Genomic DNA, 57,671 nt, shown 5'->3' with positions numbered 1-57,671 from the left:
AAAATACTCGGTAAAGTTAAGATAGGACATGCCGGTACTTTAGACGTAGAAGCGGAAGGGATATTACCGCTTGCCGTAGGCGAAGCAACAAAATTAGTTCAAATGCTTATTGATGCTAGAAAAGCCTATATTTTTACCGTACAATTTGGAAAACAAACCGATAGCGGTGATTATGCAGGCAAAGTAATAGCAACAAAAGATTATATACCGTCTAAAGAAGAAGCTTATGCCGTATGTTCTAAATTTATCGGTAACGTAACCCAAATACCTCCTGCTTTTTCTGCTCTAAAAGTTAACGGCGTAAGAGCTTATAAGCTAGCAAGAGTTGGGAAAGCAGTAGAGTTAAAGCCACGAAATATAACTATTTATGATCTAAAATGTTTAAATTTTGATGAGAAAAATGCTACCGCTACCTACTATACGGAATGCTCAAAAGGTATGTATATAAGGACTTTAGCAGAAGATTTGGCATTATCCTTGCAAAGTTTAGGATTTGTGATAGAATTACGCCGTACTCAGGTTGGAATATTTAAAGAAGAAAATGCTATTCGAATTAAATCGCCTGACGAAATTACCAAAAATTCCCTAGAGGAAAAAAGTATAAAGATAGAAGCAATACTGGACGACATCCTGGTTCTTGATGCAACAGATCAGCAAGCACAGCAAATTAAATATGGACAGAAATGTTTATTTAATTATGAAAAAGACGTTAATCTTTTATGGGTTCGCTATAAAGGCGTTTTGCTTGCAATAGGTAGCTTAAACAAGAGTTGCTTTAATTCTTTACGAGTATTTAATTTAACACAATAGACTTCTTGCATAACGTAGTTAATACAGAAGGAATTTGAAGGAAACACGAACCGCAGCGTACACTATATAGTACGTGAGGATTCGAGCATCGGATTGACGTACAAATTACCTTTAGAAACAAGTTAGGTAAGCAGTCTAATAAATAAGGAGAAATTATCGATGTCGATTACTACAGAACGTAAACAACAATTAATTAAAGAATATGCTATAACGGAAAATGATACCGGTTCAAGTGCGGTGCAATGTGCTATCTTAACTGAAAGAATCAATAATTTAACCGAGCATTTTAAATCTAACCATAAAGATCATACTTCAAGGCGTGGATTATTAATTTTAGTCGGGCGTCGCCGCAGATTACTTAATTATATCAAAAAGAACAATATTAGTGAATATTTAGAGTTAATAAGTAAACTCGGTATTAGGAAAGTGAAGTGGTATACTCGATGAACTTCGTATACCAATTTTTCATTTACTTGAAGTATATAAACTTACATTAATGACCTAAATCGTCATTGCGAGCGACTAAAAGGAGCGTGGCAATCCACAAAAAGTAATAAGAATACAAAAAATATAAATTATGAAATGAGATAAATAGATGTTTAACGAAATAACTAAGAGTGTTACATGGAATGGGAAAGTGCTTGAGCTTAGTACAGGTAAAATAGCACGGCAGGCTGACGGCAGCGTTACGGTAAAAATGGGTAATTCCGTTTTATTATGTACGGCAGTAGTAGCTAACAAAGCAAAAGAGGGTATCGGTTTTTTTCCTTTAACAATTAATTATAGAGAAATGGCATATGCTGCCGGTAAAATACCCGGTGGTTTTTTTAAGCGTGAGGGAAAAGCATCAGATAGAGAAGTTTTAGTATCTCGTTTAATAGATAGACCGATTAGACCGTTATTTCATCCGGCTTTTGTTAATGAAACGCATGTAACTTGTACCGTGCTTTCATATGACCCTGAAACTCCGGTAGATATACTTGCAATTATCGGTGCATCGGCTGCACTTGCTCTATCCCCTGCCCCTTATCTAGAAATAGTTGCTGCAAGTAAAGTTGGTTTAATCAACGGTGAATTTGTTTTAAATCCAACATTTGAATTATTAAAAACAAGTCAGCTTGATTTAGTAGTGGCAGGAACAACAGATTCAGTAATGATGGTTGAATCGGAAGCTCATTTACTCTCTGAAGAACAAATGCTAGAAGCTGTAAAGTTTGGATTTGAAAGCTTCCAGCCGGTAGTAAAAATAATTAAAGAACTAGAAGAAGAAGCTAAAAGACCGAAGCTTGAAATGCAAGATTTATACCCTGCTGCATTAAAGAAAGAAATTGAGCAGTTATTTGCAAAAGAAATTGAACAAGCTTTTGCGATAAAATCTAAACAGGAACGTAGCACTAGTTTAGACTTAATTCCTGACAAAGTTCTTACGCATTTTATAAGCGACATAGAAAATAAAAAATATAATAATTATCAAATAGAATCAGCTTTAAAATTTGTTGAATCAAATATATTACGCAAAGAAATTTTAGAAAAGAATAAACGTATCGATGGAAGAAGTACCACAGATATAAGACAAATTGCCTGTGAAGTAGGTTTATTACCTTCTGCACACGGTTCAGCTTTATTTACTAGAGGCGAAACGCAAAGCTTAGTCAGTAGCACACTTGGAACTAGTTTAGATGAACAAATAGTTGATAGTTTAGAGGGTGAATATAAAGAGCGTTTTATGCTTAATTATATCTTCCCGCCCTACTCCGTAAATGAGGCAATGCCTATGAAAGCACCTAGTCGTCGTGAAGTCGGACACGGTAAACTCGCATGGCGTGCTATTAATCCAATATTACCTAATAAAGCACAATTTCCTTATTCTATAAGAGTTGTAGCTGAAACTACGGAATCTAACGGCTCTTCTTCAATGGCAACCGTATGCGGTAGTTCTCTTGCTTTAATGCAAACCGGTATTCCAATAAAAGCACCGGTTGCAGGTATTGCTATGGGGCTTGTTAAAGAAGGCAAGAAATTTGCCGTATTATCGGATATTCTTGGAGATGAGGATTATTTCGGTGATATGGATTTTAAGGTTGCAGGAACTAGCGAAGGAATTACTGCATTACAGATGGATATCAAAATATCCGGAGTAGATTTTAAAATAATGAAAGTAGCTTTAGAGCAAGCACGACTCGGTCGTTTGCATATACTTGAGCAAATGAATAAAGTTATCAGTAAACCAAATAGCGAACTAAGTAAAAATGCTCCTTCTTCTACTACTATAAAAATAGATAAAGATAAAATTAGAGATATTATAGGGCCAGGCGGTAAAGTAATAAAGGAAATTTGTGAAACTAGCGGTGCTAAAATAGATATAAGCGATGACGGTACAGTTTCCGTTTATGCTTCAGATAGAGATAAGCTAAAAATTGCCTTGGATAAAATTAAAGCTATTGCCGTCGAACCTGAGATCGGTGAAATATTTAACGGTACGGTAATGAAAGTCTTAGATTCCGGTGCTTTTATTAATTATTTAGGTAATAAAGACGGCTTTGTTCATATTAGTGAAATTGCAGAAGAAAGAATAGAAACGGTTAGCAGTGTTTTAAAACAAGGCGATATAGTAAAAGTTAAGCTAATAGGTGTTGATAATAAAGGCAAAGCAAAACTAACTATTAAAAATGCTGATAAAGATAAAGCTTCAAATAATCCAAAGCCAAAAAATAGTATTAACAATGCTAAAGAAAATTCAGAACCTGAGAGACGTGATTCTAGTAAAAAACGAGCTTGGAATGAAGATAATAATGCTGAAACGGCTGAAGTAATTACAGAACGTAAGTATTTTAATTAAATGTCATTCCCGCGTAGGCGGGAATGACATAAATACAGAGCCAATAATAACAATGACCAACACAAATAATTACCGCACCATCGCAAAGAGGGTTATTTCTAGTGAAGCAAGTGCTTTAGAAAAATTATCCGAAAATATCCCTGAAGACTTTAACAAAATTATAGAATTTTTATTATCTTTTAAAGGACGGGTAATTTTAACGGGTATAGGTAAAAGCGGTTATATTGCAAGAAAAATAGCTGCTAGCTTTTCTTCTACCGGCATGCCTGCTTTTTATTTACATCCGGCAGAAGCAAGTCACGGCGATTTAGGTATGGTGACGAGAGATGATCTAGTAATTATGCTATCTAATTCCGGTGAAACTAAAGAATTATTTAATATAATTGAATATTGCAAGCACTCTTCCATAAAAATTGCTGCAATGACAATGAATAAAAATTCCACTTTAGCTAAAAGAAGCGATTTTTTATTAATAGTACCTGAATATTCAGAAGCTTCTGTAATCGGTGCTCCTACTATATCATCTTTAATAATGTTATCACTCGGTGATGCTTTAATGACTGTTATACATGAAAAACGAGGCTTTACCAAAGATGATTTTAAGGTTTATCATCCGGGAGGTACAATTGGCGCTAATTTAACAAAAATTAAAAACCTAATGCGTAGCGGTGATGAAATACCTTTAGTATATGAAGATACTTCCTTTGCCGAAACTATAATTGTTATGAATAAAAAACGTTTAGGTTGTACACTTGTCACGGATAAAAACCAAAATTTGGTAGGAATTATAACTGATGGGGATTTACGTCGTCATATTAACGATCAAATCCACTTAAAAACAGCATCAAACATTATGACCAAAAATCCTATTCATATCTCATCGGAAATATTTGCAAAAGAGGCTTTAAATTTAATGAAAGCCAAGAATATCACTAATGTACCGATTGTTGATGATAATATTATTACGGGCATTATTCATATTCATGATTTACTTCGTATCGGAGTTAATTAAAATCTATGTCCTCTTCTTATAAACAGCGGAAAAAATTTTGGAAATCTGTCTATCTTTTAATAATACTTGGAATTTTGTATATAGGATATATACTAATTAAAAGCGGTTATATTAATGAAGCAAACGATATTCATGTTACAAAAAAAAGTTTAAAAGATAATAAAAATTTTGATTTAAAATATAATATTATATTGAAAGATTCAATTTTTGAGGGAGTAAATAAAAATTTAAATGTGTATACGATTAAAACTGAGCGAGCTCTAAAAGAGTCGGATAACAAATATAAATTAGATATAATAAATGCTATTTATAACGTAAATAAAGACCAACCTCTTATCATACATGCGAAAGAAGGCTTTTTAGACGAAGAATCAAACATATTAGATTTAAAAAACGATGTAAAACTTTTTTTTGATGCGATCATATTTAACACTAACGATGCAAGGATTGATTTAGTAAATAAGAATATAACCGGCAATTCCTCTGCTAAGTTATTTTACAAAAACTCTTCAATTACTTCGGATAGTTTTAATACGAGAGATGAAAATAATATTATAATTTTTAAAGGCAATGTCTCTACAATCATCGATTTATCGGATTATTAAACTTGTAGTATTTCTTACTGTTAGTATATCTATATATGCTAGTAATAAAGATATTTCAAATTTACATATTACATCTGATACTTTAATTATTGATAGAACCAAACAAAAGGCAGAATATCTTGGAAATGTCGTTGTTTACTTCGATAATGCGATACTTAGAACGGAAGAATTATATATTGTTTATAAAACAATATATGAAAAGCAAACTATTGATCATATAGTTGTTCCTACTAAATTGACTGTAGAAAGAAAAATAAATAATGAATTATTGCTTGCAGCTTCAGCTAAATATTTTTTCGATAATAAACAACTTATTCTAATTGGTAATGTAATATTACAACGTGACGATAATGTTTTAAAAACTAACAAACTAATCTATTATGTAGATATTGTTAATAAATAGCATTGGCCTTGTCATACTGTGGCCCCTCCACGGTATCCAGAAAAATAACTTACAATACTAATAATTTTAGTATTTTAAACTAGACCTCGTGATCAAGTCACGGGATGACAGGGGTGGAATTGATAGACGCAACAAAACGCAAATAAAAAAGATGGACAGCTTACAAGTTAGAAATATATCAAAATCCTATAAAAAAAGGAATATATTAAGCGATGTGTCTCTTAATATAAAACAAGGGGACATAGTTGGTTTATTCGGTCCTAACGGAGCCGGCAAAACAACTTGCTTTAATATTATTATCGGTTTAATGAAGCCGGATTCCGGACAATTACTTTTAAACGATATAAATATTACCAACTTGCCTATTTATTTACGAGCAAGGCTTGGAATCGGTTATCTTCTTCAAGAACCCTCAATATTTCGTGGATTATCGGTTGAAGATAATATTAAAGCTATAATTGAAATATCTGAAAACGGTAAGGAAGTAATTGAACAAAAAACCCATAATTTGTTAGAGAAGTTTTCGATAGTGCATTTAAAAGATCTTTCTGCCGCCAGCTTATCGGGCGGTGAAAGGCGTAGGCTTGAGATTGCACGCTCACTTGCAATAGAACCTAAATTTATCATGCTTGATGAGCCGCTTGCCGGTATTGATCCGCTTGCTATTTCCGATATCAAAAACCTAATTACTTATTTACGTGAGTTCAATATAGGTATTTTAATTACCGATCATAACGTGCGTGACACTTTAGATATCGTTGATCGTGCTTATGTTATTTTTGAAGGCAAAGTATTATTAGAAGGAAACGCTAAGGAAATAGCAAATAGCAAGAAAGTTAAGGAAGTGTATTTAGGTGAGAGTTTTAGTTTTTAGGCTGGTATACGAAGATCAACTTCAAAAATTGGCTACGTCGTTCTACAAGTACTGCGGTACTCACGTATTAAGTATACGCTCCGTTCCTCGTCTTGTGAACTCCTTGCTCTTTTTGAAGTTGATCTTCGTATACCTATTCTTCATTGTTTAATTACTAGATTCCTGCTTTTGCAGGAATGACACAAAAGGTTTTCTATGCAAATTAACAAAGAAATTTTTAGGGCTTATGATATAAGAGGCAATAGCCTTAAGGATTTAACGGAAGAAGTAGCTTATAAGATAGGATTTTGTTTTGCCAAAATGAGTATAAGCAATGATAATAACAAAATTTGTGTTGGTTTAGATGGTCGACTTAGCTCCCCTACCCTTTGTAAAGCCTTAGAATTAGGATTAACTGATGCAGGGGCTAAGGTCATAAATATTGGCGTAGTGCCAACTCCTGTATTATATTTTGCCGATAAAGAATTCACGCCTAGCGGTAGTATGATGGTTACGGGATCGCATAACCCTCGTGACGATAACGGCTTTAAAATGCTGCAAAACGGCAAATCTTTTTTTGGGACTCAAATACAGGATTTATTAGCAAAGATTTTGGATAATCATGTCATTCTCGACTCCCCTCATGTTATTCCTGCGAAGGCGGGAATCCAGGAAATAATAAAAAGTAATCTGGATTCCCGTTTACACGGGAATGACATAGAGTACAGAAATACCATAGCATCTAAATATCTAAAAAATATTTTAGAGGGAATAAATATTAATCCAAAATTAAAAGTAGCTTGGGATTGCGGTAATGGAGCAACAGGCAATATCATTGAAGAGTTAAAAAGCCATTTAGCTATAGTCAATTCAGTTGGATGCGGGTACAAGGAGCGAGGAGCGCAGCCTATAACTAATAGGAGAGCGACGAGTGACATAGTAGGCGAGTCCAAATCAATTGACTATAATGAAAACATAATCATAAATAGTATAATTGATGGGAATTTTCCAAGCCATCATCCTGATCCTACTAACCCTGCTAATTTACAAGAATTAATTAAAACGGTTAAAGAACAAAATTGCGATCTAGGTATAGCTTTTGACGGTGACGGCGATAGAATCGGTATTGTAAGCTCAAGCGGTAAAATATTATTCGGTGACCAAATTTTATGCATATTTGCTGAGGATATTTTAAAGGAAAATCCAAATGCTACTATAATAGTTGATGTAAAAACCAGTCAGTTAATAGTTGATAAAATAAAATCATATGGCGGAAATCCTATAATATGGCGAACCGGTCATCCCTTTATTAAAAGTAAAATGCTTGAGACAAAGGCTTTACTTGCCGGTGAAATGAGCGGGCATATATTCTTTGCCGATAAATATTTTGGCTTCGATGATGCAATTTATGCGGCTCTCAGATTTTTAGATTTACTTAGCAGATCAAGTAAAACTCTAGATAAGATAATAGACGAATTACCGAAAAGCTATAGTACACCGGAAATTAAAATATTTGTTCCTTCAGAGTTAAAGCTAAAAATTATAGAAGAAATAAAACAAAAACTATTTGATGATAAAAGAGCATTTAACGATATAGACGGTGTACGAGTAAATACTGAACATGGATGGTGGCTGCTGCGTAGCTCTAATACCGAATCTATTATAGTTGCAAGGGCTGAATCTACAAGCAATGAAGGATTGATAAAATTAAAAGCTATAATCAATGATTTATTAAGTAAATACGGATTAACAATAGATAGGTGAAAAAAAAGAAATAATTATATTATGCGGCCCTACTGCTAGTGGGAAGTCTTATTTAGGTCACGAATTTGCCAAAGCTTATAACGGCGAAATCATTAATATCGATTCAATGCAGGTTTATAAGGAAACTCCTATTATTACTGCTTCTCCGTCTCAAATTTATAAAACTGAAATCCCGTATCACTTGTATAATTTTCTATCAATTACGGAAGATTTCTCGGTAATAAAATATCTAAAACTTGCTGCCAAAAAAATAAAAGAGATAACAAGCAGAGGCAAACTACCTATATTAATAGGAGGAACGGGCTTATATATCAATTCTTTAGTTTTTGGCTATAATAATATTCCTGATATAACAGAGGATTTACAAAAACACGCTAGAGAACTGCATAGTAAAATAGGTAATATAGAGTTATGGAATAAATTAGAGAAGCTTGACCCACTCGCTGCTTCTAAAATAAACCAAAATGATACTCAGCGTTTAATTAGAGCTTATGAAGTTTTTAAGCAAACCGGTAAATCTATTTTTTTCTTTCAAACTTTACCAAAAGAACAAATCTTATCTGAATTTAATTGTAAAATTATCTTCTTAAATCCTGAGCGAAAATTTTTATATAAAACATGTGAGCAACGTTTACAAAAAATATTTAAAGAAGGTAGCATAGATGAGATTGCTTTAATAAAAAAACAATTCACACCGCAAGATTATTTAAATTTAAAAGCAGTAGGAGTAAAAGAGATTTTAGCTTATTTAGACGGCAATCTTACTTTAGACGACGCTTTAAGTGCAGCTCAAATAAGAACACGCCGGTATGCTAAAAGACAAGTTACTTGGTTTAAAAATCAGATACAAGATAAAATCACATTGGAATATTCTAACCAAGAAGAATTTACCCAAATATTAGACATCTTTCCAAACTCGCTTATAGAGAGGAATTTAAAGGAGACACGAAACGCAGCACCTCAGCGTATATAGACATACGTGAGGATGGATGCGAGTATCGGATCGACGTATAAATTACCTCTAGAAGTTGAGTTTTGAAAGGTGTCTTTAAGAAATTTTTTTACTAATTAATGCATTTATCTATGTATTTCTTCTTTCTTTTTATTATTGGAAATAGGAGTAATGGAAAGTGAATTTGTCTTAGATCCTACAATATTAGTCTTACTATTTAAATTTGAGACGATATTTTGTGCTTCTTTTAATACAGAAGGTGGAACTTCATTTTCTAATTCTACAGATGTACTGCTAAACATTTTTTTAAATTTTTGAGTAGCATAGCTAAATCCTGCTACTATTCCTGCTTTTGCAAGCTTTGGGACCTGACCCTCAAAATAATTTGTCTTTTGAAATATATTCCACATACCAACGGCAGCACTTTTATAATTACCACGCTCAACTCCTTCTATAGTTTTAACTAACTCTTCCGGATGATTTAACATAGAGGGAAGTATATTATATAATTCTTTCTTATCAAGCTTATTGATACCCGGTATATCTTTTAAGGTTTTATCTAAAATACCCGCAAATATTTCTCTATTATTGTTTAAATATTGTTTAATCTCAGGGTTATCTTTAGTTAAAGTTATTAACTCCTTCGCCATTCCTGTATACTCACCTTTAACAAATCCATTAAAAACCTTTTGTAATGATTCAGGATTGTTAATTAAAGTCGGCATTACACTCGTAAGTTTTGTAACATCTTTTGCTTCTAATCCGTAATTTTCAAGTTGTTGTTTTATATTGTGGCTACCTTTTTCATCTTGCTCTAAAACACCTTTAATTAAATTATCAAATAACCCTTCTTTACTTTGCTCTACTAATATATCTTTTAACTTAAACAAAGGATCGTTAAGGGCCCCAATTACACGACTTGTTACACTTATATAATAACCTTTATTTACATCTGCAATAATATCATGTGCGGTCTCCGGCTTTGACATAACTTCGCCGACTATTTTAAGCATTTGTTTATCGAAATTATATTCTTTCGTCATGCTTTGTATATTTGGAGTATTTTCAATAATACCTGAGGCAATATTTGGTAAGACTGTTTTATTATCAGCAAAAAAACTTTTTAATTTATCGTCGCCCGCTACCATTTCTAAGGATTTCTCAAGGGCTATCATTACACCTTGATTTGGAGCATTAAGAGTATCCAAAATCTCTTTTGTCTCAGGAATTTTGTTTAATAAAGTAGGAATAATATCTAAAATTTTAAGATCGATTTTGTAGCTTTCAAAATGTTCTTTTAAGACAGGTTTAGCTTGTTCTTTCGCTTCTGCTAAGAAATTTTCAATAATTATTTGTTTTTCAGGAGATAACTTGTTAAATCTTTTTAGAGAATTAGTATTATTTATATTTTCAGCTAGTTCTTGCTTAAAATCAGGATGTTCATTAAATATTTTTATAATTTTTGCATATATATCCTTACTTTGAGGTTTTTGTAATATATCATCAAAAGTTTTTATATAATCGCTTGGAAGTATTTCAGTTGCTCCGATACATATGTAATTCGTAATATCTTCGCTCTTTTCGTTAAAAAATTTTTTGAAATTTTTATCGGTAACCAGCATATCCAAACTTCTAGAAGTCACTTTATTCCAGTCCGGTAGCTCTTGCTTTACTTCAACTGCAATTTCTTGAAGTTTTTTAAGTACTTTTTCATTTTTAAAACATTCTTTTAGTATTTCGAGTCCCTTTTGATCTAAAGCACTCTTATCTTGAAATTCTCTAAAGCCTGCTTTTGCTAAGATTTGACCTATTTTAGGCAAATCATCTGAATGTTTTTTTAAAAATTCCCATATTGGAGATTTTTCGAGAAGTGATTTTTGAAATTCCGGATCAAGATATATATTAGAAGATTTAGCAAGCTTAATAAGATTATAAGTATTTACAGGATTAGTTAAAACAAACCTTGCTCCGAGTAGCATCGTTTTTAAACTTATACTTTTTGAAGACGATAAATCCTTAATTGCACTCTTTAGTACTTTATTAGCTTTAGAAGAAGATAAAATGTTTTCTACAACTTTTTGATACTTTTTATTGTTTATAACAGCCATAAAATTACTCGAAATTTTTAAATATTCTTAAATTTTTTTATTTTTGTTGTTAATATGTATTATTTATTATCCATTTCAGCAAATACTTCTTCCCATGAACCGGTAGTCGCCGCTTTAGAATATTCAGTTGCTCTATTTTCAAAAAAATTCGTATGCTCGACCCCGTTTAGCATTTCATCAAGCCAAGGAAGCGGGTTATGATTTACCAAATATACATCTTTGAGTCCTAGCTGCATTAAACGACGATCGGCAATATAACGAATATATTGTCTTACTTCATATGCCGTTAACCCCTCAATACCGCCGACTTCAAAAGCAAGTTCAATAAAGGCATCTTCAAAATGCACGATAGTCGTACAAGCTTCATAAATACGTTTACGTAAAGTTTCCGTCCAAACTTCAGGGTTTTCTCTTACAAAAGTCTTAAATAGAGTAATAATTGCGTTAGTATGGAGTGTTTCATCACGCACTGACCAAGCAATAATCTGTCCCATACCTTTCATTTTATTAAAACGAGGGAAATTAAGCATGATCGCAAAAGAAGCAAATAGCTGTAATCCTTCCGTAAAAGCTCCAAATACTGCTAAAGTAGTTGCTATATCTTTTTTAGTATCCACCCCGAATTGCTGCATATAATCATACTTGTCTTTCATTTCTTTATATTTAAGAAATGCTGAATATTCGACTTCCGGCATACCTACCGTATCAAGTAAATGCGAATATGCTGCAATATGTACCGTTTCCATATTAGAAAATGCCGATAGCATCATCAATATTTCAGTCGGTTTAAATACGCGTGAATAATGCTTCATATAGCAATTATTCACTTCTATATCTGCCTGAGTAAAAAAGCGAAATATTTGCGTTAATAAATGCTTTTCACCTGGGGTTAAGTTATATTTCCAATCTTTAACATCGTCGGCAAGCGGTACTTCTTCCGGTAGCCAATGAATTTTTTGTTGAGTGTGCCAAGCTTCATATGCCCATGGATATGAAAACGGTTTATAAATTGGACTTGCATCAAGTAGTGACATAATTTTTTCTTATTTATTTTTTAATTTCTTAATAACGTATCTATCATCTAGCTCACTTGTAGGCATTGTTGCATGGCTCGTATTTTTTCGTCATTGCGAGGAAAAACTATAAGTTTTGACGAGGCAATCCAGTAATCTTTAATGTCATACCGTGGTATCTTAGGACACAATTCGTTATACAAGATACCGTGGTCAAGCCACGGTATGACACCGAACACGTTTCTCGATTCCTGCAACAACACTTATACTTACTGACAAGCTAAGCATTCTTCGTAGTTACCGGCTTCTGCTATCTTGTCATTTTGTTTCTCTAAATCTTTAAAATCTGCCTTTAGCACATCATGCGAGACCTTATCGGCTCGCTGTATTGATGTCGATCTACAGTAATATAAACTTTTTACGCCTTTTTTCCAGGCTTTAAAATGAATGTTATTTAAATATTTCTTACTAACGTTACCCGGTAAAAAGATATTTAACGATTGTGCTTGAGTAATATAAGGAGTACGATCGCTTGCCAGTTCAATTAACCAATTCTGATCAATTTCATAGGCAGTTTTGAAAACCTGCTTTTCTTCTTCGGATAAAAATGTTAAATGTTGCACCGATCCTTCATGTGTTGCAATCGAAGACCAAACTTGATCATTATTAAATCCTTGCTCTTCTAATAACTTTTCTAAATGTTTGTTACGTACGTTAAAAGAACCTGTTAAAGTTTTCTGTACAAAGCTATTAGCGGCAAACGGTTCTATTCCTGGCGAGGCATTACCTGCTATTACCGAAATTGAAGTGGTAGGTGCTATTGCGGTTTTATTGCTAAACCGCTCATTACTTTCTGCATCTAGAGCGTCAGGACATGCTCCTTTTTCTTTACCGATTTCTATTGAGGCTTTATCGGCTTCAGCAGATATATATTCAAATATTTTTTTATTCCAAACTTTTGCCATAACCGATTCTATCGGTACTTTTTTCATTTGCAAAAATGAGTGGAATCCCATTACGCCAAGCCCAACGCTTCGCTCACGCAAAGCCGAATATTTAGCTCTTGCCATGGTATCCGGTGCTTTATTAATAAAGTCTTCTAAAACGTTATCAAGGAACAACATAATAGAATGGATAAATTCTTTATCGTCTTTCCACTCTTCAAAATACTCTAAATTCAAAGAAGAAAGGCAGCAAACGGCAGTTCTTGACTTTCCTAAATGATCAATTCCCGTAGGCAATGTAATTTCGCTACAAAGATTGGACATTTTAACTTGAAGTCCTAGTTTTTTATGATGCTCAGGGATAGATTTATTAACGCTATCGATAAATAACAGATACGGCTCACCTGTTTCTATTCTAGTAGTTAATAATTTGACCCATAAGTCTCTTGCTCTGACTTTGTTTGTAACTTTTTTGGTAGCAGGACTCACAAGGTCAAAATCCGTATTGTTTTCAACGGCGTTCATAAATTCATCAGTAATAGCTATACCGTGATGAATATTAAGAGATTTTCTATTTACATCCCCCCCTGTTGGACGTCTTATATCGATAAACTCTTCAATTTCAGGGTGATTAATAGGCAAATATACAGCCGATGAACCTCGTCTAATAGAACCTTGCGAAATAGCAAGAGTCATAGAATCCATTACTTTAATAAACGGTATAATACCGGATGAATGACCTTTATTATGGATTTCTTCGTTAATAGATCGCACATGTCCCCAATAGCTACCAATCCCCCCTCCTCTTGAAGCTAGCCAAACATTTTCCGTCCATAAATTTACTATATCGTCTAAGCTATCGTTGGTCTCATTCAAGAAGCATGATATAGGTAACCCTCTATCAGTTCCGCCGTTACTTAAAATCGGTGTTGCCGGCATAAACCACATTTTACTCATATATTCATATAGCTTTTGAGCATGCTGTTTATTTTCGGCATAATAACTAGAAACTCTTACAAATAAATCTTGAAAATCCTCACCTTTCATAAGATATCGATCTCGCAGAATAGCTTTACCAAAAGGAGTAAGTAAATTGTTGTGGCTGTTGTTTATATTTATTTGAAATTTGTTTTTTTTAAGCGTGTTCATTATAGGTACTAATGGGGTTGTAGGCGTTATTTATAATGCTTATTTTGAAAAAATGACACCATATTCAGTGTGTAGAATCTTCACCTAAGTAGACATGAGAATAATAATTTATTCAATATAAATATTTATTTTTTTTTAGATTTTTGACTTGACAATAAAACGCCGGCTTAACTTTCAAGAATTAAAATTTTAATCAAATAGCTTGAGTAATATGAATATAATTTTAACAAGTTAGAAAATTATTCCTACCCCTTAATTGGATAGGAAAAACTTATAATAGATTATCCATTAAATAGATAATTTATTATTGAGTATTTAATAGATTTTAGTTTGGCATTAAATCTTTATATCAACTTAAAATAGTCTTTTTAATTTATTTGTAGTCCCTATAGTTTTTAATAGTGGCAATTATATCACTTCTTTTTAAAAAATAAGAAAATTTAAACAAAAAGTTAATATTAATTAAGTATCGAATATTAATTTATTATTAATTATTACAATTTTATTAAAATTAATTAATCTTATACTAATTTTTTATTTTAATAAGGAGTTTTATATGCCTAAAAAAAGTGCTAATAAAAAAGCAAGAATACAAGAGCAGTGACCGTATATTATTAATGCTAAATGGAGAAAAAGTGACAGTGATTGGTACAAACCATTGGAAATTGAGATTATAAATAGAACCGATCAAGATGTTACAGAACCAAAAATAAGTTTTAACACTAATAATATAAACTATACCGGTGAAATTAGAGCCTACACAGGATTTGCTCAAACATCCTTTGGACCTTTAGTTGAAGGTACTTTAGCAGAACATATGAGAGTATTAAAAGCTCATAGTACTACTTTCCTTACTTTTTGGTGTAGGTTTTAATGCTGCTACTCCAAACCCTTCTCTTCCTACTAATTTTAAATTTAATGATAACCTAATAGTAATACCTGAAGACCACGAGGCACCTACTATTCCTGGTGCTTCTGAATTAATAGCAAACGGTCCAGTATTTCTTTAAAATGGCAACCAAGTGAAGATAATGTTGCAGTAAAAGAATATAATATGGTTGTAAATTACTAGTAGGACTCAAAAAACATTTACTACAACCTCACCTAATATTACTTTAAAGGATCTAAAATCCGGAACCACATACAGTGTTAAAATAAAAGCAATAGATTTTGCAGGCAATGAAAGTGAATTTTCTAAACCACAAACACATACTACTTCAGAAGCACTTAAAGGTCCGGGGGAATGGAAAATTACAGGTTCATCTTTTGTTGATTATACAGCATGGCCAACTCCACAAATTACAAAATATAGTGAAGAAACTGGCCTAAAGGGATATTTTTTAGGATTTGTTACTGCAAATGCTAATCACCAACCTGCATGAGGAGGTAACATTGAGATAGTAGATTCAAATGGTGCAGATGGCGGGTTAGTACATGATGCTAATGTAACCGTTTCTAACTATGTCAAAGCAGATATTGCATCTTTTAGAGCTCTAGGGGGTGAAGTTATTATGTCTTTTGGTGGAGCTTCAAATGAACCAATAGAAGCATCTATAGAAAATGTTGAACAAATTGCTAATTTTTATATACAAACTATAAGAAACTATGATCTTAAATACCTAGATTTTGATTTTGAAGGTGGTTTTTTAGGTAATATTCCAGCTCTTGAACGACATATTGCTGCAATAACAAAAGTATTACAATCTAATCCAGATTTAAAAATTTCTTATACTCTACTAGTAGATGGGGCTCCTGGCTTAATGGGATTGAATGGTAATGGTGAAATGTTATTAAAAATGCTATATGAAGCCGGTATTAGACCTTCTCTTATTAATGCTATGTCTATGGAGTTTGGACAAGGTGCTAGTTCAAATCTTTTTGAATGTGTTAGACTTTCTATAGAAGGAAACCCAAATAGTACTGAACATGCCCATAGAGGATTACATAAACAAATTAAAGAAGTTTATGGAGAGATTTGGAGTGATAAGGAAATTTATGCTCATATTGGTATTTGTCCAATGTTTGGTGAGTATATTAATAAAAAAGTTTTTACTCTAGAAAATCAACAACAACTTAATGATTATGCTTTAAATAAAGGTATAAAGAATCTCAATGGCTGGGATGCTACACGTGACATGAATGCATGTATGGGTGATATTTTTAGATGTACTAACATTGAACAAGATCCAGGTGACTTTGGTAAAATTATTGCTCAGTTCCAAGATAATTTTGAAGAAGTCGTACCTACTGGAAGTTGTGCTTGTACTTATGCTGCTTAGAATTAAAAGATTATAAGTTAGCTAGGTGCTTACATCATATACCTTACTTTAAGCACGTAGCATTTTAACAAGCTATGGCTGGGTTACGGTTGCGGTAATAGTATCTTGAAACGTGCCGGCAGCAGCAAGAGGTTGTGACGGCAGGCGTGCATATACGGTATAGGTTCTGGTAACCGGTCCAAGACCTAGTAAATAGCTATCGGTAAATGTTACCGTATTACTAGTGCCGTTACCGAGTATTTGAGTAAAAGCGGCATTTTTATATAAATTATAGTTTAATCTCTTTGCCCCATTAGCCATACTTCTCGGATTATAAGCATGAGCAGAACCTGTACTAAAAGTTACGGTATAGCTAACAAGCAGCGATAGTAAACCGCTACACGTAACAGTAGCATTAACGGAAGGAAACGGCAAAACTACCGAAGCTTACCGTTGGAACTGATATACTGCATGTTGTGAGTAACGCCGTAGCATTTCCTGATATAATTATATTAATAAACAATATTATTATTAATTTCCCGGCGTTGCCTAAAAAGAATGGCTTGGGATAGCCTAATACTTCTATGTCATTCCCGCGAAAGCGGGAATGACAATAGGGTCTTCATTTGCATATCACTTCACCTAAATCAATTACCGGGTCATTTAAATCTTTATTCACCGGTATGCTAAAATGACAACATTTATTATTCTCTTCATTTTCATCGCAAATAGAGCCGTTTAACACTTCAAGGTCTTTAATATCATTAATATAAATTTTACCCTCATAATCTACAAATATTTCTTCATCTAAACCTTCAATAGTAGCCGTACTATCAAATGGAATAAAATGTTTATTACTATCAAATACCGTCATTTCAACGCTTTTAATTATTTTAATATTAAAGTCTAATAATACCGCCGATTTTATTTTTGGAGCAACTTTTAAAGCAATATCCTCAAACTCGGTATTAAGCGGTAGATTTTCATCATCTACCTCGGAAGGAACATAAGGGGTTACGTTCGGTACAAGCATTTTACCTTGATCATCCGTATAATCTGCTAACAGATTGTTATTATAAACTCCGACATTTTTTAAACTATTGACTTTAATCAAGGCAAGACTTCCGGTAATCGGTCTTGTCACATAATAGCTTTTATCAATAGAGACAATCCCTCCCTTGAGATTAAACTGTTTTAATGTTTCGGTATCATTTTTCTGCAGGTAAACTCCAATATCATTATTTTTACCGTTACAATTAACTTGTACGTTATAATTTGTAGCTTTAGCTTTTTAATTAGGTTAGCATTATATCCCCACCCCATATTTGAAGTAACCGGTGAAGAAATACCGATTTGTTTAGTATGATATTTATTTTGATATGAATCGGTAAACGAAACGCTTTTATTAGAATCTAGATTTAAGTTAAATGACATATAGGCAAAAAATTATTTTTACGTTTATTTTTTAGATTAGTACCTATAGTAAAGCTTAAAAAACCTTTTTTAGTAATATTTCTTTGATAAGTCAACGATAATATATTTGAGCGTTTACCTTTTTGTATTGCGTTATTTACGACAAAAGACAAAAAATTAACACTTATATTACCAAAGTCGGTATTGCCGCAGCTAGCTGAAACCTGATAATTTAAACTTGAGAAAGTCTTATCGGGATAGTTATATACGTCTTTATAATTTCTATTATTCCAATCCAAATTACTATTAATGTCAAAATATTCCGATTCATAAGTATAACCGCAATTAATTCTTTGTGACTTACCGAAATTTTTGATATTACTTGCAGCCGAAATACCTATAACACCCAAATTGCCGATTTTTAAATTATTAGTTACCCCTACCATTATTTTTTAAAAATTCAAAATGTCCACCGCTTGTTAAATAATCCATTCATACCGAGCATATAATCGGTATTTAGAACTAAATATTTATAATCATTGCTATTTATAGCAAAATTTTGCCTTTGAAAACCCGCTTCATAGGAAAAATGCGAAAATCCGGGGGGCGTAGTAAACTCGGTGAGGCATAATAAGGAATGGTAATTGTCTGAATTTTGCCAGTTATATCTTGAGTTTTAACTATTAAATCACCTCTACCGGTAATAACCGGAATATTGGTTATATCAAAATCTCCCATATGAGCTTTAGCATTATATATAGGTATACTATTTGAAAATATCTCTATACTGCTTGGAAGTTTTGATTTCCCTCTAAAATCAAGTAACGGATAGGTAACTAAATTTGGTCTAACTGCAAAATTTGTAGCATATTGAATACCGGCAAATCTAGTTGAATTAGACCAAGAAGATGCTTTAGTTATACTATCCCCTACTCGCCAATTAGTCATTTTGTTTACATCCTCATACGTCCAGTTTGTTTCTAAACGTGTAAATTTATTTTGGTTTTTTGTGGTATTTTTGATTTAACGGCTTCGGTTTGCAATAAAAAACTATAACTATATACGCCGTTTTCAGTGAAATAATTGAGTTCCTCTACTCCGGCTAAATAATTAATATCATCATTTTGGCTAAGAGTTACATCATAGTTTAAATATGCCCCGCTAATAAGTTTAGTATCAACATTTTTCATGGGTCCACCTGAAGCATCAAATGATTGGGGTTGCATCTTTTCAGCCGGAAAAGTAATGTTTAAATCTAAATTCTCGAAGTTTAAATCATATTTAGTACCCTCAAGCAAATCTAGATTAATATAAGCAGTATCGTGATAGTTTACTAACCCTTGCTTAAGATAATCTTCTTGAACATCAAAATGTTCTATATCTTCAAGAGGAATTAAATAATGCCCTTGGGTATTTTGTATAATAGTCGGAAATATATCAGTTTCAGCATAATTTACTTTTAGCGAAACTATTAACTCACTATCGCCTGCAATTTCATTGAAGCTATTCCCAAATTCTACCTCTAGAGGTAATTGGGACAATGATCCTAATCCCTCATCCTCACGTACGTTTGTGTACACTGCGGTTCGAGGCGAAGTGTCTCCAAGAGATTCGGAAATAGCTCCATCTGCAAAACTTAGCGGTATAAATAAAATAATACCTATAAAAACCGATATTATTTTATTTAAAAAGCACATTAGCTTATGTATTTAAAGTTAAAGGTAATTTGCTATTGATGTTACCTTGATATTGTTATGGGTATACTATGTTGAACGACAAGATTTACCGTAGAAGTCACACTATTCTCTAGCTTTACTCTACGCGGCAATTCTTTCACCAAGATTCTATAGTCTTTTTCTCTAGTAGAAAAATTCTGTGTATTTTTTAAAGCTATTCGTATCAATTGCATTTGACCGCCCTGTAAAGGAGTTGCCACTAAATCTTTAGTTTCTTTATATTCTTCTATACCATCTTCGTATATACGTTTTAAAAGGACTAATTGAAACTTTTTAGGTGTATAATCATTATTTTGCACCGTCATAGTTGCTATTTTATTACTTTTGTTTATCTCTATGTTGACAGGTACGATAGTAGCACTAGCAAAAGAATTAAAAGTAAATAATATAAATAGAATAGGTAGAAATCTTAAAAAATATTTTTTCATAATATTAATATGCTACGGTTACCGTAATTGTATCGTTATAAGTATCAGAAGGAACATTTGCCCCTGGAAGGTATCTTGCCATATACTGTGAGTGTTTGAGGTAATCCCGTACCTCTGTTCCTGCTACCCAGTCACTTGATTGTGGTTTCCCCAATTTTGAGTTCTTGCCGCATTGGAGTAAAGATTATAGGGTAAATAACTAGTAGTATTACCGGTCATTTTTCGAGTAGTTGTAGTAGCGGCCGGAGCTTGACCGGCATTTAATGAAACAGTATAAGGAGTACCTAAAGTACAAGTTATAGTGAGCGTATTTGTTTGCAAGGAATCGACAGTTGGAACATAAGTACCGAAAGCTAAAGGAGTAGCAACTACCAAGCATGACGGTAAAACAGTTGCACTAACAAGGAAAAAAGCATTGGCAGATGAAGTAAAACTGTTACCTGTACTTATAGTTAAGATAATAAAACCGATAATATTTCGTAGAATCTTATTCATAATTTTAATAAAAATAATTAATATTCATTATTAATCTTTTACAAATCTTAATGATTTTACAAGACTAGCTTAAAAAATTATTATACTTTAATATAAATATATGATATTTTTCCCACAAAAATTTGTTTTAGTTGTTCTTTAAATTTTATTATTTTTTTGGGGTATTAAATGGCTATTAAAATAGCAATCAGTCAATTTAAGTCTCATTGTCTTGAAATAATAGAAAAATTACAAACCGATAGGAATCTATTATAATTACTAAAAGAGATAAAGCAGTAACTCCAATATTACCTATAAATACTAAAAAATCTCATTATTCGGTATGCTAAAAAATAAGGCTGAGATAAAAACTGATATATTAGAACCAATAGAAGAAAAGTGGAATGTAGAACAACCTTTAAATTCATCTTGTCTAGACCTATCACAATTATATTCTACTGTTTAATTTCTATAAATATACTCATATAACAATTGATTATTTCCTCAATATCCAATAAAATCCTTTTTAAAATTTAAATATAAAAAATAATGCATAATACCGATGTTGTAATAATAGGTGCCGGTCCGGTTGGATTGTTTGCAGTTTTTCAGGCAGGAATGCTTGGCATGAAATGTCACGTTATTGACGCACAAGAGGCTGTTGGCGGTCAGTGTATTACTCTATACCCTGAAAAGCCTATTTACGATATACCGGCATATCCTAAAATTGCAGCAGAAGAGCTAATAAAACAGTTAGAGCTTCAAGCAGCTCCTTTCGAGCCTGTATATCATTTAAATCAGCAAGCTATAGAGCTAAATAAGCAAGATGATTTTTTTGAAATTAAAACCTCAAAAAACACTCTTATTAAAAGCAAAATTATTATTATTGCAGCAGGAGGAGGTTCATTCGGTCCGAACAAACCTCCTCTTGCAAATATTGAAGATTTTGAAGGCAAATCGGTTTTCTATTTCATTAATGATAAAAATAAATTCACAGGTAAAAATATAGTTATAGCAGGCGGCGGGGATTCGGCTGTTGACTGGGCTATTTCTCTTTCGGAGATTGCAAATAAAATATATTTAGTTCATAGACGTGATAAATTTACGGCTAGCCCTGAAAGTGTAAGGCAGTTAAGAAATCTTGCAGAACCCGGTAAGATTGAATTAGTAATCGGTTATCAGTTAAATGCTTTAGATGGTAATAATGGTGCACTTCAATCAGTTATAGTTAGAGATCTACAAAATAATACCCATAAATTAGAGGCTAATATATTGCTACCGTTTTTTGGTTTAAAACAAGATCTAGGTAGCTTAGCAAATTGGGGTTTAAATGTTAAGCTTCACCATATTGAAGTAGACAATTCCTACTATCAAACTAATATAGAAGGTATATATGCCATTGGTGATATTGCTCATTACGCCGGTAAACTTAAACTGATTCTTACAGGTTTTGCCGAAGCGGCAAGTAGCCTTCATCACGCTTATAGTAGAGTATTTGACGGCAAAGCCTTACATTTTGAGTATTCTACCACAAAATATGGGGAAAAGAAGTAAGGTAAAAATCATAGTACCCTACGATTTTTACTTTATGTTATTCCAGCAAAAGCATTGTTGCATGGCTCGATATAGCGGTTCTATGTCATTCCCGCGTAGGCGGGAGTGACATACATAATCTTTGTAAAAAGCGTAAGATATTATGGATAAAAATATAGTGAATAATATAATTGACAGTAAAGCGTTAGCAAATGAGATATTGGCAGATTTAAAGCTAGAAATTCAAGAGCTTAAAGATAAAACTAAAACTTCACCAAAGCTTGCTATAGTATTAGTAGGCGACAATCCGGCAAGTATTATTTATGTAAAAAATAAAATAAAAAATGCTCACAAAATAGGAATCGATACTTTATTAGTAAACCTATCTACTACTATTCATACAGATGATTTAATATCGAAAATCAACGAGTTAAACCTCAATAACGAGATTTCTGGAATTATAGTTCAACTGCCTTTACCAAGCTCCATAGATAAAAATAAAATTTTATCGGCTGTATTACCCTCTAAAGATATCGATGGTTTTCATCCTTTAAATGTCGGTTATTTACATAGCGGTATTAGTCAAGGCTTTATACCCTGCACTGCCCTTGGTTGTCTTGCAGTTATAAAAAAATACGAACCGAATTTAAGCGGTAAAAATGTTGTAATTATTGGACGCTCAAATATAGTAGGTAAACCTTTAAGTGCTTTACTATTAAAAGAAGATTGCAGTGTTACTATCTGTCATTCTAAATCGCAAAATTTAAGTAAGATTACCTCTAAAGCTGATATCGTTATTGCTGCAATAGGGAATCCTTTAAAATTAACTGCAGAATATTTTAATCCTGAATCTATAGTAATTGATGTAGGTATTAATAGAATTAACGGCAATAAAATTATCGGTGATGTTGATTTTGAAAATGTTAAGTCTAAAGTAAAATATATTACTCCCGTTCCTGGCGGTATTGGACCTATGACTATTGCGTTTTTACTTAAAAATACAGTAAAAGCGTTTAAAGATTCTTATAGTACCGTATGTCATTCCTGCGAAAGCAGGAATGACATCAAGGTTATATAATAACGCCTATACTTCACTGTTATAAATATTAGAAAGTTCTACATAATTTCTTACGTTATCTTGCATATATTCTAAATCTTGATCGGTTAAATATCTAACAAATTTTGCAGGGCAGCCCATCCATAATTCCTTAGATTTAATTATTTTCTTTGGAGGAATAAGACTTCCTGCAGCAATAAAAGCATATTCTTCTATTACTGCATAATCCATTATCGTAGTACGCATACCGATAAATGCATTATTATGTATTGTGCAGGCATGAATAAGAGACAAATGACCGATAGTTATATTATCTCCTATTTCTACCGGTCCGTTAAATCTTGAAGTATGAATTACACTACCGTCTTGTACGTTAGTATTATTTCCTATTTTTATCGATTCAACATCACCTCGTAGAACCGTATTAAACCAAATGCTTGAATTACTCCCTATTTCAACATCTCCTATTAAAGAGCTGCTTTCGGCAATATATGCACTTTTATCGATTTTTGGCGTAATTCCTTTATAAGGGATAATATACATATCATTTAATTATAATCTACCCAAGAAATATTACCGTCTTTACGGTAATAAACTATATTTATACGATCATTATTGATATTTTTAAACACTACCGCAGGTAAATCTTCTAAATCCATTTTCATTACCGCCTCTTTTACTGATAATTTTAATATTTCCACAGGCTTCTCGGCAATAATTGCCGGATTATCATTATCTTCGGAGTGAGAGGTTTCACTATCAGGTTGCGAACTAATAATATATTTAGTACCTTCGTGAGCAATTTCGGATATTTTTACTTTACCCGTATGATGATTTTTGAATTTTGATTTATATTTTCTAAGCTGTTTTTCTAGTTTTGACATAGCTTTATCAAAAGCTACATATATATCGCTACAACTATCATTACTTTTGACTATATTATGTTTGCCTGAACCATATTTTACTATAATGTCACATTTAAAGTTAATTCCCTCTTTTGAAAAATGTATATCTATATTTATTATATCGGTAAAATATTTTTTAACGACTTGCGTAGCCCTCTCTTTTGAATATTCTTGTAAGCTATTACCGATCGAAATATGTTGAGCTGAAACTGAAATAATCATAAAGAACCTTTATAATTTTGAATAAATTAATTGTATAGGTGTTACTTAGTAACACCTATACAATTAATTTATATTTAGAGTAATTTCAAGTTTTATTACAAATTAATTTAATTTAAACTTTAGCCGCAGAGCTTAGGAGGATTATCTTTAAGATGTAATTTATTAATTAGTTTTTTAACAGTCTTTCTTACACAACTAGGCTCAATGCCGATTTCTAAACAAGTAGAATCAAAATCTTCATTATTTTCAAAAAGCCACTTTTTAGCGTTATATTCTGCTTTTGTTGCTTCTTTCTTTGTGGAAGTATTAGTCGCATCTATTATTGTCTGCATAATAATAGCACTTCTAAGAGCAATATCGGGTATAGGATTATAAAGTTTAATACGCTCAAAAGGAGTAGTTAATTTAATGACATATGGTTTAGTCATATAAAATCTCTAATAATTACTTAACAAAATCCTTAAAAAGTATAATAATTTTCAAGGCTTCAACTAATAGTAACAACTTGGATTAATAGAGATATCTATTGATTATAATATTAGTGATAAGCAGTAACGTTTAGAGGTTTAGGTTCTGTATATTTTTTGATAAAATAAGATATTTTACTCTTGCAGAAATGGAAGAATTGTTATATATGTATTGTTTCTCTTATGTATAAGGGGGTGTAGCTCAGTTGGTTAGAGCGTCTGCCTGTCACGCAGAAGGTCGCGGGTTCGAGTCCCGTCACTCTCGCCAATCTTTTCAAGGGTTTTCAGGACTGCCCTCCGTTTTCTAAAAAATCCATATGCTCCTTATATGCTCCAAATTGTCTAATATTTGATCTATGTTTTGCTCAAAAAATATGCTGTACCTACTACTATTATACTATTCCCCGTTAATGAGTTTTTTAAAATAATTAACTTTATAAGACCAAAAGTAATTTTCGTTACTTTTTAAAGCTCGTATATTCAATATAAAATCATTTTCATCATAGAGAAAAATTGTAACTAAATTTAAATACGATAGAGTACCGAGAATAATTGAACGAAATAAACCCAGGGGTGATTTTAATAAATTTCTATCAATTAGAAGTATGATTTTATGGCAATTTGAATAAAATACTGATTAGTTTATAGTAGGCATATGAATTGTATCAGGCTTCCTAGCTAAAATAAATTCTACAGTTAATTTTCTACCTATCCCGTTTGGATAAATTTCACGTAATAAGTCTTGATCTTTAATGCTACAATCTAAATATGGCTCAATTATAGCTATTCTTTCTTTTATAGTTTTGTCATGCATAACAGTTACAACTCCCAATTGAACTTAAATAATTCAAGTTTGACCACCAAGAAGCCGAGTTAAAACCAATGGTGATCGGGGAGTTAGAAACACCGTCAATAAGAACAGCTGAGTAGTTTTTAGGCTTAAAGGTAATACTCTAAGCCCTGAACATAACTACTACCTCCTCGACCATAAGATGTCGAGGAATAAACCAATTTAACGGTGGTTTTACCGCTTATTGAAGGAGGTTTCTACACTCCAGAACAGCTTTGCCATTCCGATTGTGATATTAAATTATTAATGCATTTAAGTCAATTCAAGAGTTTTTTGTCGTTCTCGGTTTTTAAGATATTTTGCTCGTGTATACTCTAAAATTAATCTTTATGCGTAATTATCATACTTTGCTAAAACGTAGTGCAATAAAGCCAAACTATCGGCTTCGTTATCGTCAATCGGCGTAAAGCATTTCTTCTTAACCGCCTTAATTACCTCATCTTTATTAGCATTACCTTTGCCCGTTATATGTTTCTTTATAGTCCCGACAGGCACGCCTAAATAAGGGATTTGGTGATGCTCACAAAAAGCCATCAAGTGAGCTACAAACTCGCCGTATTTGTGAGCGGCATCTACGCCGTTATGACTTCTTACTGCTTCAAAAAATACTAGATCAATGCCGTCTTCGGATTTTTTAAGGTCTACAAGCCATTTTCTAAAGCGTAAATAAACCATACCGCCACCCTCAAACTTGTTAGGTTGTAAATTTATCGTTCCTGATTTAATTATTTGCTTTTTGTTATATATTGCCCAGCCGGTAGTAGTGCCGAGGTCAAGAGCTAATATTGTTTTATGGTTATGCGTATTCATTTAGTTACTCTTTAAATATTTCTTTTAGTATTTTTGGGTTACGTAACACCTCATTTAGAAAATAAGGCTCTTGTAATACTTTCGTGATAAACTGCGTGGTAGTTCCTACAAAATATTAGCAGTAACTAAGCCATGGGTTTTGGCAGCAATCTTGAGCATATTTACCTGTTCCAGTATTACATCCTCATATGAATACTTATAAAAAGCACTATGTGATATCCCTTACAGGCGAGCTTATTAACCCGTAATACTATTTACCGAAATATGAGAGCTTGAAAAGCTTTATTAGTTCAGCTTACTCGTTGGTCTAAGGTCAGTATAAATTGAAAAAAACAACTTGTGTAAATTGGTTCTTTGAAAGAACCGAATATTGAAAAGAATAAAAAAACGTAGGAAATGTAAAAAAAGCTTTAAACGGTCTTCCTGATATTATAGCAGTTGACCCTATCCGTAACGTATTTGACGGCGGAAGAAGCGGTGCTACCGAAAATGAAAACGATGCAATGATGTTCTTTTTAAGGGAAAGGATTGAGAAATTAAGAGATCAAATAAACCCCGAAGCAGGCATTGTTTTAGTCCATCATACTAAAAAGATAACGCATACACAATTTGATGAAGACCCGTTCCAAGCTTTCAGTGGTGCTAGCAGTTTAAGAGGTTATTATACCAGCGGAATTTTATTATATCAGCCTGAACCGAAAAATGAAAATAGACATTTAATTTTTGAACTGCGTAACGGCAAAGAAGTTCCTACTAAAATAATTAATAAAGCTGATGGTGTTTGGGTTGAAGTAAATCCTTTAAACATACCGATTATAAAGCAACATTACGGCAATAAGCTTAATGCGGAACGAGACCGTCGAGAGCAACTTATTATGGATATTTTAGAAGATGAAGCTAGCGTAGGACGAGCATATTCAATTAATGCTTTTTGCGAAGCATTTGACGGAGAGAAAGGGCTTGGCAGTAAAGATTCTATTAAACCAAGGATCAAGGTTTTAACTAGGAAAGGGCATATAAAGTTTTTTAAAAATACTACAGATTATGGTTTAGATAAATGTACCTCTAATTATGGTTTAATGTGTTTTAAAGATATGCAGCTAGGTAGAAAACGTGGAGGCAGCAAAAAAGTGTTACCTACTCATTACTTACATCATGAATTTGAAGAATTGCACCCTGTGGAAAACCAAGAATTTTGGGTCATGCATGATAAAAAAATAGATGTTGGATAATTTAACGATATTCAAGTTAGGAATGAAGTTTATACAACTTTAAGGCTTTAAAACCCTTTTAATGATAAGATTTTTAAGGTTAAGGTTTCAAGTTAGGAATCAAGTTGAGGTATTTCCCCTAACTTAAAATTCACACAAGCTAAAAAAAGCCGTGAAATACCCTATACTATAGGCACAATTCAAGTTAAGGGTTAAGTTGAGGAGGTTTTCTACAACTACTTCAATTAAAATTACAAAACTATAGAAAATCAATAACTTACAGGGTTTTTAAGTTGAGGAAAATGAATAGCTAAAAAATCAAGTTAGGCATCGCCGTAAGCCTTAAGTTACAAGGGTTTGAGAGAGATAATTTAAGTTAGGAAAATAACACCTATACTATGTATAGTATATAGGACTATAAAAGTCCTTGATAACTATAGTATAGGATTTTGCGTGCGTGATGGATCATAAACCATGCTAAAAAACAATGATAAAATCAAAGGTACAAAAATGTTAGAAATAAGCAAACAGGACAAAAGACCGATAACCAAATTTTATCACTGCTATCTTGAGGATATTAAAAACGGCGTCGGCTTAAACAAATGTCGAGGTATTAACGAGGAGCAGTTTAGAGCGGCGGATCGGTTGATTAGCAATTACGAGCATGCTTTTGCCGGCAAAGGAGGCAGTAGCGTTATCAAAGTTGATAGTGTTAAACAAATCAAAAGCAGTTATAGCACTGCGAAGCTTGAATCACAAATTGATGCACTACATAACCACAAGCTAGTATTCTCACGGTTAAATCAAAAATCACAAGAGATTATCGAGCATTTTTATTTGAATGAGCTACCTGTAAGACAGTGTGAGCTGAAGCAAAGCCCGCAGTGGATCAAAGGCACAGGAACTAGAAGGCTGCGAGAAGCACTTGATGATTTAGCAGAGATTTATAAGAATTTACTGAGGTAAAACGAGTAAAAATAATAAAATCGGTTACTTAAAAAAATAATTTTAAAGGTTGTTTGGCTTAAGAAAAAGGATACATAATAAAATTTGGTTACTGTTATAAACATGTCCCTCTACCCCTATTGCTACTAGGGAAAACGGATGGTATAATGATATGTAAGAATGAAATTAGTAGAGCAATATGTCAGTCATTAGAGAACAAATTAGCAATAGCGATTTAAAGCAATTACTAGCACCGATAGCGATGAACGCTAATAAAAACGATATTATAGCGGTAAATACTGCAGGGTTTGATAGCGTAACTTTTGTGGTGCTGGTAGGAGCATCGACAGGAGCATTAAACGATGATCGATATGTACAAATTAAGCTGCAACACTCGAACGATCAAAATGCCAATTTTACAGACTGTATTGATGACGAAGTAGTTAGTAACCAGCAGAATCAGGGCAATATAATTGAGCTAAAAGCAGTTCTCGATATTAACACAAGGTTTATAATGGGCTATATTGGGGCTAAAGATTATGTTAGACCGGTAATAACCGTAACTGATGATTTTGGAAATCAAGGCGTAATAATAGGGATTGCAGCGTTAACACGCTCCTAAATATAAACCGATCAGAGTAAATTAAACAATGAGCTTTGTTATTAACATCAACAGTAATATCAAGCATCTAGAGCGTTATATGGACAACTTAGAAAAGAAGCAATTACCATTTGGTACAAGCCTTGCTTTAAACAAAATAGCCCTGTTATCACAAAAACATATTTGCAAAGCCATTCCACGCATCTTTAACAATAGCAGGAATTGGTGGGATAGAAGACAAGGCATTAAAGTAGAGTTTGCTGATAAATATAAACGTAGCTCTGCCGTTTATACTAAGGCTCATTTTGCAAATATTCAAGAGGAAGGCGGCACAAAAAGACCTTATTCGGGTAAAATGATAGCCGTACCCACAAGCAACGTACCGAAGAAATTAAGAGTATCTAATGCTTTACGTAAGGGGAAGACAGCAATAAGAATATCTTTAAGCTTGGTCACTCTATATATATAAGCGGTTAGGCTCTAGTAGGTTGCAGCGTCTATATAGCCTAACACCTAAGGCAAGTATTAAAGCACGCTTCGGCTTTAAAGATATGGCAGTATCAACGTTTAACAAACATTGGGTATATTTACAGAGAGTTTTAACCATGCATTAGACACGGCTAAATAACATAAAAGGTACTTGCCTAGCCTTTCGACTGCGGGTAACTGACCACCCCACCTACTTTCTAGCGATAGAAATTTTAAACCATTTCGTTTCGTTCTGAATATTTTAAGTGCTTAAATACTTTCAAAAGCCTTTAAATATAAGGGTTGTAGCTTATCATATATGAATGCAAACTACGACAAAAAATGAAGTATCTTATTTCGTTATGTTCAATAATGTCTTATTTTCAGGCTTCGCTATATCAATCATACCATGTTTTTCAGGATCAAAATCTTGAGGAAATTTTGTAGGCGGAAAGCTTTCGGACGACAGACCTATACAATTCGGAAAATGTAACTGTAGAAATGCCCAAATTCTATAATCTATATTACATGGATTAATGGCTTGAAAATTAATAATAAGCGTTTTCTATATTAACGCGAGGAGTAAGATAAAGGTTTTCAGGCTTAGAAGAGAACATTGGCCTTTCAGATAAATCTGCTCCCATTAAATTGGCATAGCTGAAATTCGCATCCAAATATAGAGTTTTATGGAACTGTACTTTACATAGATTACTTCCTGTAAAATTTGCACCAACTAGACTAGAATGATCAAATTGTGAAAAAGAAAAATCATTATCACGTAAGTCTGCAAGCAAAAAATCTACATTAATGAATTGGCTATGTTGAAAATTATTAAAATCCAAGGTTGCTTTAATAAAGCTTACTTTCTCAAAGTAAGAATTTCTAAAACTTATATCATGATACAATTTGCCTATTCCACTTAAGTGGATACCATTTAAAATAAGATTTTTTAAATCATTTTTATAATAAGCGACAAAAATGCTTAATTCCTTCCAAAGGTCAAGATTAATATTGTCATAAGCCGGTATAAGCGACTTGATAATACTAAATATATTATAAATTTTAGGTTCTGTAGGAACTTTTATTTGTTGAAAAGAAGGGATTCTTTCTAATATAAATTTATGATTTTGCCCATCAGCAAGTGTTACTAAGTTTACAACTTTATTATCTATAGAGAAAAGAGTAAATTCATATCTAGCAAAAGCTAAGGCATATAATGTGAGGTACAACCCTATTACTGCATGAAGTGCTTGTAACCAAAATTTAATTTGAGGGCGAGAACAAAATTTATAAATTAATTTAAAGGGATCCATAAAAATATATGTTAGTGAACAATACAACGAAAATATCTTAAATATTTAGTAAAATGTAAAGTAATTTAATTTCGATAATGAACCCTACTATTTATAAAGCACCTGACATAGCACAAGCATTAGGTTTAACTACTCGCAGGGTTCAGCAACTAGTTAAGAGTGATATATTACCTAAGCCTGTTAACGGCAATTATGATTTAGCGGGATGTATTAGAGCTTATGAGAAGTATTTACAACAGCAGAATCTAGGCAAAAACAATAATCTACATACTCAAAGCTGAGGTTACTAAAAGCCCAAGCGGATAAGGCAGAGCTTGAGGTACAGATATTAGAGGGTAAATACTTATCAGTAACGGAAGTAGAACTTACTTGGTCGAACTTATTACTTGCTTTTAGGGCACAAGGATGCTAGGCTTCCAAATAATCTAGCAAGGCAAATAATAGCCCTTAATAATGATTTTGCCGCAGTCTCTAATTTACTTGAGAAAGAAATATATGCGGCTTTGCTAGAGCTTAGTAATTATAGCGGTGAAGAAGATATGACAAAAAATAGCGAGCATAATAAAACCACCACCGAAATTAACAGTGAGCCAGTGGGCGGATCGGTATCGCAAATTATCAAGTGAGGCTAGTAGCGAACCCGGTAGCTGGAGTACCGATAAAGCTCCTTATCAGCGTACTATTATGGACGCTCTTTGAATGATCCAAAAATAGAGATGATCGTTTGTAATGTCATCGGCACAAGTCGGTAAGACGGAAATCATTAACAACATAGTCGGCTACCATATTCATCAAGACCCCGCATCGATGTTTTAGTAGTACAGCCCACCGAAAAGCTAGCTGAGAGCTGGTCGACTGTGACCGGTTATTACCGATGCTAAGAGATAGTGAGGTGTTTAAGAATCTAGTTAAAGACCCAAGAAGTAGAGATTCAGGAAACAAGTCACGTGAGGGGGGGTGGATAGTTTAATTGATAATTTTGCCGACGCTGCTTTTGGTGTAGGTAATCATGTTAAGAGCTTAAAGGAAGTATGTAGCGATTTCTTTAAGGAATTGCAAAGCGATATTTTAAAAATGACTTTGAAAGAAGATATTATTGGTACAAGCGGTGGTGGTGGACTACTTGGCAGTTTATTCGGTGGCAGCAGTGGTGGCGGTCAGTCAGGAGCAAGCGGCATTTTATCAGGGCTTGGTTCTACATTTGGCGGATTCTTGCAAAAGGCGACACCGTTCGCCCAAATAAAGCCCATATTGTCGGTGACGGCGGTGAGCCTGAGGTATTTTATACCAAATTCTATACACACACCTTTTAGCCAAATACAATCAGCCGGTAGCGGTAATATTGTTGTTAACATGCATATCCAAACTCCCGATGTAGCTTCCTTTAACCAAAGCCGCAATCAAATTACCGCTGATATGGCAAGGCAAATATCAAGAAGTAAACGTAATGTATAATATTATAAACTTGACAAGATGTTAGTACGCATTGTACAATGTAGTTGTAATTAACAATATAGGCTAATATGAGTAGTATTACTACAGCAAATGCTAGAGAACATTTTTCAGAAATAATAAATCGTAGCAGCTATGGTAAAGAAAGAATAGTATTAAGTCGTAGAGGTAAAGACCTTGCTGCCATAATTCCTATGGAAGACTTAAAGCTAATAGAAATGATTGAAAATAAATTAGATTTACAAGAAGCTAAAGAAGCTATTAAAGAAGCAAAGCTAAAAGGTACTATTTCTTTAGAAGAATTTAAAAAAGAAATATTGTAAATATGCAATCTGAATATAAAATTGAGCTTGCCCCAAATGCTCAAAGGCAACTCAAAAAATTATCTAAACAATTATAACTTACTATAATCCAAAAACTCGAAGATTTAAAAACTACACCTTTACCTGTAGGGATAAAAAAGCTATCTGGTATAGATAATTTATACCGTTTAAGAATAGGAAATTATCGAGTAATTTATCAAGTAGCACATAAAATATTATTAATTTTAGTACTAAAAATAGGCGATCGCAAAGAAGTTTACGATAATCTCAAAGCTGTATCTAATAATCCATCTTAAATAACTCTTTCTTACATATGATTTCCTTTGCAGAAAGTCAGTTTCCGCCGGAAATATCTTACGGCTCTAAAGGCGGTCCTGAATTTTCCACTGATATTGTAGCTACATTTAGCGGTTATGAGCAGCGTAACATTAACTGGCACAAGGCACGAGCTAGATACGACATTAGTAGCGGCATAAAAACCGAAGAACAATGGCAGCAGCTAATAGCATTTAGATCAAGAAGAGGCAAAGCAATAGGATTTCGTTATAAAGATTGGTCGGATTATAGGGCTATTAATCAACTAATCGGCAAAGGTAACGGACAACAAACAGAATTTAGGCTAATTAAGCATTATATAAGCGGTGATTATAATTATACTTGCATCATCAATAAACCGGTAAATAATAATTTCTGTAAAATCTATATCGATGCCCTGCCCTTAGAAAGCGGTTTTAATATCGATTTTACAACCGGTATTGTGACGTTTAACTTAGCTCCAAGAAACGATGAAGAAATAACAGTACATCCTTCCTTTATACCACTTTCAAATGCCACTTTAATACCATCGTGTATAGCTGATTGGTAAGTATAAATTAACTTTTCTTTTACCATATTATTAATAATAATTAAATTTAAACGCACTATACATGTAAATATATTTTAGTCAATAGCTTTATTAAAAAATTAACTAATATTTTCTAAGATGCTGATGTTAAAAACCACCAATAAAAGCGGATAGTTCAGTTAAAATAAATTTAATTAAAAAAGAATAGCTTATATAGTCAATTCAGCCCTATTTGCTGACAGGCGTAAGGAACAAAGCCTATAATAATAGGCGAAAGTTCAAATCAATTGACTATACATCAGAATAGTAAGGCATTAGCAAGGATATATATTAAGCAAGGAAAATCACATTTTGATTGAAAAGGCAAAAAGAATTACACTACTATAGCTTGCATTAATTTAATATATGACATTTTGACTATTTTCCGATCCATACAACAGAGCCAAGGACTGCTTACAATAATAAATCTCTATTCATTTATCGGCGTTTCTACCAAAGCATGCTTCAGTACTTGATCAATATTTGATACGGATATAATTTCTAGGCTTTCTTTTATATTTGGCGGTATATCTTTTAAATCTTTGACATTCTCCTCCGGAATCAACACGGTTTTAATCCCTCCCCTACTCGCAGCTAATAACTTCTCTTTAAGACCGCCGATAGGCAAGACATTTCCTCTTAAAGTAATTTCGCCTGTCATTGCTACAGTGCGGTGTACGGGTATTTTAGTCATTAACGAAACAATAGTCGTAAACAAAGCACAACCGGCAGAAGGACCGTCCTTTGGAATAGCACCTGCCGGTACGTGAATGTGAATATCAAAATCTTTATAATTGTCGTATTTTAATCCAAAATTTGTTGCTCTACTTCTAAAACAGCTATAGGCAGCCATTGCCGATTCTTTCATAACATCGCCGAGTTTTCCGGTGGTCTTTATTTCACCTTTCCCTAGGAATGCTAAAGCCTCTATAGTTAAAAGCTCTCCTCCTACTTCAGTATAAGCAAGTCCTGTAGTACTCCCGATTTGATCTTCTTTCTCGGCAAGCCCGAAATTATATTTTTTAGCCCCTAAAAATTCTTCAAGATTATTACTATCTATGGCAATATGCTTAACCGTTTTATCTGCTAAAATTTGCTTTAGTGCTTTTCTAGTTAACGCTCCTATTTCACGCTCTAAAGCTCTTACGCCTGATTCCTTGGTGTAATATCTAATTAAATCTAAAATTGCCGTCTCGGATATAGTAATTTCATCTTTTTTGATTTTATGCATTTTAAATTGTTTTGGAACTAAATAATTTTTGGCAATTTGGAGCTTTTCTTCCTCTACATAACCGGAAATATATATTTTTTCCATTCTATCACTTAAAGCTCTAGGTAAATCATGAGAGTTAGCAGTAGCAATAAATATTACATTTGATAGATCATATTCTACTTCTAGATAATGATCCACAAAGTGACTGTTCTGCTCAGGGTCTAATACCTCAAGCAAAGCGGATGCCGGATCACCTCTGAAGTCAGAACTCATTTTATCGATTTCATCAAGCAGCATTACAGGGTTACTAGTCTTAACTTTCTTAAGTTGACCTAGAATTTTACCGGGCATTGATCCAAGGTAAGTTTTTCTGTGTCCTCTGATTTCTGCTTCATCTCTAACACCGCCGAGAGCCAATTTAGTGTATTTTCTACCCATTCCTTCGGTAATAGATTTTACAAGTGAAGTTTTACCGACTCCAGGAGGACCGATTAAACATAATATAGGTCCTCTAATTTTACTTGAACGCTGTAATACCGCTAAATATTCTATAATTCGTTCTTTAACTTTTTCAAGGCCAAAATGATCGCGATTTAAAATTTGCTCAGCTTGGTTAATATCTATTTTGCTATTATCATATTTACCCCAAGGCAGGCTAAGCAACGTCTCAAGATAGTTACGCGTTACTCCCGACTCCGCCGACATTTGGTTCATGGTACGGAGTTTCTTAAGTTCAGCTTCAGCTTTTTCTTTTGCTTCTTTTGATAATTTTAAACTTTTAATTTTTTTCTCGATATCGGCAAGTTCCGATTTATCTTCATCAAGCTCCTTTTGAATAGCTTTCATTTGTTCGTGTAGATAATAATCACGCTGCGTTTTTTCGATTTGCTTTCTTACTCTTTGCTGCAACGCTTGCTCGGTTTCTGAATTTACTATATTGGAAGTAAGCGTACTAATAACCGTAGTGATACGCTTAAAAGGATTAGTTTCTTCTAATAAATGCTGCTTTGCCTCAAGTGAAGTTATCAAATGTGAAGCTAATATATTTATAATATTTATGAAATTAGTACTATTACTTATTTCTTTATTGATAGTTTCAATAATTTCCGCATTAACTTTCTTATCATTAATCGCATATTTACTAAATAGTTGTACTGCATTATCCACTAATGAACGCATGTTATTAACGTCAAATATTTCTTCATCCGGAATAATTTCGTAATTCGCTTCAAAAGCTTCTTCGCCTTTAATGTTACTCAGCTTTACTCTTGCTACTGCTTCTATTAAGATTTTTGCCGTATTATTAGGCAGCTTCACTATTTGGATAATCTTGGCAAGTATACCTGTGTTATAAAGCTCGTGTTTATTAGGGTTTTCTTGATCAAATTTTTTCTGTAAAGTTACTAAAATATATTTACTATTATCTTCCTCGGAAATGGTAGTATGAGAGAGTGCTTGCAGCGATTTTTGTCTACCCACAAAAATAGGAGCAATTACCCCGGAGAATACTACCATATCTCGTAATACCATAAGCGGCAGGGATTTTTTATTCATCAATTAAAACCTTTTAAAATTTCTAATTATTAACTATATAATATAGCATAAACACGATTTCAAGCCATCTTTATTAATTATATTTATGAATTTATTACTACAATCCTCTCAAAATGTAGCAGCCGCACATAATAGAATAAAACAATATCTACATTTAACTCCGATCGTTCACTCCGAAAGCTTAAATGAGATGCTCGGTCACGAGATTTTTTTTAAAGTTGAATCATTACAAAAAACCGGTGCATTTAAAGTTAGGGGAGTATTAAATCATTTATTAGAACTAAAAGAGCAAGGAAAATTACCTGATAAAATAGTCGGTTATAGTACAGGTAACCATGGAATCGGTCTTGCTTATGCAAGTAAATTATTCGGTATTAAAACAAGGATCTATTTGCCGTTAAATACTTCAAAAGTAAAGCAACAAGCAGCTCTTTATTACGGCGGTGAAGTTATATATACAAATACTCGGCAAGAAGCAGAAGAGAGAGCAAAAGAAGATACGGAGCAAGGATTTTACTATATGCATCCTTCCGATAGTGATTCTACGATAGCAGGTGCCGGCACGTTATGCTATGAAGCATTACAGCAGCTAGGCTTTAGTCCTGATGCTATTTTTGCCTCTTGCGGCGGCGGCGGTTTAATTTCCGGATCATATCTTGCCAAGGAATTAATATCACCGACAAGCTTGTTAATAGGTTCAGAACCTCTTATGGCTAATGATGCTTATTTATCGATTAAAAATAATAAGATATATAGATTTGATAATGCACCGACTACCATAGCAGACGGTCTTAAAACCTTGAGTGTATCGGCTCGTACATTTGAATATCTGAAAAAGCTTGATCATTTTTATTTAGCAGAAGAATATGAAATATATTACTGGACGGCGTGGCTTACTCATTTACTAAAAGTAATATGCGAGCCGTCAAGTAGCATAAATATGGTTTCGGTAATAAATTTTTTAAAAATGCAATCCCAACCTCAAAAGTTACTAGTACTAATCTCAGGCGGTAATATCGATCCTATTCTTTATAACGAGCTATGGAAAGAAGAGTATTTAACCGTTCCACCTAATATTAAAATTTAACCTTTACTTCTTACTACTCCTTGATTTTGAGTAAGAGTATTAGGAGTATTTTTCGGTGGTTTTATATTCGAGCTTCTCAGTTTTATTAAATCTTCAAACATAGTTTTATCAAATGCTATTGGATTGATTTTTCTTAATTCTACTAAATTAAAATTATTAACTTGTTGCGGTTGAACTACAATAGGCCCACTCGTAGCAGGAATTAAATTTTTAAATTCAGGATTAGTTGCTGCTTTATCCTTATTTTCATTCAAAAATTTTGTTAGACCTTCAGCAATTTCAGGATTTGTTAAAGCGTTTGAAAAGATTTTATCATTAATTGTTTTCACTACATATCCATCATTTAGAGTAATATATTTATCTACAACTTTTCCTAATCTTTCTTCCAAATAATTTTTACCTGTAAATATCTGCTTAAATTTTTTCCATAAAGAAGTACCTCTATCATTAATATCTTTTAATTCAGTGGCTATTTTAGTACTATTTTCAGCTAGATAAGTAGAATCTAACTTGTTTAATTCCCGTATTATGACTTCAGGATTCTTTATGCCTGATGAGTTAGTAAGTACCATAGTTTGTTCTAATTGCTTACTAATTTTATTATTTTTTTCTAATCTATTATTAATCTGCTGCACCGTATTAGTGGCTGCCTTTTGTAATTCCTTAAATTCCGCTTGAGATAATTGATTTACTCTTGGGATAAACCGCTTACTATCTTCATCAAATTTTTGATTTTTATCTCCTTGAATAATAAATTTTTCATATTTTTCAAGTTTTTCCGAAGTATTTTTAGGATCTTGTTTTAAAATTTCTATAGCTTTATCTTTTATAGCTTGTGCATATTGTTCTTTAGGTATAGCTTTTCCACTTACGGCTATTAATGCTGCTTTAGTTGCTCTTATAGGATTGGCAAAGATTTCTTCTTCATCTTCTATACCCATTAATGATAATTCATCAAAAGGTCCTCCTTTATTTAGAGGAAGTACAAAACCCTTAAGTGCTGCCTCAGCCCTAGCGATATCAAACTTTAGCTTATCTGCTGCACTAGGTATTAGTTTTGTATCTTGTCCTAAATTAATATGCAGGTTATCTACTAATTTTTGTACATCTTTATTTTCTACAACTTCACTAATAATTTTACTGGCAAGAACTTCAAGCGTACTAGTAATATATTCTTCAGATTGTAAATATTGTTGAATAGGGTCTAGAGTAACAATATTTTTATTCAAAGTATCTAATCTACTATCTACGTTTTTTATATCAACTATTTTTCCTTTTACTGCAGCCGATATCTCAGTTACTTCATCATTTTTTTTAATTTTTTCAATATCTCTATTAGTTACAACTTCTGCCATATATTACTCATTATTAAAATATTTAATATATACCAAAATTTTATAATTTGCAAGCTATGAGCGTGTAAGCCCCTGTTTTTTCTGACTCTCTCTACTGTTATTAAGGTTTTCAACGTGAGATTTAGAAGTTGATATAGATGGCTTTAAGCCTTGCACTTTTTGTTGGGCTTGCCCCTGCTCTTTTCCTTTATTACTAGGTGAGTTTTTGTGCCAATTCGTAAATCTGTCACTATTTGCTTTTAGGACAGTGAATGCTTTATCTATATTTTTTTGAGCATAATCTATACCGGTAACAAATTTTACAATTTTTTGCAATATATTAGTTTTGGCTGCTTTTTGTAATTCTTGTGCTATAGTTTCTCCTGATTCTTTTGTGTATTCTGCTAAATATTCAGGATCTAACTCTGTTAATGCTTTTTTAGCACCGTTAACAAGTGCAGGATTACTACTCTCAAGTAATGGAGCAAAATCCTTAATAATTTTGCTACCTTGCTCCGTCATTTTTTCAGGCGATAGTTTACTTATTGCTGATAGTAATGGTTTGATTATCTCAGGCTCTTTGATTCCTTGCTTATAAATACATGATAAAGCTTTTGCCTCTTTTTCGTTTGTTTGAAAAGTAATTTTAAAAAATTCGGCTATCTTTAATGCTTCTTGTGTTAATGCTTCTACTTGTTTTGGATCGTTAATTCTCTCTTGTCCATCACGTTTAGGGGTAGTATTCTTAGTCAGAAATTCTCTGTAATTATTTAATTTTGCTTCTGAAACATTTTCTTTAAGGTTATCTAATGTTTTATCTATTAATTTCTCTCTATATTGTTCTTTAGACATTTTTTGGTTAGCTAATTCTAACATAGCTTTTTCTAATGGTTTTTTAATATCCATCACTTCATCTTGGCTCAAGCCATTACGTTTTCGGTCGTTCATCTGCTCTACTTGAGCCTCACTTGAATCTATAGCAAAACCTTTTAAAGCAGCTTCATTTTTAGCATTTGCAAAACTATATTTTCTTTTTTCTTCTTCCGACGAAATTAATTTAATTACTTCATCATGAGTGTTATATATTAGTATCAGTTAAAGATTGAACTACATCATGTGGTAAATAATTAGTACTAAAAGGAGCACACTGCGATTCTATTGCAATAAAGATATTTTGTCTAGTAGCGGTAACATAGTTAAGCAGAGAAGAAGTATCTTTAAAAAATTTAATTTGATTATTTGATTTACTATCAATACTACTTATATTATCTAAAAATTTATTATATAATTCTTCTGTACTTAATGGAGCTTGGCGATTTCCTTCAGGTTTATTAATATCTTTAGGTCGGGTAGAAACCATAACATTTACTCCATATTTTAATTAAATTAGTTCCATGCTATGGTAACCCCCACAGAACCGTGCTTGCGATTTTCCCGCACACGGCTCCTCAATGAAACATTTACTATAAAGCTAGAATTAATACATTGCATTACATATCCTCGGTGTTGGTAGTGGATTCCACTGTAGATAATTTTGATACTCTTTGACATTCATACTCTTTTTCTGACTGCGACGATTTATCCACTTGAATACTATCCAAAAGATCGACTTATAAAATTTATAGAGACAGCGATAATTACCACTCACTCCAAAATAATTATAATGGCCCGTTAATTTAGATTTAAGTACTGGCCACCATGCTTTAAGACACAATTTATTACGTATATTCTTTAACCATTCCTTAGTTTCCTTAAGCTTCTGACAAAGATTCTCCTTACTCGTCTTATGACCCATAACGAAATACCCTTGTCTACTCTTACCGCAATAATGCGTAAACCCAAGAAAGGTAAAAGTTTCTACTTTTTCTTTACTTCCCTGAGCATGTTTCCAAACTTTTCGTCCAAATTTAAGAACTCTAGTCTTATCTTCTGATACCTGTAGACCAAACTTTTCTAACCTTACATGTAGCAGATCTAGAAAATTCTTTGCATCTTTCTCACTTTCACAACATACTACAAAGTCATCACAGTAGCGTATTAGCTCCATGTGTCCTTTTGCTTGTGATTTAACTTTCTTAAACCATAAGTCTAGTACATAATGAAGATAGATGTTTGCAAGTAATGGACTAATCACTCCTCCTTGAGGAGTGCCTACCTCCGTTACTAACTGCTTTCCATCCTCAACTACTCCAGCTTTTAAGAATTTTCTTACTAACCACAATAAATTACGATCAACAATTTTCTCCTCTAAGCAACGTTGTAGCCAATAGTGATTAACATTATCAAAGAACCCTTTAATATCTACTTCCACAATGTAATTAATTGGCTTAGTCATAACCGTTTTGTGTAATGCTCTTATTGCATCGTGACAGCTTAACTTAGGTCTGAATCCATAAGACATATCCAAAAACTCAGCTTCATAAATCTGTTCTAAGATTTGCTTTAGCATAATTTGAACTAACTTATCTTCAACTGATGGTATACCAAGGCCACGCTTCTCATTCTTACCAGCTTTTGGGATATATACCCTCTTTACTGGTTTAGGACGATATTGCTTCAACTTTATCGATTCCACTAATTGATTAAGCCTATCTTCTAGATTAATACCGTATGCTTCCACTGTCTCACCATCAATCCCACAAGCTTTATTACGCTTGAGCACTTGATAGCATTCTGCAAGATTAGCCTCATTAACATGATGTATTAATGATGTGAATTTTAGCCTTTTATCTTGCTTCGCTCTTTTAGCTATTTGATTGAGTTTAACCTGCATCACTATAATAACCTCAGCGTGTTATCTTGAACGGTACTCAACCAAGCTTTCCATTGCTGACCGCTTCCCCATGTACATAGCTTTCCTATACTCCGAGTACTATCAGTCAGTCCGACTTCTTCTGTATCATTTGTCAGTTCTTGCCTATTTTGACTTGTCCCAACATACTCTTTCGAGAATACAGAAGATCTCCCAAGTTTACGTAAACTCCATCTCATACCATGCCACCGGACTCCGACCCCGATAGAGTGAGTTGTGACTTACCATTACGTCACCCTTCATGCTGCCTTCCGCACTATGAAAAACGTCGGCCTCTATAATGTTGGATATTTCGGGGCTCAACACCTTCACTTGCGTTGCAGCCTGGTATGTCGCTTCTACTGGCTTCATCACATTTGTCGCCTCCTGTAATGCAATAGTTGCTTCTATGCTGTTGGTTAGACTTTGCATAGGTGGGATTTTCACCAACTGATTTTTACGCACTTTCCTTGGCGCACTCATACTTTTCCTCTATTAATTAAATTAGATAATAATTAGTTAAAGAATGCAAACCAATTTAAAATTTATGAATGAAAATTAATTAAAACTTGTAAAAAGAATTGTATTTTTTCATAGAAGAGGTCCTGATCGTAATTTCGTCAGGAATTTCAGTTATGAATCTTGAGGGGTAAGAGCGGACTATTTCATAAAATATTTTTCGGCTTTCCGCATGGGTAATGTAGAGGTCTTTTTTGGCTCTAGTAATGCCGACATAAGCAATACGGCGTTCTTCTTCTAAGCCTTTTTCGCCGTCTTCGTCTAGAGATTTTTGAGACGGAAATACCCCCTCTTCCCAACCAGGTAAAAACACTACGTCAAACTCAAGCCCTTTAGCAGCGTGCAGGGTCATTATAGTGACGGAACCGCCGTAATTAGTTTCTAAGCTCTCATTTTCCATAACTAAGCTTGAATGTTCGATAAAATCATGAATATCATTAAACTCGGCAATAGCTCTAAGCATTTCATTAATATTCTCGATTCTACCGAATGCCTCTTCAGTTTTCTCCTCCTTAAGCATTTCAAGATAACCGGAATCATCAAGTATTGCTTTAGCAACATTTATCGGGGCATCGGTGTAAAATCTTTCATGCCAATTATCGATTTTAGTCACAAAATCTTTTAGAGTTTCATATGATTTTGCTTTGATTTCACCTTTTTCTAGCATTTCCTTAATAGCTGCAAAATTAGAAATACTCTGCTCAATAGCATAGGCTTTAATTTTACTTAAAGTAGCTGCACCGATTGCCCTTTTTGGTACATTTATAATACGTTCCAGTGCTAAATTATCGTTTTGATTCAAAGATATACGGATATAAGCAAGGACATCTCTAATTTCCATTCGTTCATAGAATCTTAAGCCCCCTATAATTTTATAAGGCATAGCACTATTTATAAAAGCTTCCTCAAAACTTCTAGTTTGGAAACCTGCCCGTACTAATATAGCGATATTACCTGCATTATATCGGTCTGCTCTTACTAACCTATCTATTTCGCCGGCTATATATCTTGCCTCTTCTTTATCACTCCAACAAGAGATGATTTTTATCTTTTCACCGTTTTCCCTATCTGTCCATAATGTTTTACCGTGACGGTTTTTATTATTATTGATAACATTGGAAGCGGCAGCAAGTATTGGTAGAGTTGATCTATAATTTTGCTCTAATTTAATAATTGTTGCACCTGAAAAATCTTTTTCAAAACGTAATATATTACCGACTTCCGCTCCCCGCCAGCCGTAAATAGACTGATCATCATCCCCTACACAACAGATATTTTTATATAAACTTGCGAGCATTCTTGCCCATAAATACTGCACAATATTTGTATCTTGATACTCATCTATCAAAATATACCGATATTTATCTTGATAATATTTTAATATATCAGGATTTTTAATAAACAGCTCATTATTATAAAGTAGCAAATCTCCAAAATCCAATGCATTAGAGATAAGAAGATTCTGTTGATATTCTTGATAAACAAGTTTTGCTACTCGTTGCACTGGTAGATTAATATCTGAGGCTGATAATTTACTTGGTAGTAATCCTTGATCTTTCCATCTAGAAATTATGATATGTATTAATTTAGGAGCATATTTTTTAGTATCAATATCTTTTAGCTTTACTATATCTTTAACTAGTTTTAATTGATCATCTTGACTAATAATAGTAAATCTATTATTTAATCCAAGATTTAAATGCTCTATATGTTCCCGTAATATCCTAGCTGCCATTGAGTGGAAAGTACCGATATTAAGACCGTAGCAATTAATTAAACTATGAACCCTTTCAGCCATCTCTTTAGCCGCTTTATTAGTAAAAGTAACAGCTAGAATATTTTGAGGCGAGGCTAAATTTTGATGAATAATATTAGCTATTCTTGAGGTAAGTACCTTTGTTTTACCTGTCCCTGCACCTGCAAGCAATAAAAGCGGCCCTTCAGTGTGAAGAACTGCTTTTTGCTGTTGCGGATTTAATGTATTTAGAAAATCTTGGTTTTGCATTATACCTGTCATACCGTGGCCCCTCCACAGTATCCACGAAAAAAATTTAAAAAGACTTGATGCCGTGATCAAGTCACAGCATGACACTGTCCTAAAATAATATTCTTATTTTTGCTTATAGCAATGAAAAAGATTACCTAATTCTTCTAAGGTTTTTAATAATATAAGAAAGAGTAATTATAGGGTTACAAAGAATTATTTTAAATAACCTAAAATAAGCGTTTAAATTTCTATCTTCAATAAACCAATTATATAAATCATTTATAGGTTTAATCTCAGCAGGAATAATATATTTATCTTTAAATAATTCTTTCAAAGCTCTTTTTGCCTGTTTTGCTTCTACTTTACGCTCTATTGTTAAGCTTTGATCATGAACTTTATAAAAATATAAAGATTCCGGTATATGAGTAAATTTTGTAACAAGCCCAAGACGAAGCCAATATTCATAATCGTCAACTAACCGCATATTTTCATTATATCCGCCTACTTGCCTTGCTAAATCGGCTCTATACAAGAAACATGCACCTACGCAATCTCTAATCGGTAAAAATTCAGGCGATTCTTGATAGAGCCGTGTACCTATCCTACCCTGCTCATCGATTAAAGTATAATCAGTATATACAAGCCCTATCTCAGGTGAATTATCAAGTGTCCTAACCATTTTCTCTAAAGCATTTTCATGAAAAAGATTATCATCGGAAGTCCAAGTAAAATACCTCCCCTTAGCATCTTTAAAAGCAATATTAAGACTCGCCGGCAATTTTTTATTAGTCTCGTTTACTATTACTTTAATACGTGAATCTTGCTCTGCATATTTCTTAGCTACTACAACGCTATTATCTTTCGAGCAATCATCAATAATAATAAGCTCAAAATCTTTAAAGCTTTGATTAAGGCAGCTTTCAATAGCAAAAGGTAATAGCTTCTCTCTATTGTAGACCGGCAGAACTATTGAGATTTTTGGAAGATTAATATGCATGTACTCCTAGAATATCAAGAGTATTTAAACTATCAGTTATATTTTCTATTAGTTCTGATTCTTCAGATTTGCATTTATCCTCAAAGATTAATAATATATTACTTAAAGCATCATTAAGACTTTGGGGTATTATAATATTTTTCTCTTCGAACCTTTTAATTAGTTGAATCAAAGGATAAGCATATTCAATTGATAACAATTCTTTATGCTGATCTAATAACCCGGCAAGACAATCAGATATTGCCCATAACCAAGAATCAACTCCATTTTTATTATCTATTAAAGAAAACACTTCATTGGTTCTTTCAATTTCTCTTTCAATATCATTTATAGGAACCGGCATAATTTATTATATTTTGTAAGTTTATATATTTAGTATTTAGATATTCAAATATCCCTTCAAATGAGCCTTCAATTCCAAAACCTGAAGCTTTACGCCCTGCAAAAGGTGCTTTTGCATTTGCAGGTAACGGGTCATTAATCGATACCATACCAAAATCAAGCTTACCGGCTATCATTTGTGCCACGGATATATTATTTGAATATACATATCCTTGCAAGCCATATTCGGTATTATTGGCACGCTCTATTACTTCATCTAAATCTTTAAATCTATAGCACGCAATCACCGGACCGAATATTTCCGTTTTAAAGATATCCATATTATCTAAACAATCAGTAATCATAGTCGGTTCAATAAAATTATCAACAGCTGTACCGCCACAAATTAATTTAGCTCCTTTATTTTGTGCATCTGCTAAAAGCTTTTGTATTTTTTCTATAGCCGCCCCATTAATTAATGGACCTATATCCGATGTTTTATCGAATCCGTCACCGGCTTTTAGTTTAGCAAAGTTCGCCTTTAGAATTTCTATAAATTTTTTATATATAGATTCTTCTATAAATATTCTGTTAGGGGAAGTACAAGACTGACCACTATTTCTAGTTTTAGCGATTACTAAATCACCTGCTACTTTTTCTAAATCATTATCTGCCGTTATAATGAAAGGAGCATTGCCGCCAAGTTCCAAAGATAAACGCTTTATAGTATTTGCGGCAGTTTTATATAGAATTTTACCGACATCTGTAGAACCGGTAAATGATAATTTCCGAAGCCTAAAATCTTCACAAAAAGCCTTACCTATAATATCCGAATTACCTGTAATTACGTTAAATACTCCGGCAGGCAAACCGGCATCACTTGCAATTTTTGCAAGTACTAAAGCTGATAGAGGCGTAAGGCTTGACGGTTTTAATATAACACTGCAACCCGCTGCTATTGCAGGAACTACCTTGCGTGTAATCATTGCATTTGGAAAATTCCAAGGAGTTATAGCGGCCGAAGGTCCTACCGGTTCATATTGCGTAACAATTTTATGAGCTTTATTATTCCCCGGTTTGATAGTCGAATGAATATTATGTATAGCATATGTATACCAATCAATAAAAGATGCTCCGTATAGAATTTCTTTTTTTGATTCGGCAAGTATCTTCCCCTGCTCTAAGGTTAATATATGACTTAACTCATCAATATTTTCGATTACTAAGTTATACCATCTTCTAAGAATCGCTATTCTTTCTTCAAATGAACTTTGTGACCATGCAGGAAAAGCCTTAACTGTATTATCTATTACAGAATTAATTTCATATAATTCTAAATTTGGAACTGTAGCGATTTCTTTTAAAGTCGAAGGATTAATAACGGATATTTGTTTCCCGAATTCTACAAATTCACCGTTTATATAATTCTTTCCCGTAATGTTTTTAAGTAAGTTCATATTTCCCTCAATAGTATTAATGACTTTGCTTGCTAAGCTGTGGATGTCATTCCCGTAAAAGCGGGAAAGCATTGTTGTGTAGGGATCGATTCCGGCCCTGTCATCCCGCGACTTGATCGCGGGATCCAGTTTTTTAAATTTTTTCTGGATACCGTAGTCAAACCATGGTATGACACTGAACTCGTTTTTCGAGCCACGCAACAACGCCAAGCAGGAATGACATCAGTGATGTTTATCATAATTTTAGAATCATACAATAAAGCTTAGTTTAAAAGAAAGTAATATTATAGAAAGCATTATTAATTAAGCTGCTTCATCATAACAACTTCTTACCACGCCGGCAATTTCTGTATCAGCCTCCTCTGTTCCAATCGTGAATTGTTGACCGTCTTTAGAAAATGTAATTTCTTTATCGGTATCTACTTTATCTCCAATAAAAACATCACCTTTTTGTACTCGAGTGATCAAATTTAGTTGTTCTCCTAATATTTTCCAAATAACCACCTTTTGCTCAATATTATCAATATATTGCATAATTCCTCTCTATTTTCTAAAATTAGAAAGAAAAATTATATTGCTATAATTTTCAATACAAGAATTTATTAAAAAAATTAATAAATTCTTATACGACTGTTTCTTTTTTTTAGAAAATCTTATCAGATGGGTCTAGAAAAGGCTTGGTTACATGACTTGAAAAAAGCACTGGATGAAATATAGAAAACGAATTATTTATTTAGAAATTTTTCAGCCTCAAGAGCTGCCATACAACCACTACCTGCAGCAGTTACTGCTTGTCTATACATTTTATCCTGAACGTCACCGGCAGCGAAAACACCTTCTACGCTAGTTTTAGTCGTGCCTGGCTTCGTTATGATATAATTATCGTCATCCATTGCAATTTGTCCGGTAAATAAGCTTGTATTCGGTGCATACCCGATAGCTACAAATACACCGCTACAATTCACTAAACTAATCTCTTTAGTGTGAACATTTTGAATTTTAACTCCGGTAACGGATTTTAGTTTATTATCACCGACAATCTCATCTACTACATGATCCCAAATTACCGATATTTTAGGATTTTTAAATAATCGATCCTGTAATATTTTCTCAGCTCTAAAACTATCTCTTCTATGCACTATAATAACTTTGTTAGCATGATTGGTTAAGTATAAAGCTTCTTCTACTGCACTATTCCCTCCCCCTACTACAACTATTTCTTGATTCTTAAAAAAGAAACCATCACAAGTAGCACATGCTGAAACACCAAAACCACGAAATTCCTGCTCTGAAGCTATACCAAGCCATTTTGCTTCCGCACCGGTACAAATAATTATACTTTCTGCTTCATACTCATTCCCGGCTCCGGTAAATACTTTAAAAGGTCTTTTTGATAAATCCACCTTTTCTACGTAATCACTAACAATTTCCGTACCGACATTTTTAGCCTGCATAGACATCTGCTCCATAAGCCAAGGTCCTTGCACCGTTTCCGCAAACCCGGGATAATTTTCAACATCGGTGGTAATTGTAAGCTGCCCACCGGGCTGCATACCATTGATTAATATTGGTTTTAAAGCAGCTCTAGCCGTATAAATAGCAGCACTTAAACCTGCGGGACCTGAACCTATTATTAGTACTTTAGCAGTAATTTTCATAATTATATTTATCTATTAATTTTCTTTTTTGTTTTCTAATTTCTCTAACCAAGATTTGACATAGTTAATTTCTTCAGGGTTCATTAGAGAAGGTGTATGCCCTGCGTATTTTATTTCATAAAGATCAAAAGTTTTTGTTTCTTTCATTTTTTTAACGGTAGATTTTGTTAAAATTTGAGATTTCATCCCATGAATTACTAATGTTTTACATTTTATTTTATTCCATACTGACCATAACTTAACATCTTCTTGGTTACGGTTACCGGCATTTTTTATTCCTTTTGTTATAGCAGGATCATAATTCATTTTATATTTTCCACCAAATGTAGAAATAACACTATATTTTGTTAAATAATCCCAATCTTCTTCGTCTTTGATACCTGATTGTGCATAAATAAGCTTTAGATGTTCTTTGGCACCAGCCAAATCATCTAAGATAATTGTTTTTTTAGCATAACCTCCAATTTTAATTAAAGGAGCAGCATCGATAAATGCCCCTATATCATTTAATATTAAGGCTTTAAAAATATTTTTATATTTACTGGCAAGTACCATACCTATAATACCGCCCATTGAAGTACCAAGCCAAATAGGTTTTTTAATATTTAGTCTTTTAAAAAAGAATAACGTATCTTTAATATAGGTAGTATAATTATAATGATTAGCTTTTTTAAAATTTTCGCTATCACTGCGACCAGGATAATTTATTGAAATTACTCTATAATTTTTACTCAATTCTTTAGCTATTTTATCAAAATCATGAGCATTTCTAGTTAAGCCGTGAGCACATACTATTATATTTTTATTTTTAGGATCACCGAATTCCACATAAGAAATTTTGTGTTTCGGTATATATTGAAGAGGTAATAAATTAATATAGGGACCAATTTTTATTGAATTAATTTTCATATGAACCTATTAATACCAATTTAGAATAAGTTTTAAAAAAATCATTGTCATCATGTTATTAATTTAAGTCACTTAAAAATATACTGACCATCGTCGGCATATATATAACTACAAAAAGCAAAGATAAAAACACAGTAGCAGCAACTTTCTCAGGATAAAATTTCTGTAAATTCGCTATAACTATAGTATTTGCAGCAAGCGGTGCTGTGGAAAGTAGCTTTAAGGCATTATAGTAATCATTGTTATACCATTTTGTTACAAAATGATCAAACATGATAAATAACCCTACCCCCAAAGGATAGAATAAAAATTTAGCAGCAAAAGTAGCAAGAGTAAATTTTATATCGACTTCAAATTTTTGCAGAGACGAAAGAGCAAGACCCACCATAACCATACCGAGTATCGAAAAAGAGCCTTTCATATTATATATAAAATCATCTAAAAAATCCGGTAAAGTAAAACCGCAAAAACTAAACAAACATCCCAAGAAAAAAGCATTTAAAATTGGCAGTTTTACTACTTTTAATATACTATCGGTAGTATTAGCAAAGCTCCTCATACAAATATAAAAACCGACGGAACATTCATAAATATTAACTCCTATAACAGCCATCATGTAAATACTTAAAGTATAATCATCAAAAAGTGCCGCAGCTATAGGCAGCATAAAATACCCGCCATTTGCCGTACCTGCAGATAAAGCTATAATATTACGTGTATGATCCTGCCAAAATTTACCAAAAAAATAATAAGAAAAGAGCGATAAGAGTGTTGCGATTACAAATGTTACGACCGTAACGCTTAATGCCGAAAGTGTTAAGGTTGTACTAGCGGGTATAGTAAAAAATACTATAGGCGATATAAAATAGAACAGTAACGAAGAGATACTATCTCTTTCAACATTTGAATATTTACCTGCTAAAAATCCTATTACTACACTTAATAATACCGAAACGGTTTTAAAAAAAACTATACTAAAGATTATCATGTAATGAGCTAAAGATATAATTACTTATAATACATGAGATTTTATTTTTTTCACTAGATTTTATAAAGATTTTTATTTCGTAAACTTTTAATTGAAATATCAAAAGAATTATGTTATTTAAAGCTTCTAATTTAGAATAATATTTTAATATTATTAATGCAAAATCTATTATCCTTATTCATTATATTTTTATGCTTAAATTCCTATTCTAATCCTATGCCTCTTGGTCTTGAATTAAATAAAACTACCAATATAGATCTAACAAAAAAATACAAAATTATCAATAAAGAACCTAATTATTGGCAAGGATATAATTATTATATAGAACCAAACGAAAAAACTATCTCTAAAGCTTTAGTGATATGTAATGATTTTAATGTAATAGAAACCGTTATTTTAACTATAGATAAAAATAAATATAGTTTAGAAGAAGAAAATAATAAAGTTGCTACTTTCAAGGATGGTGATTGTTTAGTAATACTTGACTTTTCTGAATTAAATCCTGAAATGGAACTTGTATATATAACGAACGGTTTCTATAAAGAATTTTTAAATAAACTAGATAAAGAAGCAAAACTAGAGCAAGAGCAGATGAAGAGATTATTGTAGTACTTGTCATACCATGGCTTGGCCACGGTATCCAAAAACAACTTAAAGTATACATCGTTTTAGCATTTTTAACTGGATCCCGCGATCAAGTCGCGGGATGACAATCAAAAAACCGATCCATGCCAACACCTATGTAGGAATAACACACGAAGCCAATTCGGAAATTATAGGCATTTGTAAATTATATTTTTTTATCAAATCTAAAACCGATTTTAATGCTTCTCTTCCCTCTACTAGTTCTTTATATTCCTGTAAAAATTTCCTTTTATCGCTACTAATTCCAAGCTCATAACCGAATTTTGTATTGCGTGAGCCTAAAGAGTAACAGGTAAGTACTAAATCGCCTACTACTCCTGCTTCTAATAATATATCTAGCCCCTCTTGCATACCGCCTAAAGCTTTAGATAAAATTATAATTTCTTTTAAGGCAGATACTATAAGTGTTGCTCTTGCATTTTCGCCCTGCTCTTTTGCTAAATCAATCCCGCTTTTAATAGCAAAGATATTTTTCAATGCTCCTGCCACCTGTAATGTCACAATATCGCTTGTCACATTAGTAGTAAAAATTTTTGAACCTAGATTATTGGCTATTTTATTTGCTACATCTATATCTAAACTTGCAATGCTTGCTGAAGCCGGTAAATTTTTAGCAAGTTCCTTTGCAAGATTAGGACCGGATAGAAATGCTATAGAGTTATACGGTAATAGGGTTTTGAGTCTATCGGAAAATAATTCAGTAGGATTACGGGCAAAACCTTTTGTTGCGATTAGAAGAGTATTGTCTGTGGAAATGCCATGAGTTTTTAATAATTTTATTGAATCATCGAAAGCGTAAGACGGTACTGCAATAATAATCAGTTCAAAATCCTTAATTATATCTAAGTTTGTAGTAGCCTGTAAATGAGAAGGTAGTTTAATATCCCCTAAATATTTTACGTTAGTTTTGTTATGTAAAATTTCTTTTACTATTTCCTCGTCACGTAAAAATAAAGTAACATTATTACAGCTTCGTGCTGCTAAAGAAGCTAGGCTAGTACCAAAACTCCCTCCTCCGTAAACCGCAATATTTTTAAATTTACTCACTTATAACTTTCTCGATATTTACTATTATAACGGGTGATTTATTTATTTCTTGTTTTAAGGTTTTACGGATTGTCCCTTTTATTGCCTCGATCACTTGCTCATCCGATAATAGTTTTTTAGCTTGTTTATTTTGAATGGTAACAAGCTCTTTAATATCGTTTTTAATTAGATTAACTAACGCAACATCCTCCTTTGGATCAAGCAGTCCAGGCATAGACAGCATTGGGTTTGCAGCAAGCAAGCCTTTTTTATTGATTACTACCGATGCTATCACGATACCCGACTCACGCATACGTCTTCTAGCTTTAAAAATCGGCGATTCTACAGGGAGTAAATAATTACCGTCTACGGCTAAATAACCGCTTTCAACCTTTGAAATTACTTTTGCATTATTAGATTCAAGCAATACTACGCTACCGTTTTCAACCTCTACTGCCTGTTTTATACCGTTTTTCTTAGCAAGCTTAACATGTTCATGAATATGCACAGGCTCGCCGTGAACAGGAATACAAATATTCGGTCTAATTAAAGAATACATTTTTTTTAGTTCGTCAATCGATGGATGTCCTGAAACATGGACAAAATGGTCTCGCTCGGTAATAACTTCTACACCGGCTTTAACAAATATATTAAATAATCTAAATATTTTCTTTTCATTGCCGGGAATAATTTTTGAAGAAAAAATCATTGTATCTTTAGGAGCAAGCTTTATAGATGGGTGAGAATTACTAGCCAGTTTTGCGGCGGCGGCCATAGGCTCACCTTGACAACCGGTAGCAATTACTAATAATTCTTCTCTTCTAAATCTGCTAACATCACGTTCACTAATTAGAGGAGTAATATCTTTAAAATAGCCGCTTTCTTGAACAGCAAGCATCATACGATGCAAACTTCTACCGGTTAAGACTACTTTTCTACCCGCAAGCCCTGCGGCATGAATTATTGTATCAAGTCGTGCTAAATTGGAGGCAAAGGTTGAAACTACTACCATTTGAGGGCAGCCGGCTATGATATCTACTAAACTTTTTCTAACATCACCTTCAGAACCTGAGCTTCCCTTATTAAACACGTTAGTTGAATCACAAACAAGCGCAAGAACCCCTTCATCTCCATAAGATTTTAAAAGTTCCTCATCGGCTTTTTTACCAAGTATCGGATCGTTATCAAATTTCCAATCTCCCGTATGTAAAATATTACCCGCCTCCGTACGGATCATAATTGCTTGCATTTCAGGAGCCGAGTGAGTCAGCGGCACCATTTCTAAGGAAAAAGGATCTAGATTTATTTTACTACCCGGTTTTACTTCATGAATTTTTATATTTTTAGCAAAATCATATTCATTTAAACGAATCTTTAAAAAGTTTGCCGTAAAAGTAGTAGTATAAATAGGACATTTAAGGCTATTCCATAAATATTGAACACCGCCTAAATGATCTTCATGAGCATGAGTTAAAATCAGACCTACTATATCTTTTTTATATTTTTCAATAAAGCTACTATCGGCAATTATCATATCAACACCGGGTAAATAATCATCGGCAAAACCGCTACCGCAATCAATCATTAGCCATTTCCCTTTATAATGATAAAGATTAAGATTCATACCTATTTCATTAGATCCTCCTAGCGGCACAAATAATAAATCGTTTTTATGGTTTTTAATGTTGAATGATGACATAATTTAACTTAATATTTATTTTATTACTTTATTCTTATAACTTATTATTAGTTAAGCGTCTATTATTAAAAAAGAAATTCATATAATGAATATAAATAAAATAGCATTGATTTATAATAAAGATTCTAAATCTTTAGCAATTATAGAAGAAATAAAAAAGCTATATAATTATTGTGAGATAGAGGAAGCAGAAGTAATTATAGTAATAGGAGGCGATGGAGAATTACTACATAATATTCACCGCTATATGCATCTTAACCTCCCTTTTTACGGAGTTAATTTAGGAAGCCTCGGCTTTTTAATGAATCCTTTAGATACTAAGAATTTATTACAAAATATACATGAAAGTACGGTTTCTATACTAAATCCTCTTCTTATGCAAGCCGAAGATACGAGCGGTCAAATATATACGGCACTTGCTATTAACGAAGTATCGATATTTCGCAAAACTAATCAAGCTGCTAAATTTAGAATAGACGTAAACGGGATAGAGAGAATGAGTGAATTAGTAGCAGACGGAGCTTTAGTTGCAACACCTGCCGGAAGCAGTGCTTATAATTTATCTGCCGGCGGTCCTATTTTACCGCTTGAATCAAACATGTTATGCCTAACCCCTATCTGCTCGTTTAGACCACGTAGATGGCATGGTGCTTTACTGCTTTCATCTGCTACGATTAAATTTGAAATATTTAATACAACCAAAAGACCGGTAAATGCTACTGCCGACTTTCAGGAGTTTAATAATATCATACAGGTTACCGTTAGCTCTACTAAAGACAAGCCTATCAAATTGCTCTTTAATAAAAATCATACGTTGGAAGATCGAATTATTAAAGAGCAATTCGGCGGGTAATTATTAAGAAATATTAATAATTTTTTGACTAAGGATTAAATTAATGTATAATGCCTTGTTAAAATAACTAGGTATTATATGAAAGCACAAAAGTCCTCTATTCACTTTTCTGAAAATAACCATATTTTATGGTTACCGCCTGTCGGTGATATTATGCTACAAGGGACAATAACACATATCGAAAATGAAGTTACAAAGTTTAAAATAGAAAATTATTTAGAGACTATAGAGAACATAAAGGATTTAAAATTAGCTTTAGAAACAGCTAATATGGCAAGTAATAGACTAAGTAATAGACATAAAAAATTATAATTATGAAGACCTGAAAAACCACAAATTATTTGAAAATTATACCATAAATCAAGATAAAACGGCTATAATTCACAAAAGCTATGAATCAGAAATCGAGTTTAAATTTGAACCTATATCATTTCAAAATCCTTTAGATCGTATTACTTATAAGTGTAATGCACAAAAAAATATTTTCTTTATAGCCGTAGCAGCAACAAATATTCAAATTATGGAAAAAATAGCCAAAGATCTACTTAATACTGCCACCGTAGTTTCAAAATTATTAAACACTACAATGGGCTATCAACAATATCTTCAATTCTTGGAGCAGATTATAATATTTATAAAACCTGCAAAACAACTTGAAGTTATAAAAAATTTAATAAATACAATAACTATAGATCTCATGGCCTTAGCTCATTTTTCAGGAATATTAAATAATGCTAAAGAATATGAAGCAGTAATAATAATACTTGAATCTACACTACTTAATCCTCAGCTACCGACTTTAGTAAGCGATGGTGAAGAAAAAGAAGCTTTATATCGTTGTCGGACTAATCTGTGGTCAGCATATGTTAATACAAGGAATTTATCATTAGCTGAAGGGTAATTATTGCTCATGTTAAAAGATAAACCAAATAATAGTAACTTCTATAATTTGTTTACGATTTATAAGCTCAATGGAAAATTTACAGAAGCAGAGAATTTAATACAAAATGCTTCTAATGATATAAAAACTTTAGCAAAAATGATTTTGAATTTTAACGAAATTGCTCAATCTAACTTAAATTCAATTAATCAAAATAATTTACCTGATAATTGTAAAGGCATGTTACGGATCTTTCAATATATGGCTAAATATAATAAATATTCTACTTCTGAGAAAATTTCAAATAAAGAAAAACTAAAGGATGAGTTAATTAAAATTAGTAAGAGTGTTAATGAACCATACACATTAGCTCAAGTTGCATTAAAGACTAAACAATACGAACTAGCACAGCAGTTTTTAGAAAATGTACCTCAAATAACTCTCTATTTAGATACACGCGTAAATAATACTTTTAAGGCACTGGGATTTTTACTAAACCCTGAAAAATATAGCACCCAAATTCATATAGAAAATCTTACCAACGAACTTCATTTTTCATCAGATCAAGCTATAAAAATAGTTGATAAGGTTAGTATAGGTTTGATTGCAGATAAGAAATACAATCTAGCTTTAGAAAAAATTGATGAAGTTCTAAACCATGAGCCTCAAAATCAAGAAGTTCTTGAAAGAGGTTGAGAAGTTGCTTCATTAATTAACAATCAAGAAAAGATACAACAATATTCTAATCTCTTATCTAAAGATGATAACTATGAGATACCCAAAGAGTGGGATCCTATAGAAATTCATAAATATTATCAGTTAAGAAAAGAACAGGATTTATTTCATGCTCTCCAACAAATTACTCGTCAGCAAGAAATGATTCCTAATAGTATATGGCATATTGCAAAAGAGCATGATATTACTATCAACGACGTTATTCCGCTTGGTAAATATAGAGGTCTAGATTGTTATGGAAGAATTAGTGAAAAATTAGATAAGAATCAATGTGATAAATTTGTGAATGCCTTAAAGAAAGGTATAATATATAGACAACAAGGTGATAACGGCGTTAAATTTATCGGTAAAAAAGCAGTTGCAATTAAAATTGACGGTGACCAGCGTTTATTCACAAATATATTACATTCAAACGAACATGGTGAATTACTGATAAATTTTGATCATCAAGGGAATCATAATGATGTAATAAAATTTGCCGGCGAACATCATCTAGAATTTCATCAAGATTTGCTATAACTTTAATAAAATTGTTAATACTTATTCAAAAGGTTGGCGTAGGTTAATAGCGGCAGATAATGTACCCTCGTCTAAATAGTCAAGTTCACCTCCGATAGGTATGCCGCTAGCTAGGCGAGAAATTTTAGCAGGATGCTCTTTTAAATATTCGGTGATAAAATAAGCGGTAGTCTGACCTTCTAAAGTAGAATTAGTAGCAATAATAACCTCTTTAATATTTTCTGCAAAACATCTTTTAAGTAGTTCGGGTAATCTGAGTATGCTAGGATTTTGTCTACTAGTAGCTGCCGATAAATTATGACCAAGTACGTGATATAAACCTTTAAAATTACCGCTACGCTCCATTGCCCATAATTCAGCTACGGTTTCGACAATAGCAATAACCGACTTGTCTCTATATTCGGAAGAACAAATACAGCAAATATTTTCCGTATCCATATTACCGCAAATTTCACATTTTACTATTTTTTTGTCTATATCTATCAGATTGTTAATAAGACTTTTTAATCTTACGTCTTTATCTTGTAGTAGGTATAGTACTATACGTCTTGCCGACCTACTACCAAGACCAGGTAATTTTGAAAAAAGATAAATTAGCTGATCTATATCATTTGTTTCATTCATTGGAATACTTAAGCCTTGATCACGACTGTTCCGGCTATTTTATCATGTAATGCTTGTTTTTTAGAAGAAAAAAG

At 32.8% G+C, this 57,671-nt stretch carries 64 protein-coding genes, 1 tRNA gene and 4 pseudogenes (2 of these 69 running past the window's edge); 34 read left to right on the top strand and 35 right to left on the bottom strand.

All coding sequences use genetic code 11. The features are described from left to right. From truB to miaA, 10 genes and pseudogenes are all read left to right on the top strand, one after another. Positions 1-810 carry the 3' portion of a tRNA pseudouridine(55) synthase TruB gene (gene truB / locus ACIAS7_RS05880; protein ID WP_473198607.1) on the top strand. 72 nt of this gene lie to the left of the window's left edge, so 810 of the gene's 882 nt are visible here — the last part of the coding sequence; the start codon falls outside the window, past its left edge; its stop codon occupies positions 808-810. Between the two features lie 159 nt (positions 811-969). After that, the gene (gene rpsO, locus ACIAS7_RS05875; protein ID WP_473198606.1) at positions 970-1,257 is read left to right on the top strand and encodes a 30S ribosomal protein S15; all 288 of its coding nucleotides are present in this window, start codon (positions 970-972) and stop codon (positions 1,255-1,257) included. Positions 1,258-1,405: 148 nt separating this feature from the next. After that, entirely contained in the window at positions 1,406-3,649 is a 2,244-nt protein-coding gene (gene pnp, locus ACIAS7_RS05870) for a polyribonucleotide nucleotidyltransferase (RefSeq protein ID WP_473198605.1), read from the top strand. 52 nt (positions 3,650-3,701) lie between these two features. After that, positions 3,702-4,661, top strand: coding sequence for a KpsF/GutQ family sugar-phosphate isomerase (locus ACIAS7_RS05865; protein WP_473198604.1), 960 nt, complete (start codon positions 3,702-3,704; stop codon positions 4,659-4,661). A gap of 5 nt (positions 4,662-4,666) precedes the next feature. After that, entirely contained in the window at positions 4,667-5,266 is a 600-nt protein-coding gene (lptC, locus tag ACIAS7_RS05860) for an LPS export ABC transporter periplasmic protein LptC (RefSeq protein ID WP_473198603.1), read from the top strand. After that, positions 5,232-5,669, top strand: a complete 438-nt coding sequence (locus tag ACIAS7_RS05855) for an LptA/OstA family protein (RefSeq protein ID WP_473198602.1) — start codon at positions 5,232-5,234, stop codon at positions 5,667-5,669. The genes lptC and ACIAS7_RS05855 overlap by 35 nt, the downstream gene beginning before the upstream one ends. Positions 5,670-5,820: 151 nt before the next feature. Next, positions 5,821-6,543 carry an LPS export ABC transporter ATP-binding protein gene (lptB, locus tag ACIAS7_RS05850; protein ID WP_473198601.1) on the top strand — a complete coding sequence of 241 codons (723 nt, stop codon included), beginning with the start codon at positions 5,821-5,823 and terminating at the stop codon, positions 6,541-6,543. A 195-nt stretch (positions 6,544-6,738) separates the two neighbouring features. Next, positions 6,739-7,068 (top strand): annotated as a pseudogene (locus ACIAS7_RS05845) (phosphomannomutase/phosphoglucomutase); the annotation flags it as partial. Between the two features lie 201 nt (positions 7,069-7,269). Next, positions 7,270-8,286: pseudogene (locus ACIAS7_RS05840) on the top strand (phosphomannomutase/phosphoglucomutase); the annotation flags it as partial. Further along, positions 8,279-9,259, top strand: a complete 981-nt coding sequence (gene miaA / locus ACIAS7_RS05835) for a tRNA (adenosine(37)-N6)-dimethylallyltransferase MiaA (RefSeq protein WP_473199434.1) — start codon at positions 8,279-8,281, stop codon at positions 9,257-9,259. The pseudogene ACIAS7_RS05840 and the gene miaA, both read left to right, overlap by 8 nt. 104 nt (positions 9,260-9,363) lie before the next feature. Here miaA and ACIAS7_RS05830 read toward each other — a convergent pair whose 3' ends face one another. The 3 genes from ACIAS7_RS05830 to ACIAS7_RS05820 all read right to left on the bottom strand — a co-directional run bounded on the left by ACIAS7_RS05830 (position 9,364) and on the right by ACIAS7_RS05820 (position 14,452). Further along, positions 9,364-9,888, bottom strand: a complete 525-nt coding sequence (locus ACIAS7_RS05830) for a hypothetical protein (protein ID WP_473199433.1) — start codon at positions 9,886-9,888, stop codon at positions 9,364-9,366. A gap of 1,517 nt (positions 9,889-11,405) precedes the next feature. Next, positions 11,406-12,380, bottom strand: a complete 975-nt coding sequence (locus ACIAS7_RS05825; RefSeq protein ID WP_473198600.1) for a ribonucleotide-diphosphate reductase subunit beta — start codon at positions 12,378-12,380, stop codon at positions 11,406-11,408. A 248-nt stretch (positions 12,381-12,628) separates the two neighbouring features. Next, complete coding sequence (locus tag ACIAS7_RS05820; protein ID WP_473198599.1) at positions 12,629-14,452, bottom strand: ribonucleoside-diphosphate reductase subunit alpha; 1,824 nt, start codon at positions 14,450-14,452, stop codon at positions 12,629-12,631. 658 nt (positions 14,453-15,110) lie between these two features. On the opposite strand from ACIAS7_RS05820, the gene ACIAS7_RS05815 reads away from it, so the two are divergent. Beyond that, a complete protein-coding gene (locus tag ACIAS7_RS05815) occupies positions 15,111-15,326 on the top strand; it encodes a hypothetical protein (RefSeq protein WP_473198598.1) in 216 nt (71 codons plus the stop codon). A gap of 637 nt (positions 15,327-15,963) precedes the next feature. Beyond that, the gene (locus ACIAS7_RS05810) at positions 15,964-16,731 is read left to right on the top strand and encodes a glycoside hydrolase family 18 protein (RefSeq protein WP_473198597.1); all 768 of its coding nucleotides are present in this window, start codon (positions 15,964-15,966) and stop codon (positions 16,729-16,731) included. A gap of 72 nt (positions 16,732-16,803) precedes the next feature. On the opposite strand, the pseudogene ACIAS7_RS05805 reads toward ACIAS7_RS05810, so the two are convergent. From ACIAS7_RS05805 to ACIAS7_RS05770, 8 genes and pseudogenes are all read right to left on the bottom strand, one after another. After that, a pseudogene (locus tag ACIAS7_RS05805) lies at positions 16,804-17,221 on the bottom strand (spore coat protein U domain-containing protein). Between the two features lie 111 nt (positions 17,222-17,332). Continuing rightward, positions 17,333-17,932, bottom strand: a complete 600-nt coding sequence (locus tag ACIAS7_RS05800; RefSeq protein ID WP_473199432.1) for a fimbria/pilus outer membrane usher protein — start codon at positions 17,930-17,932, stop codon at positions 17,333-17,335. Then, a complete protein-coding gene (locus ACIAS7_RS05795) occupies positions 17,905-18,144 on the bottom strand; it encodes a hypothetical protein (protein WP_473198596.1) in 240 nt (79 codons plus the stop codon). Before ACIAS7_RS05795 ends, ACIAS7_RS05800 begins: the two co-directional genes overlap by 28 nt. After that, on the bottom strand, positions 18,129-18,569 hold the full coding sequence (locus ACIAS7_RS05790; RefSeq protein WP_473198595.1) for a hypothetical protein: 441 nt from the start codon (positions 18,567-18,569) through the stop codon (positions 18,129-18,131). The genes ACIAS7_RS05795 and ACIAS7_RS05790 overlap by 16 nt, the downstream gene beginning before the upstream one ends. 100 nt (positions 18,570-18,669) lie before the next feature. Next, complete coding sequence (locus tag ACIAS7_RS05785) at positions 18,670-19,071, bottom strand: fimbria/pilus outer membrane usher protein (RefSeq protein ID WP_473198594.1); 402 nt, start codon at positions 19,069-19,071, stop codon at positions 18,670-18,672. 32 nt (positions 19,072-19,103) lie between these two features. Beyond that, entirely contained in the window at positions 19,104-19,820 is a 717-nt protein-coding gene (locus ACIAS7_RS05780; protein ID WP_473198593.1) for a palindromic element RPE1 domain-containing protein, read from the bottom strand. A gap of 41 nt (positions 19,821-19,861) precedes the next feature. Then, on the bottom strand, positions 19,862-20,164 hold the full coding sequence (locus ACIAS7_RS05775; RefSeq protein WP_473199431.1) for a fimbria/pilus periplasmic chaperone: 303 nt from the start codon (positions 20,162-20,164) through the stop codon (positions 19,862-19,864). A gap of 246 nt (positions 20,165-20,410) precedes the next feature. Beyond that, positions 20,411-20,782 (bottom strand): Csu type fimbrial protein, encoded by a 372-nt coding sequence (locus ACIAS7_RS05770; protein ID WP_473198592.1) that lies wholly within the window; start codon positions 20,780-20,782, stop codon positions 20,411-20,413. Positions 20,783-20,950: 168 nt separating this feature from the next. On the opposite strand from ACIAS7_RS05770, the pseudogene ACIAS7_RS05765 reads away from it, so the two are divergent. From ACIAS7_RS05765 to folD, 3 genes and pseudogenes are all read left to right on the top strand, one after another. Continuing rightward, positions 20,951-21,227 (top strand): annotated as a pseudogene (locus ACIAS7_RS05765) (type II toxin-antitoxin system Phd/YefM family antitoxin). A gap of 83 nt (positions 21,228-21,310) precedes the next feature. Continuing rightward, positions 21,311-22,315, top strand: coding sequence for an NAD(P)/FAD-dependent oxidoreductase (locus ACIAS7_RS05760; protein ID WP_473198591.1), 1,005 nt, complete (start codon positions 21,311-21,313; stop codon positions 22,313-22,315). A gap of 157 nt (positions 22,316-22,472) precedes the next feature. Then, positions 22,473-23,372 carry a bifunctional methylenetetrahydrofolate dehydrogenase/methenyltetrahydrofolate cyclohydrolase FolD gene (gene folD, locus ACIAS7_RS05755; RefSeq protein WP_473199430.1) on the top strand — a complete coding sequence of 300 codons (900 nt, stop codon included), beginning with the start codon at positions 22,473-22,475 and terminating at the stop codon, positions 23,370-23,372. A gap of 6 nt (positions 23,373-23,378) precedes the next feature. On the opposite strand, the gene ACIAS7_RS05750 is transcribed toward folD, so the two are convergent. The 3 genes from ACIAS7_RS05750 to ACIAS7_RS05740 form a co-directional block, all read right to left on the bottom strand. After that, positions 23,379-23,894 (bottom strand): gamma carbonic anhydrase family protein, encoded by a 516-nt coding sequence (locus tag ACIAS7_RS05750; protein WP_473198590.1) that lies wholly within the window; start codon positions 23,892-23,894, stop codon positions 23,379-23,381. A 5-nt stretch (positions 23,895-23,899) separates the two neighbouring features. After that, positions 23,900-24,478, bottom strand: coding sequence for a ribosome hibernation-promoting factor, HPF/YfiA family (gene hpf, locus ACIAS7_RS05745; RefSeq protein WP_473198589.1), 579 nt, complete (start codon positions 24,476-24,478; stop codon positions 23,900-23,902). Positions 24,479-24,597: 119 nt separating this feature from the next. Beyond that, positions 24,598-24,906, bottom strand: coding sequence for a hypothetical protein (locus tag ACIAS7_RS05740; RefSeq protein WP_473198588.1), 309 nt, complete (start codon positions 24,904-24,906; stop codon positions 24,598-24,600). Between the two features lie 230 nt (positions 24,907-25,136). On the opposite strand from ACIAS7_RS05740, the gene ACIAS7_RS05735 reads away from it, so the two are divergent. Next, positions 25,137-25,213 (top strand) — tRNA-Asp (locus ACIAS7_RS05735). Between the two features lie 369 nt (positions 25,214-25,582). Here ACIAS7_RS05735 and ACIAS7_RS05730 read toward each other — a convergent pair. Together ACIAS7_RS05730 and ACIAS7_RS05725 are read right to left on the bottom strand one after the other, a co-directional pair. Continuing rightward, positions 25,583-25,759, bottom strand: a complete 177-nt coding sequence (locus tag ACIAS7_RS05730) for a hypothetical protein (protein WP_473198587.1) — start codon at positions 25,757-25,759, stop codon at positions 25,583-25,585. A gap of 363 nt (positions 25,760-26,122) precedes the next feature. Continuing rightward, positions 26,123-26,605, bottom strand: a complete 483-nt coding sequence (locus tag ACIAS7_RS05725; protein WP_473198586.1) for a crossover junction endodeoxyribonuclease RuvC — start codon at positions 26,603-26,605, stop codon at positions 26,123-26,125. 503 nt (positions 26,606-27,108) lie between these two features. Between ACIAS7_RS05725 and ACIAS7_RS05720 the strand changes: the two genes are divergently transcribed. The 4 genes from ACIAS7_RS05720 (at position 27,109) to ACIAS7_RS05705 (ending at position 29,831) form a co-directional block, all read left to right on the top strand. Then, complete coding sequence (locus ACIAS7_RS05720) at positions 27,109-27,837, top strand: hypothetical protein (RefSeq protein WP_473198585.1); 729 nt, start codon at positions 27,109-27,111, stop codon at positions 27,835-27,837. A gap of 489 nt (positions 27,838-28,326) precedes the next feature. Continuing rightward, entirely contained in the window at positions 28,327-28,782 is a 456-nt protein-coding gene (locus ACIAS7_RS05715) for a hypothetical protein (protein WP_473198584.1), read from the top strand. Positions 28,783-28,960: 178 nt separating this feature from the next. Then, the gene (locus ACIAS7_RS05710; protein WP_473198583.1) at positions 28,961-29,383 is read left to right on the top strand and encodes a hypothetical protein; all 423 of its coding nucleotides are present in this window, start codon (positions 28,961-28,963) and stop codon (positions 29,381-29,383) included. Positions 29,384-29,411: 28 nt separating this feature from the next. After that, positions 29,412-29,831 carry a hypothetical protein gene (locus ACIAS7_RS05705; protein WP_473198582.1) on the top strand — a complete coding sequence of 140 codons (420 nt, stop codon included), beginning with the start codon at positions 29,412-29,414 and terminating at the stop codon, positions 29,829-29,831. Between the two features lie 547 nt (positions 29,832-30,378). Here the strand turns inward: ACIAS7_RS05705 and ACIAS7_RS05700 are convergent. Continuing rightward, on the bottom strand, positions 30,379-31,143 hold the full coding sequence (locus ACIAS7_RS05700) for a pentapeptide repeat-containing protein (protein WP_473198581.1): 765 nt from the start codon (positions 31,141-31,143) through the stop codon (positions 30,379-30,381). A gap of 77 nt (positions 31,144-31,220) precedes the next feature. On the opposite strand from ACIAS7_RS05700, the gene ACIAS7_RS05695 reads away from it, so the two are divergent. From ACIAS7_RS05695 to ACIAS7_RS05665, 7 genes are all read left to right on the top strand, one after another. After that, positions 31,221-31,424: a hypothetical protein gene (locus ACIAS7_RS05695; protein WP_473198580.1), complete on the top strand. Its 204-nt coding sequence runs from the start codon at positions 31,221-31,223 to the stop codon at positions 31,422-31,424. A gap of 105 nt (positions 31,425-31,529) precedes the next feature. Further along, positions 31,530-31,769 carry a hypothetical protein gene (locus ACIAS7_RS05690; RefSeq protein WP_473198579.1) on the top strand — a complete coding sequence of 80 codons (240 nt, stop codon included), beginning with the start codon at positions 31,530-31,532 and terminating at the stop codon, positions 31,767-31,769. 103 nt (positions 31,770-31,872) lie between these two features. After that, on the top strand, positions 31,873-31,959 hold the full coding sequence (locus ACIAS7_RS05685; RefSeq protein ID WP_473199429.1) for a phage terminase large subunit family protein: 87 nt from the start codon (positions 31,873-31,875) through the stop codon (positions 31,957-31,959). 141 nt (positions 31,960-32,100) lie between these two features. After that, complete coding sequence (locus ACIAS7_RS05680; protein WP_473198578.1) at positions 32,101-32,598, top strand: hypothetical protein; 498 nt, start codon at positions 32,101-32,103, stop codon at positions 32,596-32,598. Between the two features lie 68 nt (positions 32,599-32,666). After that, positions 32,667-32,918 (top strand): type II toxin-antitoxin system Phd/YefM family antitoxin, encoded by a 252-nt coding sequence (locus ACIAS7_RS05675; RefSeq protein ID WP_473198577.1) that lies wholly within the window; start codon positions 32,667-32,669, stop codon positions 32,916-32,918. An 83-nt stretch (positions 32,919-33,001) separates the two neighbouring features. Then, positions 33,002-33,214 carry a type II toxin-antitoxin system RelE family toxin gene (locus ACIAS7_RS05670; protein ID WP_473199428.1) on the top strand — a complete coding sequence of 71 codons (213 nt, stop codon included), beginning with the start codon at positions 33,002-33,004 and terminating at the stop codon, positions 33,212-33,214. Between the two features lie 17 nt (positions 33,215-33,231). After that, complete coding sequence (locus ACIAS7_RS05665) at positions 33,232-33,783, top strand: DUF2460 domain-containing protein (protein WP_473198576.1); 552 nt, start codon at positions 33,232-33,234, stop codon at positions 33,781-33,783. Between the two features lie 448 nt (positions 33,784-34,231). Here the strand turns inward: ACIAS7_RS05665 and lon are convergent, their stop codons facing one another. Then, positions 34,232-36,568: an endopeptidase La gene (gene lon / locus ACIAS7_RS05660; protein ID WP_473198575.1), complete on the bottom strand. Its 2,337-nt coding sequence runs from the start codon at positions 36,566-36,568 to the stop codon at positions 34,232-34,234. A gap of 85 nt (positions 36,569-36,653) precedes the next feature. Between lon and ACIAS7_RS05655 the strand changes: the two genes are divergently transcribed. After that, positions 36,654-37,655: a serine/threonine dehydratase gene (locus tag ACIAS7_RS05655; protein ID WP_473198574.1), complete on the top strand. Its 1,002-nt coding sequence runs from the start codon at positions 36,654-36,656 to the stop codon at positions 37,653-37,655. Here the strand turns inward: ACIAS7_RS05655 and ACIAS7_RS05650 are convergent. From ACIAS7_RS05650 to ACIAS7_RS05590, 13 genes are all read right to left on the bottom strand, one after another. Beyond that, positions 37,652-39,010, bottom strand: coding sequence for a hypothetical protein (locus tag ACIAS7_RS05650; protein ID WP_473198573.1), 1,359 nt, complete (start codon positions 39,008-39,010; stop codon positions 37,652-37,654). The two genes, ACIAS7_RS05655 and ACIAS7_RS05650, sit on opposite strands and share 4 nt — an antisense overlap. Positions 39,011-39,064: 54 nt before the next feature. Further along, positions 39,065-39,937 carry a hypothetical protein gene (locus ACIAS7_RS05645; protein WP_473198572.1) on the bottom strand — a complete coding sequence of 291 codons (873 nt, stop codon included), beginning with the start codon at positions 39,935-39,937 and terminating at the stop codon, positions 39,065-39,067. Between the two features lie 130 nt (positions 39,938-40,067). Then, entirely contained in the window at positions 40,068-40,349 is a 282-nt protein-coding gene (locus ACIAS7_RS05640) for a hypothetical protein (protein WP_473198571.1), read from the bottom strand. A gap of 117 nt (positions 40,350-40,466) precedes the next feature. Further along, complete coding sequence (gene ltrA, locus ACIAS7_RS05635) at positions 40,467-41,762, bottom strand: group II intron reverse transcriptase/maturase (protein WP_473198444.1); 1,296 nt, start codon at positions 41,760-41,762, stop codon at positions 40,467-40,469. Between the two features lie 2 nt (positions 41,763-41,764). Continuing rightward, the gene (locus tag ACIAS7_RS05630; RefSeq protein WP_473198443.1) at positions 41,765-41,980 is read right to left on the bottom strand and encodes a hypothetical protein; all 216 of its coding nucleotides are present in this window, start codon (positions 41,978-41,980) and stop codon (positions 41,765-41,767) included. Between the two features lie 362 nt (positions 41,981-42,342). Beyond that, entirely contained in the window at positions 42,343-44,304 is a 1,962-nt protein-coding gene (gene pcrA, locus ACIAS7_RS05625) for a DNA helicase PcrA (RefSeq protein ID WP_473199427.1), read from the bottom strand. Positions 44,305-44,437: 133 nt separating this feature from the next. Beyond that, positions 44,438-45,283 carry a glycosyltransferase gene (locus ACIAS7_RS05620; RefSeq protein WP_473198570.1) on the bottom strand — a complete coding sequence of 282 codons (846 nt, stop codon included), beginning with the start codon at positions 45,281-45,283 and terminating at the stop codon, positions 44,438-44,440. Beyond that, positions 45,273-45,626 carry a hypothetical protein gene (locus ACIAS7_RS05615; RefSeq protein WP_473198569.1) on the bottom strand — a complete coding sequence of 118 codons (354 nt, stop codon included), beginning with the start codon at positions 45,624-45,626 and terminating at the stop codon, positions 45,273-45,275. The genes ACIAS7_RS05620 and ACIAS7_RS05615 overlap by 11 nt, the downstream gene beginning before the upstream one ends. Beyond that, on the bottom strand, positions 45,607-47,061 hold the full coding sequence (locus ACIAS7_RS05610) for an NAD-dependent succinate-semialdehyde dehydrogenase (RefSeq protein ID WP_473198568.1): 1,455 nt from the start codon (positions 47,059-47,061) through the stop codon (positions 45,607-45,609). Before ACIAS7_RS05610 ends, ACIAS7_RS05615 begins: the two co-directional genes overlap by 20 nt. Positions 47,062-47,364: 303 nt before the next feature. Beyond that, a complete protein-coding gene (locus tag ACIAS7_RS05605; protein ID WP_473198567.1) occupies positions 47,365-47,595 on the bottom strand; it encodes a hypothetical protein in 231 nt (76 codons plus the stop codon). Between the two features lie 191 nt (positions 47,596-47,786). Continuing rightward, positions 47,787-48,719, bottom strand: coding sequence for a thioredoxin-disulfide reductase (gene trxB / locus ACIAS7_RS05600; protein WP_473198566.1), 933 nt, complete (start codon positions 48,717-48,719; stop codon positions 47,787-47,789). Between the two features lie 15 nt (positions 48,720-48,734). Further along, positions 48,735-49,628 (bottom strand): alpha/beta fold hydrolase, encoded by an 894-nt coding sequence (locus ACIAS7_RS05595; RefSeq protein ID WP_473198565.1) that lies wholly within the window; start codon positions 49,626-49,628, stop codon positions 48,735-48,737. 58 nt (positions 49,629-49,686) lie between these two features. Beyond that, positions 49,687-50,616 (bottom strand): AEC family transporter, encoded by a 930-nt coding sequence (locus ACIAS7_RS05590; RefSeq protein ID WP_011271009.1) that lies wholly within the window; start codon positions 50,614-50,616, stop codon positions 49,687-49,689. Positions 50,617-50,772: 156 nt separating this feature from the next. On the opposite strand from ACIAS7_RS05590, the gene ACIAS7_RS05585 reads away from it, so the two are divergent. Continuing rightward, the gene (locus tag ACIAS7_RS05585) at positions 50,773-51,225 is read left to right on the top strand and encodes a hypothetical protein (protein ID WP_473198564.1); all 453 of its coding nucleotides are present in this window, start codon (positions 50,773-50,775) and stop codon (positions 51,223-51,225) included. A gap of 129 nt (positions 51,226-51,354) precedes the next feature. On the opposite strand, the gene ACIAS7_RS05580 is transcribed toward ACIAS7_RS05585, so the two are convergent. After that, complete coding sequence (locus ACIAS7_RS05580) at positions 51,355-52,308, bottom strand: NAD(P)H-dependent glycerol-3-phosphate dehydrogenase (protein ID WP_473198563.1); 954 nt, start codon at positions 52,306-52,308, stop codon at positions 51,355-51,357. Then, on the bottom strand, positions 52,301-53,986 hold the full coding sequence (locus ACIAS7_RS05575) for a ribonuclease J (protein WP_473198562.1): 1,686 nt from the start codon (positions 53,984-53,986) through the stop codon (positions 52,301-52,303). The genes ACIAS7_RS05580 and ACIAS7_RS05575 overlap by 8 nt, the downstream gene beginning before the upstream one ends. A gap of 85 nt (positions 53,987-54,071) precedes the next feature. Here ACIAS7_RS05575 and ACIAS7_RS05570 point away from each other — a divergent pair, with 85 nt between their 5' ends. The 5 genes from ACIAS7_RS05570 (at position 54,072) to ACIAS7_RS05550 (ending at position 56,973) form a co-directional block, all read left to right on the top strand. After that, entirely contained in the window at positions 54,072-54,839 is a 768-nt protein-coding gene (locus ACIAS7_RS05570) for an NAD kinase (protein WP_473198561.1), read from the top strand. Positions 54,840-54,917: 78 nt separating this feature from the next. After that, positions 54,918-55,151 carry a hypothetical protein gene (locus ACIAS7_RS05565; protein ID WP_473198560.1) on the top strand — a complete coding sequence of 78 codons (234 nt, stop codon included), beginning with the start codon at positions 54,918-54,920 and terminating at the stop codon, positions 55,149-55,151. A 208-nt stretch (positions 55,152-55,359) separates the two neighbouring features. Next, on the top strand, positions 55,360-55,740 hold the full coding sequence (locus ACIAS7_RS05560; RefSeq protein ID WP_473198559.1) for a hypothetical protein: 381 nt from the start codon (positions 55,360-55,362) through the stop codon (positions 55,738-55,740). Positions 55,741-55,749: 9 nt separating this feature from the next. Next, positions 55,750-56,415, top strand: a complete 666-nt coding sequence (locus ACIAS7_RS05555) for a hypothetical protein (protein ID WP_473198558.1) — start codon at positions 55,750-55,752, stop codon at positions 56,413-56,415. A 180-nt stretch (positions 56,416-56,595) separates the two neighbouring features. After that, positions 56,596-56,973, top strand: coding sequence for a hypothetical protein (locus ACIAS7_RS05550; RefSeq protein WP_473198557.1), 378 nt, complete (start codon positions 56,596-56,598; stop codon positions 56,971-56,973). A gap of 21 nt (positions 56,974-56,994) precedes the next feature. On the opposite strand, the gene recR is transcribed toward ACIAS7_RS05550, so the two are convergent. Then, positions 56,995-57,597 carry a recombination mediator RecR gene (gene recR / locus ACIAS7_RS05545; RefSeq protein ID WP_473198556.1) on the bottom strand — a complete coding sequence of 201 codons (603 nt, stop codon included), beginning with the start codon at positions 57,595-57,597 and terminating at the stop codon, positions 56,995-56,997. An 8-nt stretch (positions 57,598-57,605) separates the two neighbouring features. Beyond that, positions 57,606-57,671, bottom strand: the 3' portion of a protein-coding gene (locus ACIAS7_RS05540) for an RDD family protein (protein ID WP_473198555.1). 456 nt of this gene lie beyond the right edge of the window; the window shows 66 of its 522 coding nt (coding positions 457-522); its start codon lies beyond the right edge, outside the window; the stop codon is at positions 57,606-57,608.

The organism is Rickettsia sp. 109562A South Dakota, assembly GCF_055791265.1.
This window is presented reverse-complemented; position numbering and strand designations above follow the sequence as displayed.

Coding starts and splice junctions, on each gene's coding strand:
- ACIAS7_RS05550 (WP_473198557.1), top strand. CDS start 56,596: ATGATTCCTAATAGTATATGGCATATTGCAAAAGAGCATGATATTACT.
- ACIAS7_RS05575 (WP_473198562.1), bottom strand. CDS start 53,986: ATGTCATCATTCAACATTAAAAACCATAAAAACGATTTATTATTTGTG.
- ACIAS7_RS05715 (WP_473198584.1), top strand. CDS start 28,327: ATGTTAGAAATAAGCAAACAGGACAAAAGACCGATAACCAAATTTTAT.
- lon (WP_473198575.1), bottom strand. CDS start 36,568: ATGAATAAAAAATCCCTGCCGCTTATGGTATTACGAGATATGGTAGTA.
- ACIAS7_RS05830 (WP_473199433.1), bottom strand. CDS start 9,888: ATGGCGAAGGAGTTAATAACTTTAACTAAAGATAACCCTGAGATTAAA.
- ACIAS7_RS05665 (WP_473198576.1), top strand. CDS start 33,232: ATGATTTCCTTTGCAGAAAGTCAGTTTCCGCCGGAAATATCTTACGGC.
- ACIAS7_RS05855 (WP_473198602.1), top strand. CDS start 5,232: ATGTCTCTACAATCATCGATTTATCGGATTATTAAACTTGTAGTATTT.
- ACIAS7_RS05615 (WP_473198569.1), bottom strand. CDS start 45,626: ATGCCGGTTCCTATAAATGATATTGAAAGAGAAATTGAAAGAACCAAT.
- ACIAS7_RS05605 (WP_473198567.1), bottom strand. CDS start 47,595: ATGCAATATATTGATAATATTGAGCAAAAGGTGGTTATTTGGAAAATA.
- ACIAS7_RS05555 (WP_473198558.1), top strand. CDS start 55,750: ATGTTAAAAGATAAACCAAATAATAGTAACTTCTATAATTTGTTTACG.
- rpsO (WP_473198606.1), top strand. CDS start 970: ATGTCGATTACTACAGAACGTAAACAACAATTAATTAAAGAATATGCT.
- ACIAS7_RS05810 (WP_473198597.1), top strand. CDS start 15,964: ATGTCTTTTGGTGGAGCTTCAAATGAACCAATAGAAGCATCTATAGAA.
- ACIAS7_RS05790 (WP_473198595.1), bottom strand. CDS start 18,569: ATGGTAGGGGTAACTAATAATTTAAAAATCGGCAATTTGGGTGTTATA.
- ACIAS7_RS05750 (WP_473198590.1), bottom strand. CDS start 23,894: ATGTATATTATCCCTTATAAAGGAATTACGCCAAAAATCGATAAAAGT.
- ACIAS7_RS05610 (WP_473198568.1), bottom strand. CDS start 47,061: ATGAACTTACTTAAAAACATTACGGGAAAGAATTATATAAACGGTGAA.
- ACIAS7_RS05620 (WP_473198570.1), bottom strand. CDS start 45,283: ATGCATATTAATCTTCCAAAAATCTCAATAGTTCTGCCGGTCTACAAT.
- ACIAS7_RS05695 (WP_473198580.1), top strand. CDS start 31,221: ATGAACCCTACTATTTATAAAGCACCTGACATAGCACAAGCATTAGGT.
- pcrA (WP_473199427.1), bottom strand. CDS start 44,304: ATGCAAAACCAAGATTTTCTAAATACATTAAATCCGCAACAGCAAAAA.
- ACIAS7_RS05740 (WP_473198588.1), bottom strand. CDS start 24,906: ATGACTAAACCATATGTCATTAAATTAACTACTCCTTTTGAGCGTATT.
- ACIAS7_RS05700 (WP_473198581.1), bottom strand. CDS start 31,143: ATGGATCCCTTTAAATTAATTTATAAATTTTGTTCTCGCCCTCAAATT.
- lptB (WP_473198601.1), top strand. CDS start 5,821: ATGGACAGCTTACAAGTTAGAAATATATCAAAATCCTATAAAAAAAGG.
- ACIAS7_RS05585 (WP_473198564.1), top strand. CDS start 50,773: ATGCAAAATCTATTATCCTTATTCATTATATTTTTATGCTTAAATTCC.
- ACIAS7_RS05705 (WP_473198582.1), top strand. CDS start 29,412: ATGAGCTTTGTTATTAACATCAACAGTAATATCAAGCATCTAGAGCGT.
- ACIAS7_RS05630 (WP_473198443.1), bottom strand. CDS start 41,980: ATGAGATGGAGTTTACGTAAACTTGGGAGATCTTCTGTATTCTCGAAA.
- ltrA (WP_473198444.1), bottom strand. CDS start 41,762: ATGCAGGTTAAACTCAATCAAATAGCTAAAAGAGCGAAGCAAGATAAA.
- ACIAS7_RS05560 (WP_473198559.1), top strand. CDS start 55,360: ATGGAAAAAATAGCCAAAGATCTACTTAATACTGCCACCGTAGTTTCA.
- ACIAS7_RS05825 (WP_473198600.1), bottom strand. CDS start 12,380: ATGTCACTACTTGATGCAAGTCCAATTTATAAACCGTTTTCATATCCA.
- ACIAS7_RS05655 (WP_473198574.1), top strand. CDS start 36,654: ATGAATTTATTACTACAATCCTCTCAAAATGTAGCAGCCGCACATAAT.
- ACIAS7_RS05590 (WP_011271009.1), bottom strand. CDS start 50,616: ATGATAATCTTTAGTATAGTTTTTTTTAAAACCGTTTCGGTATTATTA.
- ACIAS7_RS05865 (WP_473198604.1), top strand. CDS start 3,702: ATGACCAACACAAATAATTACCGCACCATCGCAAAGAGGGTTATTTCT.
- ACIAS7_RS05785 (WP_473198594.1), bottom strand. CDS start 19,071: ATGACTAATTGGCGAGTAGGGGATAGTATAACTAAAGCATCTTCTTGG.
- ACIAS7_RS05565 (WP_473198560.1), top strand. CDS start 54,918: ATGAAAGCACAAAAGTCCTCTATTCACTTTTCTGAAAATAACCATATT.
- hpf (WP_473198589.1), bottom strand. CDS start 24,478: ATGATTATTTCAGTTTCAGCTCAACATATTTCGATCGGTAATAGCTTA.
- ACIAS7_RS05675 (WP_473198577.1), top strand. CDS start 32,667: ATGAGTAGTATTACTACAGCAAATGCTAGAGAACATTTTTCAGAAATA.
- ACIAS7_RS05710 (WP_473198583.1), top strand. CDS start 28,961: ATGTCAGTCATTAGAGAACAAATTAGCAATAGCGATTTAAAGCAATTA.
- ACIAS7_RS05595 (WP_473198565.1), bottom strand. CDS start 49,628: ATGAAAATTAATTCAATAAAAATTGGTCCCTATATTAATTTATTACCT.
- lptC (WP_473198603.1), top strand. CDS start 4,667: ATGTCCTCTTCTTATAAACAGCGGAAAAAATTTTGGAAATCTGTCTAT.
- ACIAS7_RS05760 (WP_473198591.1), top strand. CDS start 21,311: ATGCATAATACCGATGTTGTAATAATAGGTGCCGGTCCGGTTGGATTG.
- ACIAS7_RS05820 (WP_473198599.1), bottom strand. CDS start 14,452: ATGAACACGCTTAAAAAAAACAAATTTCAAATAAATATAAACAACAGC.
- ACIAS7_RS05720 (WP_473198585.1), top strand. CDS start 27,109: ATGATGTTCTTTTTAAGGGAAAGGATTGAGAAATTAAGAGATCAAATA.
- ACIAS7_RS05775 (WP_473199431.1), bottom strand. CDS start 20,164: ATGACGGTGCAAAATAATGATTATACACCTAAAAAGTTTCAATTAGTC.
- trxB (WP_473198566.1), bottom strand. CDS start 48,719: ATGAAAATTACTGCTAAAGTACTAATAATAGGTTCAGGTCCCGCAGGT.
- ACIAS7_RS05640 (WP_473198571.1), bottom strand. CDS start 40,349: ATGGTTTCTACCCGACCTAAAGATATTAATAAACCTGAAGGAAATCGC.
- ACIAS7_RS05725 (WP_473198586.1), bottom strand. CDS start 26,605: ATGAATACGCATAACCATAAAACAATATTAGCTCTTGACCTCGGCACT.
- ACIAS7_RS05685 (WP_473199429.1), top strand. CDS start 31,873: ATGTCATCGGCACAAGTCGGTAAGACGGAAATCATTAACAACATAGTC.
- recR (WP_473198556.1), bottom strand. CDS start 57,597: ATGAATGAAACAAATGATATAGATCAGCTAATTTATCTTTTTTCAAAA.
- ACIAS7_RS05650 (WP_473198573.1), bottom strand. CDS start 39,010: ATGGCAGAAGTTGTAACTAATAGAGATATTGAAAAAATTAAAAAAAAT.
- ACIAS7_RS05780 (WP_473198593.1), bottom strand. CDS start 19,820: ATGTGCTTTTTAAATAAAATAATATCGGTTTTTATAGGTATTATTTTA.
- ACIAS7_RS05730 (WP_473198587.1), bottom strand. CDS start 25,759: ATGCATGACAAAACTATAAAAGAAAGAATAGCTATAATTGAGCCATAT.
- ACIAS7_RS05645 (WP_473198572.1), bottom strand. CDS start 39,937: ATGAACGACCGAAAACGTAATGGCTTGAGCCAAGATGAAGTGATGGAT.
- ACIAS7_RS05570 (WP_473198561.1), top strand. CDS start 54,072: ATGAATATAAATAAAATAGCATTGATTTATAATAAAGATTCTAAATCT.
- ACIAS7_RS05770 (WP_473198592.1), bottom strand. CDS start 20,782: ATGAATAAGATTCTACGAAATATTATCGGTTTTATTATCTTAACTATA.
- pnp (WP_473198605.1), top strand. CDS start 1,406: ATGTTTAACGAAATAACTAAGAGTGTTACATGGAATGGGAAAGTGCTT.
- ACIAS7_RS05795 (WP_473198596.1), bottom strand. CDS start 18,144: ATGTCATTTAACTTAAATCTAGATTCTAATAAAAGCGTTTCGTTTACC.